We start from the raw sequence: 57,671 nt of genomic DNA, 5'->3' as shown, positions 1-57,671 counted from the left end.
ACCGAGGACGTACCCCGGGACAGCCCCTCCGGCCCCACCCACGGCGAGAGGCCGCGAAGCGCTAGCCCCCACCGGACAGAACCGTGAGGGTGGACCCGTCAGCGCGGACCCGTGAGGCGCAAGCCCCCACCGGGCGGAACCCGTCAGGGCCCGTCAGGGCCCGTCAGGACCCGCCAGGCACAAGCCCCCGGCCGCAGCCAACACCGCAGGGCCCGGCCGCGAACACCCCTCCCGCCGCCACGGCGAGCAACCCACAACCGCCAGGGCCCGGCGGAAGAGCCCCCCACCGCAACCCCAACGTGGGAAGCCCCACATGACAAGCTCGCCCCATGCTGCAACGTCCCGAAGCCGAAGCCCGCGCCCAGCTGCTCGACGTCCACCGGTACGAGGTCGCGCTCGATCTCACCCGCGGCGACGAGGAGTTCGCCTCCCGCACCGCCATCCACTTCACCGCCCGCGAGCCGGGCGACACCTTCGTTGAGATCAAGCCCGCCGCCCTCCACGCCGCCACCCTCGACGGCCACCGGCTGGACCCCGCGGCCCTGGACGGCAACCGGCTGCCCCTCACCGGCCTGGCCGCCGGCCCGCACGAGCTGCGCCTCGACGCCACCATGCGCTACTCCCGCACCGGCGAGGGCATGCACCGCTTCACCGACCCGGCCGACGGCGAGAGCTACGTCTACACGCAGCTGTTCATGGACGACATCCAGCGCGTCTTCGGCGCGTTCGACCAGCCCGACCTCAAGGCCGTCTTCGAGCTGACCGTCACCGCCCCGCCCACCTGGACCGTGCTCGCCAACGGCCGCACCGAGCAACTCCCCGACGGCACCTGGCGGGCCGCCGCCACCCCCCGCATCAGCACCTACCTGGTCGCCGTCGCCGCCGGCCCCTGGCACTCCGTCCGCACCGAACACGCCGGTCTCCCCTTCGGCCTGCACTGCCGCCGCTCCCTCGCGCCCCACCTCGACGCCGACGCCGAGGAACTCCTCGACCTCACCCGCCGCTGCTTCGACCGCTACCACCAGATCTTCACCGAGCCATACCCCTTCGACTCCTACGACCAGGCGTTCGTCCCGGAGTTCAACGCCGGCGCGATGGAGAACCCCGGCCTGGTCACCTTCCGCGACGAGTTCGTCTTCCGCTCCGCCGTCACCGACACCGAGCGCCAGACCCGCGGCATGGTCATCGCCCACGAGATGGCCCACATGTGGTTCGGCGACCTGGTCACCCTCCGGTGGTGGGACGACATCTGGCTCAATGAGTCGTTCGCCGAGTACATGGGCTACCAGGTCCTCTCCGAGGCCACCCGCTTCACCGGCACCTGGACCGACTTCGCCGTCGCCCGCAAGGGCTGGGGCTACGACGCCGACCAGCGCCCCTCCACCCACCCCGTCGCCCCCGCCCCCCACGACGTCCCCGACACCGCCTCCGCCCTCCTCAACTTCGACGGCATCTCCTATGCCAAGGGCGCCTCCGCCCTGCGCCAACTCGTGGCCTGGATGGGGGAGAAGGACTTCCTCGCCGGCATCAACGACCACTTCGCCCGGCACCGCTTCGGCAACGCCACCCTCGCCGACTTCCTCGACTCCCTGGCCCGCGCCACCGACCGCGACGTCCACGCCTGGGCCGAGCGCTGGCTGCGCACCACCGGCGTCGACACCCTCACCCCCACCCTCGTCGAGGGCAACGGCACCTGGCACCTGCACGTCGCCCACACCGGCAGCCGCCCGCACCGCATCACCGTCGGCGCCTACGACCCGGACCCGGCCCACACCGACCGCCTGGCCCTGCGCGACCGCTTCGACGTGGACGTCCCGGCGGACGGCGACCCCGCCCGGCGCACCTTCCCCCAGGCCGCCCCCGCCCTCGTCGTCCTCAACGACGGCGACCTCAGCTACGCCAAGGTCCGTTTCGATCCCGCCTCCTGGCGGACGGCCGCCCGCGCCCTGTCCGGCCTGCCCGACCAGTTGACCCGCGCGGTCGTCTGGAACGCCGCCCGCGACCTGGTCCGCGACGGCGAACTGGCGCCCACCGCCTACCTGGACGTGGCCCGCGACCACCTCCCACACGAGAACGACCTCGCCGTCGTCCAGGGCGTGCTCGCCTTCGCCCGCACCCAGATCGCCGACCGCTACCTTCCGCCGGAGGCCCGGCACACCGCCCTGACCACCCTCACCGCCCTCAGCCGCGCGATCCTGCGCCGCACCGAGGGCCCCGGCGACGGCCCCGAGGCCGGCCTGCGGCTGACCGCCGTCCGCGTCCTCATCGACAGCGCCACCACCCCCGAGCCCATCCAGGACTGGCTCGACGACGGCAGCGTCCCCGGCGGCCCCGCCCTCGACCACGAACTGCGCTGGCGCATCCTCGGCCGGCTCGCCGCCCTCGGCGCCACCACCCCCGAGGCCATCGACGCCGAACTCGCCGACGACCAGAGCGCCACCGGCCGCGAGGGCGCCGCCCGCTGCCGCGCCGCGCTGCCCGACCCGGACGCCAAACGGGCCGCCTGGGACGCCCTGTTCACCGCCGACGCCGAGGCCGAACTCTCCAACTACCTCTTCACCGCCACCGCCACCGGCTTCTGGGTCCCCGAGCAGCAGGACCTGCTCCGCCCGTACGTCGCCCGCTACTTCGCCGAGGTGCCCGCCCTCGCCGCCCGCCGCGGGCCGGCCCTCGCCAAGGCCGCCGGCCGGTACGCGTTCCCCGCCGTCTGCGTCGAGGAGGCCACCCTCCGCCTCGGCGAACGCTGCCTGGCCGAGGGCGACCCGACGCCCGCCCTGCGGCGTACCCTCGACGACCAACTCGACGACGTGCGACGGGCGTTGCGGGTCCGGGAGGCTGCCGCCAACGCGTAGGGGGAGCGGGGGAGTTGACGGGTGCGGGTGTCGTCGGGTGGTGGAGGGTCGCCGGCGGCACCCGCGTCGCGTTCGCGCCAACTCCCCGACGCCCGCCCTTCGACGGGGCGCAAGACCGCAGGCAACCGAACACCTGCGGGACAGCCGTCCCACGAACGGGTGGTAGCGGCGCAACGGGTGGATACCCGCCGTATCGGCCCAGTAACTTAGGGCGGCCTAAGGTCCGGCCCCTGTGCAGCCAACTCCCGTTGAAGAAGAGCCCACTTGATGTCAGTCGCCCCTGCCGGCACCGCCCTTGCAGGCGGCACCGACGGCCCCCGCGCGCTCCGCCCCCTCCTTGACACCGTCCTCGACGCCCTCACCACCGGCGCCCAGGACCGCTCCGGCCCCCTCCCGCCCGGCGGCCCCGACGTCGTCGCCCGCGCCGTGCGCGACACCTGCCTTCCCCTCCTCTCCGACGAGGGCACCGACCCGCACACCGCCCTCCGCACCCTCGTGCACACCCTCGCCGTCGGCGCCGCCGACCCCGCCGACCCGCACTGCGCCGCTCATCTGCACTGCCCCCCGCTGGCGTTGGCCACCGCCGCCGACCTCGCCGCCAGCGCCCTCAACCCCTCGATGGACTCCTGGGACCAGGCCCCCGCCGCCTCCGAGCTCGAAGCCCACACCGCCCGCGCCCTCGCCGCCCTCGTCTACCCCACGGCCACCGCACCCGACGCCCTGGTCACCACCGGCGGCACCGAGTCCAACCAACTCGCCCTCCTGCTCGCCCGCGAGGCCCCCCGTCCCCCGGGCATCACCGGCCCCCTGCGCATCGTCTGCGGCGCCAACGCCCACCACAGCGTCCACCGCGCCGCCTGGCTCCTCGGCCTCCCCGAACCCCTCACCCTCCCCACCCCCCACGGCACCCTCGACCCCGCCACCGTCCACACCTGCCTCGCCGAACTCACCGGACGCAGCGGTCCCGTTGGCCCAGTCGGTCCCGTCGGCCCTGACAGCCCTGTCGACCCCATCCTCCTCATCGCCACCGCGGGCACCACCGACGCCGGCGCCCTCGACCCCCTCCCGGCCCTCGCCGACCTCGCCGACCAACACGGCGCCCGCCTCCACGTCGACGCCTCCTACGGCGGCCCCCTCCTCTTCAGCACCACCCACCACACCGCCCTCACCGGCCTCTCCCGCGCCCACACCGTCACCCTCGACCTGCACAAACTCGGCTGGCAACCGGTCGCCGCCGGCCTCCTCGCCGTCCCCACCCCCGCCACCCTGACCCCCCTCGCCCACCAGGCCGACTATCTCAACGCCGACGACGACACCGAAGCCGGCGTCCCCGACCTCCTCGGCCGCTCCCTGCGCACCACCCGTCGCCCCGACATCCTCAAGATCGCCGTCACCCTCAAGGCCCTCGGCCGCCAGGGCCTCGGCGACCTCGTCGACCGCACCCTCGCCGCCGCCCAGACCCTCGCCGACCTCATCGACGCCCACCCCGGCTACGAACTCCACTCCCGCCCCACCCTCACCACCGTCCTCTTCCGCCCCACCGACGCCGACGACGCCACCCTCGCAACCATCCGCCGCTCCCTCCTCACCGAAGGCCACGCCGTTCTCGGCCGCGCCACCACCCCCACCGGCCTCTGGCTCAAAGCCACCCTCCTCAACCCCCACACCCAACCCGGAGACCTCACCCACCTCCTCAAGCTCGTGGAAGGCCACACCCCGCGATGAACACCCCACCGCACAACGACCCCGACACCACCACCGACGCCCCCGGCCCCGACGAGCCCCTCGACCTCGCCGGCATCGGCATCGGCCCCTTCAACCTCTCCCTCGCGGCCCTCGCCCACCCCCTCACCCAGCTCCGCACCGCCTTCTACGACCAACACCCCGCCTTCCACTGGCACCCCGGCCTCCTCATCGACGGCGCCACCCTCCAAGTCCCCTTCCTCGCCGACCTCGTCACCCTCGCCGACCCCGCCAGTCCCTGGACCTTCCTCAACTACCTCAAGACCCGCGAACGCCTCTTCCCCTTCTACTTCGCCGAGCGCTTCCACATCCACCGCGCCGAATACGACGCCTACTGCCGCTGGGTCAGCGAAAACCTCCCCGCCCTCCACTTCGGCCACCACATCGACGCCGTCCGCTGGAACCACGAACGCCACCTCTTCGAGGTCGACTTCACCCAACTCGACGCCGACGGCGAGGCCGAGGCCCTCGGCCGCACCTACGCCCGCAACCTCGCCCTCGGCATCGGCACCGCCCCCCACATCCCCATCCCGCTCCGCCCCCTCGCCGAGGCCCCCACCGTCCCCGTCATCCACTCCGCCGACTACCTCGACCACCGCGAACAACTCCTGGCCGCCGAGCACCTCACCGTCATCGGCGCCGGCCAATCGGGCGCCGAGATCTTCCTCGACCAACTCCGCGCCCGCCCCGAGGGCCGCGAGCACCTCCACTGGCTCGCCCGCACCCCGGCCTTCGCCCCCATGGAATACAGCAAGCTCGGCCTGGAACACTTCACCCCCGACTACACCCGCTACTTCCACGGTCTGCCCGAACGCGTCCGCGACGAGCTCCTCCCCGCCCAATGGCAGCTCTACAAGGGCATCGACCACGACACCCTCGCCGCCATCCACGACGAGCTCTACCGCCGCACCCTCGACGGCGGCTGGCCCAACGCCGTCCTCACCCCCGGCGTCCAGGTCCGCACCGCCGGCCGGGTCGGCACCACCAAGGTCGAACTCCACCTCGAACACGCCCAACAGGGCAGCCGCTCCCGCCTCACCACCGACGCGGTCGTCCTCGCCACCGGCTACCGCGAGCGCCGCCTCGACACCCTCCTCGCCGCCCTCGACCCCTACCTCCGCCGCGACGCCTCCGAACGCCCCCGCATCGACGAGCACCACCGCCTCGTCCTCGACCCCGCCATCACCGGCTCCGTCTACGTCCAAAACGCCGAACGCCACACCCACGGCGCCGGCGCCCCCGACCTCGGACTCGCCGCCTGGCGCAGCGCCACCATCCTCAACTCCCTCACCGGCAACAGCCCTTACACCCTCCCCGGCCGCACCGCCTTCACCACCTTCGGCCTCAGCCAGCCCCAACCCCGCCGCTCGGGCACCGTCCCCCGCCAGGGCTCCACCCTCGTCCCCCGCCACTGAGCGCCACCGCCCCTCCCACCCCGCCCGAACGGTGAGCGGGGGAGAGGGGCGGACACACCGGCACCGGGCAGCTCTCCGCGCCCTAGAACACCGGCACCCCGTCCCGCGTCAACCGCCACTCCACCTTCGCGAACACCGCCGGATCGATCACCCCGCTCGCCTTCACCCAGGCAATGATCAGATTCCGGATCTCCTCCGACGTCTGCCACACCTGCTCGGCCGACGCCACATGCGGGAAGCCACCCCCGCCGTTCGCCCGGTAGTTGTTCACCGCCAGCACGAACCGCGCCGCGTCCGCCACCGGCTTCCCGTCGAACGTCAGCTTCCCGATCCGCTGCCCCACCGGCTTGGCGATATCGATCTCATACGCCACCCCGCTCACCGCGTCGTAGTTGTAATCCGGAATGTTGTCCGCATTGGTGATCCGCGCCGGATCCACCGGACCGCCCGGCGCCGTCCGCACGTAATAGCGCGCCGAGAACTCCAGGTATTCCCGCAGCTGCTTCCCCGTCAACACCCGCGCCTCCAGGGTGTTGTCGAACGGATACAGCGCCGCCATCGACCGGATCGACACGTCCCCCGCCGGCACCCTCGCCGTCCGCGAGAAGCACGATGCCTGCGACAGCACCGGCAACGACGCGTGCGCCGACCCCGCCAGGGCCTTGCGCACCGCCTCCGCCTGCACATACGCGATGAAGTCCAGGATCGGGGTGTCCTTCACCGGCGCCTGCTGCGCCGACATCTCCGCCTTCGACTTCCCGATCACCTGGTTCACATACGCCACCACCTTGCGGTGCTCGGCCCGCAGCAGCGTCGTGATCCGCGCATCCTCCGCCACCGTGTTGGAGTTGAGCACCTTCGCCCCCACCGAGTCGACCTCCCAGTGACCCCGGCGCCACTGCACCGCCACGTCGAAGAGGGTCAACCGCTGCCCCCACTTCAACGGCTCCGACAGCACCACCTCGCGGCCCGTCTCCTTGTTCACCACCCGCCGCTCCGGGATCTCCACGTGCGCGTGCCCCACCAGGATCGCGTCGATCCCCGGCACCCGCTCCGCCACCAGCGCCGCCGCGTTCTCCACGTACGGCAGCTGGTCCCCGTACGACGAGGTGCCGCTGGCCCCCGAGTGCGCCGCCACGATCACCACGTCGGCGCCCATCGACCGCAGCCGCGGCACCCACTTCGCGGCCTGCTCGGGAAGGCCGGGAAAGGTCAACTTCCCCTGCACATGGGCCTTGTCCCACAGCGCGATCCCGGGGTTGGTCAGCCCCAGCACCGCCACCCGCACGTCCCGCCCCCGCGGCGTTGACAGCCGCTTGATGACATACGGACGAAACGCCGGCCGCTGCGTCCGGGCGTCCAGCGCGTTGGCGCCCAACAGCGGGAAGCGGCAGCTCTCCTCGAACTTCCGCAGCACCGGAATCCCGTAGTTGAACTCGTGGTTCCCCAGCGCCGCCGCGTCATAGCCGATCGCGTTCATCGCCCGCGCCATCGGATGCACCGGCCCGCGCGGACCGGTGATCGGGTCCACCTTCGCGTAGTAGTACGCCAGTTGCGTGCCCTGGATGGTGTCGCCGGCGTCGATCAGGAGGGTGTTCTCCCGCCCCCGCGCCCGGCGGACGTCGCCCACCAGCGTGGAGATCTTCGCCAGCCCCACGTCGTTGTGGTCCGGATCGTCGAACTCCGCATCGGTGGCGTAGTCCCAGTTGAAGACGTTCCCGTGCAGGTCCGTCGTCCCCATGACGGTGAACGCGTAGCGGTCCCGGCGCCGTTCGGCGCCATCCGGCTTGGCCGGCGCCGCCGATGCGACGGGCGCGCCCGGTCCCCCGAGCACCACCCCCGCCCCCGCCACCACGGAACCACCCAGGAACTTCCTCCGGTCGAACCCCATCCCAACTCCCCTGAAAGACACGGCACATGCCCCAACGGTGCGGCACGGCCCGGGCATGCGACCCGGACAACGCGCGTAGATTCTGACGCAGCCACCCCTCGCGCAACACCCCCCACAGGTTGCGATCCGATGACCAACCCCCATCCCGCCCCTGTGTCACCCTGCAACCCCAACAACCCCGCACCACACCCACCACCACAGAAGGACACCCACCACCCATGACCGACCCCACACCCCCCACCGCACTGCCCTACGGGACCCCCGACGCCCCCCGCCTCGCCGTCCGCGGCGAGGCCCACCTCGAAGTCGACCCCGAAATCGCCCGCGTCACCGTCACCGTCAACGCCCGCGGCACCGACCGCACCACCGCCCTCACCGACCTCACCCGCCGCAACGAACAGGCCCTCACCCTCGTCAAGAGCTACGGCACCGCCGTCGAACACCTGGAGACCGGCAGCTTCACCCTCACCCCCCAACTCACCGAAAAGGGCCGCCACGAGCGCGTCCGCGCCTACCAAGGACACGTCACCCTCACCGCCACCCTCAACGACTTCACCGCCCTCGGCGAACTCACCACCCGCCTCGCCGACCTCGAACTCACCCGCGTCGACGGCCCCTGGTGGGACCTGCGCCCCAACTCGCCCGCCCACCGCACCGCCCGCACCCGAGCCGTCCAGGAGGCCGTCCAACGCGCCCGTGAATACGCCGAGGCCCTCGGCGCCCGCCTCGACGCCGTCCTCGAAATCGCCGACCTCGGCGCCGAGGGCCAACCCCACCAACAGGGCTACGGCTTCGCGGCCGGCGGCGCCGCCCGCAGCGCCCCCTTCGAAGCCGCCCCCGCCCTCGACCTCGAACCCCGCCGGCAGACCGTCCGCGCCGCCGTCAACGCCCGCTTCACCATGACCCGTCCGGTGCTCTGACGCCCCGCGCGAGGCCCCCGATCCGCTCATCGGAGCGGCCTCGCGCCCATTCCATTACTTGTCAACAGCCTTTCACCGAGCGGTCGTTGAGCAGTCATGTCGCCACAGTTCCCTACCGCCGGGTAGGTCATAGGCTCGAAGCATGCGCCGAGCAAAGATCGTCTGCACACTGGGACCCGCCACCGACTCGTACGAGCAGATCAAGGCCCTCGTCGACGCCGGCATGGACATCGCCCGCTTCAACCTCAGCCACGGCACCTACGCCGACCACGAAGCGCGCTTCGACCGGGTCCGCAAAGCCTCCGAAGAGTCCCACCGCAGCGTCGGCATCCTCGCCGACCTTCAAGGCCCGAAGATCCGCCTGGGCCGCTTCCACGAAGGCCCCGTACTTCTCGAACGCGACGACGCGTTCACCATCACCGTCGAGGACGGCATCGAGGGCGACCGGCGGATCTGCGGCACCACCTACTCCGGCCTCGCCGCCGACGTCACCCCCGGCGAACGGATCCTCGTCGACGACGGCAAGGTCACCCTCGAAGTCACCGCAGTCGAGGGGCCCCGCGTCCACACCAAGGTCATCGAGGGCGGCATGGTCTCCGACCACAAGGGCCTCAACCTCCCCGGCGTCGCCGTCTCCGTCCCCGCCCTCTCCGAGAAGGACCAGGACGACCTCCGCTGGGCCCTGCGCTACGGCGCCGACGTCATCGCCCTCTCCTTCGTCCGCAACGGCCGCGACATCCGCGACGTCCACCGCATCATGCGCGAGGAGAACCGCTTCCTGCCCGTCATCGCCAAGGTCGAGAAGCCCCAGGCCGTCGAGCACATCGACGACATCGTCGCCGCCTTCGACGGCATCATGGTCGCCCGCGGCGACCTCGGCGTCGAAATGCCCCTGGAAACCGTCCCGATCGTCCAGAAGCGCGCGGTCAAACTCGCCAAGCGCAATGCCAAGCCGGTCATCGTCGCCACCCAGATGCTCGACTCGATGATCGACAACTCCCGCCCCACCAGGGCCGAGGCCAGCGACGTCGCCAACGCCATCATCGACGGCACCGACGCCGTGATGCTCTCCGGCGAGACCAGCGTCGGCAAGTACCCCACCGAGACGGTCCGCACCATGAGCCGCATCGTCGAGGCCGCCGAGGAGGACATCCTCGCCAAGGGACTCCCGCCGCTGACCGAACGCAGCAAGCCCCGCACCCAGGGCGGCGCCGTCGCCCGCGCCGCCGCCGAAATGGGTGACTTCCTCGGCGCCAAGTTCCTCGTCGCCTTCACGCAGTCCGGCGACACCGTCCGCCGCCTCTCCCGCTACCGCTCGCCCATCCCCCTCCTCGCCTTCACCCCCGACCCCGCCACCCGCTCCCAACTCAACCTCACCTGGGGGGTGGAGACCTTCCTCGGCCCCACCGTCAACTCCACCGACGAGATGGTCGCCCAGGTCGACGAGCAACTCCTGAAGATCGGCCGCTGCCAGAAGGGCGACCTCGTCATCATCACCGCCGGCTCCCCGCCCGGGGTCCCCGGCTCCACCAACCTCGTCCGCGTCCACCGCATCGGCGACGCCGACCCGCACAACTAGCACCACCCGCACCCGAACCCGCTGGGCCGAGGAACTGACTGCCGTCCCCGTCAGTGCTTCGGCCCTATGTGTTGGTCCATGAGCGCCACGGAACCACGTTGCGCGACGGAGATGTTCTCGGCCTTACGGGATTGCCGCGTGGGCTTCCACGCGACGCCGACCTTGTCGAGGGTGTCCGTGTAGAGCCGCACGATGTCGGGGGACGTGTTCGTGAAGAAGTAACGCGGATACTCGTAGCGCTTGCGCTCCCCACCGACCGTCCGCACCGTCCAGTTGGTGATCCGGCAACCGTCGGAGTGCACGAGCCCGCGGATGAACTCCCAGGGATGGTCGTCCACGATCGCCTGCTGCCACCCTTCGAGGGCGATCCTCCGCTCGTGCTTCTTGCCGGGGCCGTGCTGGGGGAAGAGGCACGGCCAGTGCTGACTGGAGCTCGTCACCATGACGCAGCCCTGCTTCTGCACCGTGCACACGCTGTTCATCGGGCGCACGGCCTGCATCGCCTCCCGGCACGCCGAGATCAGCCCGGGCCAGGCGTCCGCGCACGCGATGCGCAGGGCGTATCCGCCTCTGGGCTGACGGCTGATGCACCCGTCGCCGAGGTAGAGGCCGAGCAGGTAGGCATACGACGAGAGAGCGCCGGGCGGGCGCGGCTCCCGCTCGCAGCGTGAGCATGCCGCTGCCGTGCGCGGGAGTGGCTGGATCCGGGTCTGCCATGACCGGATCGCGTAGCGCGATATCCCGGTCTGTTTGCTGACGGAGTTGAGGCTGCGGCCCTGGGTCACGAGGGCGAGGACTCGTTCGCGGGTTGCACGGTCGTACATGGAAGCGACCGTGCAGTAAGAAGTGCCCGTGAATGTCCGGACGGGCGGTAGTTCGCTCTATCGAGCGAATCCCCTCGATTCTCGGGTGACCTTGGAATCGAAGGTAAAGTGCCCCGGGTCGGACTCGAACCGACACTGTATGGGTTTTGAATCCATTGCCTCATGCCAATTGGGCTACCGGGGCCGGCGGAATCAAAGGATAGCGCCTACCTGCTGTGGGACCACACTACAGGACATAGGTAGGCTCATGGAGCACCACCTGCCTGGAACGAGGAGTCCCCTTGAGTGCCGCCGAGCCCCAGCAGCCCGTTGCCGATGGCGACCAGTCGCACGTCCCGCCGTTGACCACGCGCGTCGTGATCGCCGAGGACGAGGCGCTGATCCGCCTCGACCTCAAGGAGATGCTGGAGGAGGAGGGCTACACCGTCGTCGGTGAGGCCGGAGACGGTCAGAAAGCCGTGGAACTGGCCCGCGAGCACCGTCCCGATCTGGTGATCCTGGACGTGAAGATGCCGATCCTGGACGGCATCTCGGCGGCCGAGAAGATCGCCGAGGAGAGCATCGCCCCGGTCCTGATGCTGACCGCGTTCTCGCAGCGCGAACTGGTGGAGCGGGCCCGCGACGCGGGCGCGATGGCCTACCTGGTCAAGCCGTTCAGCAAGAGCGACGTGGTGCCGGCGATCGAGATGGCGGTGAGCCGGTTCACCGAGCTGAGGGCGCTGGAGAAGGAGGTCGTCGACCTCACCCAGCGGCTGGAGACCCGGAAGCTGGTGGACCGGGCGAAGAGCATCCTGCAGACCCAGTACGGGCTGGCGGAGCCGGCCGCCTTCCGGTGGATCCAGAAGACGTCGATGGACCGCCGGCTGTCGATGCATCAGGTGGCCGAGGCGGTCATCGAGGACGCGGCGGAGCGCCAGCAGCAGAAGGACCAGAAGAAGGACTGAAGGGCTAGAGGGGTCAGGACCAGTAGGTAGGAGGTCCGGCCCGTAACTGCCGGGGCCGGCAGGGGTGTTGGGCGTCCCTGTGTGGCCCGTTGAACGCCGGTGGTGCCCGTGTGGGCGCCACCGGCGTTGTGGTGCGCGGGGTGGTCAGGCGCGGTACATGGCGGGGTCGGCGTCGCGCAGCAGGCAGGTCAGGCGGGCGGTGCAGACCCGCTTGTCCTGCTCGTCGGTGATGACGATCTCGTAGGTGGTGGTGGACCGGCCGCGGTGTACGGGGGTGGCGGTGCCGGTGACGAGTCCGGAGCGGATGCCGCGGTGGTGGGTGCAGTTGAGGTCGACGCCGACGGCCGCCTTGGTGGGGCCGCCGTGCAGCATCGCGCCGACGGAGCCGAGGGTTTCGGCCAGGACGGCGGAGGCGCCGCCGTGCAGCAGTCCGTAGGGCTGGGTGTTGCCCTCGACGGGCATGGTGCCGACGACCCGTTCCGGGGCGGCGTGGGTGACCCGGACGCTCATCCGCTCGCCGAGGTGGCCGGCGGAGAAGAGGGCGGGCAGGTCGACCCCGATGCCGGCCCACTGGTCGAGGATCTCCTGCGGGAAGGTGGTCGTGCTCTGCTCTCCCATGGACTGCTCCGTTTCGCTCGCCCTTGACGGCGCCTGTGGCACGTGGCTGTGACAGCGGCCTTGATCGTGGCCGATCTGGGCCTGTTCCTATCAGGCGGCTGTGCGGGCGCCCGCCGCGGGGTGGCCGTCGTCGGCCGGCGGCCACCCCGCCACGGCCGCCGGCCAAGGGCCCCGCCGGGCCCGCCCGTCAGGCGTCCCGTGCGGTCTCCAGGCGGACGACGACGGACTTGGCGGCAGGGGTGTTGCTGGTGTCGGCGGTGTGGTCCAGCGGGATCAGGACGTTGGTCTCGGGGTAGTAGGCGGCCGCGCAGCCGCGGGCGGTGGGGTAGTGGACCACGCGGAAGCCGGGGGCGCGGCGTTCGCTGCCGTCGGTCCATTCGCTGACGAGGTCGGCGTAAGCGCCGTCGGCGAAGCCGAGTTGGGCCGCGTCGTCGGGGTGGACGAGGATGACGCGGCGGCCGTTCTTGATGCCGCGGTAGCGGTCGTCGAGGCCGTAGATGGTGGTGTTGTACTGGTCGTGGGAGCGCAGGGTCTGGAGGAGGAGGCGGCCTTCGGGGACGGTGGGGTGTTCCACGGGGGCGGCGGTGAAGTTGGCCTTGCCGGTGGCGGTGGGGAAGGTGCGGCTGTCCCGGGGGGCGTGCGGGAGGGTGAAGCCTCCGGGGCGGGCGACCTTGGCGTTGAAGTCCTCGAAGCCGGGGATGACGCGGGCGATGCGGTCCCGGATGGTGGCGTAGTCCTTCTCGAACTCTTCCCAGGGGGTGGCGCTTTGGGGGCCGAGGACGCGGCGGGCGAGGCGGGCGACGATGGCCGGTTCGGAGAGGAGGTGGGGGCTGGCGGGTTCGAGGCGGCCGCGGGAGGCGTGGACCATGCCCATGGAGTCCTCGACGGTGACGTATTGGTCGGCGCTTGTCCCGTCGGGGCGGACTTGGCGGTCCCGTTCGGTGCGGCCGAGGGTGGGCAGGATCAGGGCGCGGGCGCCGGTGACCACGTGGGAGCGGTTGAGTTTGGTGGAGACGTGCACGGTGAGGCGGGCGCGGCGGACGGCGGCTTCGGTGACGTCGGTGTCGGGGGTGGCGGAGACGAAGTTGCCGCCCATGGCGAAGAAGACCTTGGCGTGGCCGTCCCGTAGGGCGCGGATGGCGCGGACGACGTCGTAGCCGTGGTGGCGGGGCGGGGCGAAGCCGAATTCCTTTTCCAGGGCGTCGAGGAAGGCGGGTGCGGGGCGTTCGAAGATGCCCATGGTGCGGTCGCCCTGGACGTTGCTGTGGCCGCGTACGGGGCAGACGCCGGCTCCGGGGCGGCCGATGTTGCCGCGCAGCAGGAGGAAGTTGACGACCTCGGCGATGGTGGGGACGGAGTGCTTGTGTTGGGTCAGGCCCATGGCCCAGCAGACGATGGTGCGCTGGGAGGCGAGGACCATGGCGAGGGCGCGGTCGATCTCGTCCTGGGTGAGCCCGGTGGCGCGCAGGGTCTCGGCGTCGTCGGTGGCGTTGGCGAGGGCGGCGAACTCGTCGAAGCCGTGGGTGTGTTCGCGGATGAAGTCCGTGTCGAGGGCGCCTTCGGTGGCCAGGAGGCGCTGGTTGAGGGCGCGGAAGAGGGCCTGGTCGCCGCCGAGGCGGACTTGGAGGAAGAGGTCGGTGAGGGTGGTGCCGCCGCCGGCGAGGCCGCGGGGGGTCTGGGGGTTCTTGAAGCGTTCGAGGCCGGCTTCGGGGAGCGGGTTGATCGAGATGATCTTTGCGCCGCCGGTCTTGGCCTTCTCCAGGGCGCTGAGCATCCGGGGGTGGTTGGTGCCGGGGTTCTGGCCGGCGACGATGATCAGGTCGGCCTTGTAGAGGTCTTCCAGGAGGACGCTGCCCTTGCCGACGCCCAGGGTGGCGGTGAGGGCGGAGCCGGAGGACTCGTGGCACATGTTGGAGCAGTCGGGGAGGTTGTTGGTGCCGAATTCGCGGGCGAAGAGCTGGTAGAGGAAGGCGGCTTCGTTGCTGGTGCGGCCGGAGGTGTAGAAGACGGCCTCGTCGGGGGTGTCGAGGGCGGTGAGTTCCTCGGCGATGAGGTCGAAGGCGCGCTCCCAGGTGAGGGGTTGGTAGTGGTCGGCGCCTTCGGGGAGGTACATGGGGTGGGTGAGGCGGCCTTGTTGGCCGAGCCAGTAGCCGCTGCGGGTGGCGAGGTCGCTGACGGGGTGGGCGGCGAAGAAGTCGGGGGTGACGCGGCGGAGGGTGGCTTCTTCGGCGACGGCCTTGGCGCCGTTCTCGCAGAATTCGGCGGCGTGCCGTTTGTCGTCCTCGGGCCAGGCGCAGCCGGGGCAGTCGAAGCCGTTCTTCTGGTTGACGCGGAGGAGGGTGAGGGCGGTGCGGCGGACGCCCATCTGTTGTTGGGAGATCTTGAGCGCGTTGGTGATGGCCGGGATGCCGACGGCGGAGTGTTGGGGCGTGCCGACCTCGGGCGCGTCCTGGACGGGGTCGGATGCGGGCGGCTTGCCTGCCATGGCGCTCTCCCTGGGGTTGTGTGCCGGACGGGATCGCCGGGCGCGGCGGGTCGTTGCCGTGCACATGTGAGTGGTGCGGTGTCGATCCTGTCATGGCGGGGGCGCGGGGAGTAGGGGAGTGTGCGCCGGTGGGTGGGGTGTGGCGGGTGGGTGGGTTGCCGCCGCGGCGGGGATTGTCAGTGGGCCGTGGCAGGATCGGGGGCGTGGCAGGAAAGGCAGTGAAGATGAGCGAAGCGACCGGCACCGAGGCGGCGGCGGGTGGCCGTCCGCGCCTGCTCCTGATGGACGGGCATTCCATGGCATACCGGGCGTTCTTCGCCCTGCCCGTGGAGAATTTCACCACCGCGACCGGGCAACCGACCAATGCGATCTACGGCTTCGCGTCGATGCTCGCGAACACCCTGCGTGACGAGGCCCCCACGCACTTCGCGGTGGCGTTCGACGTCTCCCGCAAGACGTGGCGCTCGGAGGAGTTCCCGGAGTACAAGGCGAACCGCTCCAAGACCCCCGACGAGTTCAAGGGCCAGGTCGAGCTGATCGGCGAGCTGTTGGACGCGATGCACGTCAAGCGCTTCGCGGTGGACGGCTTCGAGGCGGACGACGTGATCGCCACCCTCGCCACACAGGCCACGGCCCTGGGCTTCGAGGTGTCGATCGTCACCGGCGACCGGGACTCCTTCCAGCTGGTCTCTGAGGACGTCACGGTGCTCTACCCGACCAAGGGCGTCTCGGAGCTGACCCGCTTCACCCCGGAGAAGGTCGCCGAGAAGTACGGCCTGACCCCTGCCCAGTACCCGGACTTCGCGGCCCTGCGCGGCGACCCGTCGGACAACCTCCCCGGCATCCCCGGCGTCGGTGAGAAGACGGCCACGAAGTGGATCAACCAGTTCGGTTCGTTCGCGGAGTTGGTGGAGCGCGTCGACGAGGTCAAGGGCAAGGCGGGGCAGAACCTCCGCGATCATCTGGAGTCGGTGAAGCTGAACCGCCGGCTGACCGAGATGGTCCGCGACGTGGAGCTGCCCTGCGGCCCGGCCGAGCTGACCCGCGAGCCCTACGACCGCGAGGCGCTGAAGGTCTTCCTGAACGCCCTGGAGATCCGCAACCAGGGCCTGCGGGACCGCCTGCTGGCGGTGGACCCGGGTTCCGTCGAGAGTGCGCAGGAGGCCGAGCCGGCGGCCGGCGTTGAGGTGGACGGCACGGTCCTGGGCACCGGTGAGCTCGCCCCGTGGCTGGCGGAGCACGGTGTGGGCCCGTTGGGCGTGGCCACCGTCGACGTGTGGTCGCTGGGCAGCGGCAGCGTCGCCGAGGTGGCGCTGGCCACCGGGCACGGCCCCGCCGCGTGGTTCGATCCGGCGCAGCTGGACGAGGCGGACGAGCGGGCGTTCGCCGCCTGGAGCGCGGATGCCGAGCGGCCCAAGGTGATGCACAACGCCAAGGGCCTGATGCGGGTCTTCGGCGAGCACGGCTGGCGCATCGAGGGCGTGGCCATGGACACCGCGCTCGCCGCCTATCTGGTCAAGCCCGGTCGTCGTTCGTTCGCGCTGGACGCCCTGTCCATCGAGTACTTGGGCCGTGACCTGGCGCCGGCGGCGGCCGGGGACGGCCAGTTGGCGTTCGGCGTGGACGAGCAGGCCGAGGCAGAGGCGCTGATGGCGCAGGCTCGCACGGTCCTCGATCTGGGGACGGCGTTCGGGACGAAGCTGGCGGAGGTCGGCGCGGCCGATCTGCTGCGCGAAGTGGAGCTGCCGACCAGTGAGTTGCTGGCCCGTTTGGAGCGGGCCGGGATCGCCGCCGACCGGGGCTGGCTGGAGCGGATGGAGCAGCAGTTCGCCGGCGCCGTGCAGCAGGCGGTGAAGGAGGCGCACGCCGCGGCCGGTCATGAGTTCAACCTCGGCTCGCCCAAGCAGCTCCAGGAGGTGCTGTTCGGGGAGTTGGGTCTGCCCAAGACCAAGAAGACCAAGACCGGTTACACCACCGATGCCGATGCGCTGGCGTGGTTGGCGTCGCAGACCGACAACGAGCTCCCGGTGATCATGCTGCGTCACCGGGAGCAGGCCAAGCTGCGGGCCACGGTCGAGGGCCTGATCAAGGCGATCGCCGCGGACGGCCGGATCCACACCACCTTCAACCAGACCGTGGCCGCCACGGGCCGGTTGTCGTCCACCGACCCCAATCTGCAGAACATCCCGGTGCGGACGGACGAGGGCCGGGCGATCCGCCGCGGCTTCGTCGTCGGCGAGGGCTTCGAGACGCTGCTGACGGCCGACTACAGCCAGATCGAGCTGCGGGTGATGGCCCACCTCTCCGAGGACGAGGGCCTGATCGAGGCGTTCACCTCCGGTGAGGACCTGCACACCACGGTCGCCTCGCAGGTCTTCTCGGTCGCCAAGGACGAGGTCGACCCGGAGATGCGCCGCAAGATCAAGGCGATGTCGTACGGGCTGGCCTATGGACTGTCGGCGTTCGGGCTCTCCCAGCAGCTGGGCATTCAGCCGGACGAGGCCCGCAAGTTGATGGACACCTTCTTCGAGCGGTTCGGCGGGGTGCGGGACTACCTCCAGCGCGTCGTGGAGGAGGCCAGGGCCACCGGGTACACCGAGACGATCCTGGGTCGCCGCCGCTATCTGCCCGATCTCAACAGCGACAACCGCCAGCGCCGCGAGATGGCCGAGCGGATGGCGCTGAACGCCCCGATCCAGGGCACCGCCGCGGACATCGTCAAGATCGCGATGCTGCGGGTCGATGCGGCGCTGCGGGCGGCGGAGCTGTCCTCGCGGATGCTGCTCCAGGTCCACGACGAAATCGTGGTCGAGGTGGCCCCGGGGGAGTGCGCCCGGGTCGAGGAGCTGGTGCGCAAGGAGCTGGCGGCGGCCGTCGAGCTCCGCGCCCCGCTGGACGTCTCGGTCGGTCACGGCAGGGACTGGGAGTCGGCGGCGCACTGACGGCCGGCCGGGGGTGTGCGCGGCGTCCGCTCCGTGCGCACCCCGGGCCGCTCAGGCGGCCTTGGCCTCGGCGGGGCCGTCCGCCGCGGCGGGGGCGTGGTGCGTCCGGCGCCGGCCCAGGAGCCGGGTGCCCGCCGCGCTGACCAGCAGCCCGACTGCGAGCCCGGCGCCCGCCCCGAAGAGCAGGTCCGGCAGGTAGTCGAACCACCCCACGGTGGCCCCGTGGACCGCGTAGGCCCGCAGCGTGCGGTAGCCGGCGCCGAGCAGCGCGCCCAGGGCGATCGGGGCGGTGAGCAACAGCCGCGCCCGTATGGATAGTTCGGGAGTGGTGCCGGTGTCGGCGGTCCCGGCCGCGGGGCGCTCCCGTAGCGCCGCGCGGAGGAACCATCCGAGCGCCAGCAGTGCCAGCGCGGAGGTCGCGTACTGGAGGTACATGGCCAACGGCCGGTCGCCCAGCACCGTGTTGAGCTGGGGCAGCAGGCGGCTGCCCCAGCGCCCGGGGTGGGTGAAGGCGTCCCAGACCACGTGGGTCAGCGCGCCGAGCACCGCCGAGGCGTAGAACCAGCCCGCCAGCGCGGCCCGTTCGCGGATGGTGCCGCCTCGCCGGGGCCGGCCGCGGGCGAACGCCCCGAGCCTCTCCCGCCTCGCCGGCGGCAGCAGTGCCAGCAGCGGCTCGCGCACCCACCGCCAGCCGGCGGCCAACACCGCGGTGAGCAGGGCGTCCACGGTCAGCACGCCGGGCAGGGAGTGGGTGACCGTGCCGAAGGCCATACCGCCCGGGAGCACGGTGGCCGCGTAGTACGTCACGTCCGGGGCGAACGAGCCGGCGACCAAGGCGGAGGCGACCAGGGGCCCGTGGGCCGTGCCGGTGCGGCGGATGAGCGGGAGCACGGCGGCGGCATGGCTCAGGGTGAACGGCATCTGCCCCTCCTTGATCGATTCGGATCATTATGTGGCCGAGGGGAGTGGTGGCTGCGCGGCCCGAGTTGTCGTAATGTCGCCGGAGTTGAGTTACGGGGAGCGCGGTGCGACGACGCGCGTGGGAAGCCGGGCACCGGCGACAGGAATGCACGCGGTGGGTCGACGGAGGGGACACCAGGTATGGCAGCCACATTCCGGCGGCGACTCCAAAGGGGAGTGGCCTCAACGGCCGTGGCAGCGGCGGCGCTGGCCGCGCTGACCGCCTCGCAGGCGCCCGGTGCCGCGAAGCATCCGACGGCCCGCGCGGAGCGCACCCCGGTGCCGCCCGCCCACACCCCCATCGACGGCGGCTCGCCCTACTACACCGATCTGCCGCCGCTCAACAGCCCCGTCCCACCGAACGGTTCCGGCCACTCGGGAGGCCCCGAAAGTGGCGTGCACGGCCCCTCCCAGGCGGGCATTCCGGCCACCGTACTGGCCGCCTACAAGGAGGCCGAGGCCCGGCTGCGCGTCTCCCAACCGGGCTGCCATCTGCCCTGGCAACTGCTCGCCGGAATCGGCGAGGTGGAGTCCGGTCACGCCCGCGGCGGCGCGGTGGACGCCAAGGGCACCACCCTCCGGCCGATCCTCGGCCCGGTGCTCGACGGCAACGGCTTCGCCCTGATACCCGACACCGACGGCGGCCGCTACGACGGCGACCCCGTCCACGACCGGGCCGTGGGCCCGATGCAGTTCATCCCCTCCACCTGGGCGGGTTGGGGCGCCGACGGCAACGGCGACGGCATCAAGGACCCCAACAACGTCTACGACGCCACCCTCGCCGCCGGCCGCTACCTCTGCGGCAACGGCCGCGACCTGTCCGACCAGACCGACCTGGACCGGGCCGTCCTCGGCTACAACGACTCCACCGCCTACCTGCGGACGGTGCTGTCCTGGTACGCGTTCTACCGGAAGGGCACGTTCGAGGTACCGGACGGCAAGGGTCCGCTCCCCGTACGGCGCGGCGGCGGCACCCCCGCCACCGGTGACGGGACCGGGAAGCCGGGCCACGGTGGCGACGCGAAGGGCACGCACCCGGGGACGCCCGGCGGGCCGGCCGGCCAGCAGAAGCCCAACACGCCGTCGCTGCCCGGTGGTTCGCCCGGCAACGGCGGCCCCTCCGGGCCCTCGCACGACGGCGGCGCCCCGGCCCCCACGCCCCACCCGAAGCCAACCCCGGACGACCCGAAGCCCACGCCGACCCCCACGCCCACCCCGAAGCCGCCGCCCGCCAAGCCCGCCCCGCTCACCGCCCTCGAACCGGTCGGCGACCAGGGCGGCAAGGACCTCACGGCCACCGCCGGCACCGACTTCACCACCCCCGTGCGGGTCCGCGCCACGGACGCCCACGGCAAGCCGGTGGCCGGCGCCGCGATCCGCTTCAGCCTCACCGGCACCACCGGCACCAGCTTCCCCGGCGGCGCCACCGAGGCCACCGTCAAAACCGGCAAGGACGGCCTGGCCACCGCCCCGACGCTGCACGCCGGCGAGACCCCGGGCGCGTTCACCGTCCGCGCCACCGCCGTCGGCCGCACGGTGCCGCCCGTCGACGCCAAGGGCACCGTCACGGCCAAGCCCGCCCCAAAGGCCGACGCGCTCGCCCGGACCTCCGACCGGCCGCTGACGGTGGCGGCCGGCGGCCCCTACGCCGACGACGCGGTCCAACTCAAGGCGACCTACCGGGGCAAGGCCGCACCCGGCGTCGCGGTCACCGCCACCATGGTCACCGACGACCCCAAGAAGCCCGTCGAGAACGACCGCGGCCCCTACTTCAAGGACCCCAAGGCCACCGGCGCCGCCAAGGACAAGCCGGTCCGCACTCTCACCGGCCTCACCACCGACGCCGACGGCCTGCTCACCCTCCCGAAGATCTACACCGACGGTCACCCCGGCACCTTCCGGCTCCGGTTGACCACCGCCGACGGCGCCACGTTGACCGTCACCCTCACCGTGACGGCGCCCGCCGCCCGCTGACCGCCGGGCCCCGCCCGCCCCGCCACCGCCGTCCCGCCCGTATGCCCGGGCAGGGGCGGCGGTGCAACGTGTTCTCATCTTCGCCGCCCGTTGCTACCGTGCCCCCGCCCTGACGCTGCATCAGTCCAGTTCTCCGGGAGGACGGCCATGCGCGCCCTGACAGCAGCCGCGATCGGCCTGGCCGCCGCGCTCGCCCTGGTCTTCACGATCACCGCGATCGGCGCCCCCGAAGGCCACACCTCCCCCAAGCCGCTGCTGACCACCGTGCCCGCACGCCCCTGAAGGAGGGACGCCACCGCCATGCGCCGAACTCCGCCCGGTACCGGGACGCACCCGTCGAGGCCGCCAAGGGGGATGCGCCGCACCGCGAGCCTCGTCCTGCTCGGGCTCGCCGCCTTCTTCACCGCCCTGTCTCCCCTGATGCGGTGGTACGCCTTCCCCCGCCTCGCCAAGATCCCGCCCAGCCAGTACCAGGCCATGGTCCTGGAGGCCAGGCCCGCCACCCTCCTCGACTACGGCACCATGAAGGCCCGGCAGGTCCCCAAGGTCACCATCGTGCAGACCCTCAAGGGCAACGTCGCCGAGGCCCACCGCGTCCAACGGGCCCTCGGCCGCTCCGTCGTCGTCTGGGACGCGCTGTCCTATGTGGCCGGCCCCGACGGCAAGATGGTCTCCGAGATCCCCGAGCGCTACGTCTTCGACGCCCACTCCCAGGAACCCGTGCACGCCGCGGGGGAGATGGTCGACGGCGACCCCGTGCGCCGCTCCGGCATCGAGTACAAGTGGCCGTTCCTCACCGAGAAGCGCGACTACGCCTACTTCGACCCGCAGACCCGCACCTCCGCCCCCATCCACTACAAGGGGACCCGCACCTTCCACGGGCTGGAGGTCTACTACTTCGAGCAGACCATCCCCTGGACCCGGGTCCCGCTGCCCAAGAAGATGCCGGTCAAGGGCATCACGCCGCAGGCCGTCGAGAAGATGGGCACCACCCGCTGGTACTCCACCACGCGGATGTTCTGGGTCGACCCGGTCACCGGCGCCCCCGTCAACGGCGAGGAGATCCACAAGGAGGAGCTGCGCGGCGGCCAACTCCTGCCCGGCGGCGGCAAGGTCACCGCCTTCGCCGGCCATGTGAAGATGCGCGCCGACTACGTCGACTCCACCGTCGCCCTGGTCTCCGCGCAGCGCACCCTCGTCCTGCTGCTCACCAGCTACCTGCCCTGGGGCTTTTTGGCCCTCGGCGCCGCGCTCCTCGCCGCCAGCCTGCTCCTCGAAGCCCGCGCGCGGCGACCTCGGCCGGGCCAGGCGGCGTCGGGCGGGGGCGTTGTCAGTGGTGGTCCGTAACGTGGAGACATGACGCTGACGAACCACTCCCTCACGCCGACGAGCCGACCGACGAGCCGACCGACGAGCCGACCGACGAGCCGACCGACGAGCCGACCGAGGAACCGGTCGGGGAACCGACCGGCGGGCCTCCGAATGGCCTGCTCCGTACGGGAGTTGAGGCTCCTCGCCGCCCGGGAGGCAGCCCGCCCACGGGCCCGTCCGCCCCGCGGTGGGCCCGCCCCGCCGGGCGGGGTCTCACCCCCGCCGCAGCCGCGCCGTGGTGTGCCGGGTCGGTTCCGCCGTCGAAGGGTCCTCCGGCCAGGGGTGCTTGGGGTAGCGGCCGCGCAGCTCCGCGCGCACGGCCCGGTAGCCGTCCCGCCAGAAGGAGGCCAGATCCGCGGTGACCGCGGCCGGCCGCCCCGCCGGCGACAGCAGATGCACCAGCACCGGCACCCGCCCGCCCGCCACCCGCGGCGACTGGCGCAGTCCGAACAACTCCTGGAGCTTCACGGCCAGTACGGGCTGCTCGCCACCGTAATCCACGCGCACCCGGGAGCCGCTGGGCACCTCGATCCGCTCCGGTGCCAGCTCCTCGAAGCGCACCGCCTCGCCGGTCGCCCACGGCAACAGCCGGGTCAGCGCCTGCCCCGCGTCGATCCGCGCCAGATCGGCCCGCCGCCGGGCCCGCCCCAACTCCGGCCCCAGCCAGTCCTCGACGCGCTCCAGCAGCGCCGCGTCCGACACCTCAGGCCACGGCGCGCCCAACTCCCGGTGCAGAAAGGCCATCCGCTCCCGCACCGCGCCCGCCCCCGGCGTCCACCGCAGCAGCCCGAGCCCCTCCCGCCGCAGCCCGTCGACGACCGCGTCCCGCAGCAGCCCGGGATCCGGCGCGGACAGCGGCCGGGCCGTCAGCTCGATCGCGCCCAGCCGGCTCACCTGCCGGGCCACCACCTCCCCGTCCGCCCAGCGGACTTCCTCCTCGGAGGAGTACAGCGCCCCGGCCGCGGCGCGGGCGGTCTCCTCGTCGATCACGGCCGCGAGCCGGATCCGGGCGGATGCCGCCGCGACGGGCCGGTCCGCCACCGCGACCGCCAGCCAGGCCGCGTCCCGCAGTCGCGACCCGTCGCCGGCCCGGCCCCCGGATGCCGCCCCGGCCAGTTCGGCGCCGGTCCCGGACGCCATCAGGTAGCTGCCGGCGCCGCGCGCCCTGGCCACCCGCTCCGGGAAGGCCAACGCCGCGATCAGTCCGGCCACCGCGTCCTCCGACACCGCGCCGGCCGCCGGTCGTTCGGCGGGCTCCCGCCCCGGCTCCCCGGCCGCCGCCGCGAGCCGCCGCGCCTCCTGCCGCCACCGCTCGGCGTAGGCGTCGCCGCCCCGCCGCGCGGTGCGCCACGCCGCCGCCAGATCGTCCCCGTAGGACCGCGGGGGCTCCTCGCTCAGCAGCGCCACCACCTCCGCGGCGCGCCGCGCCCCGACCTCGGCTGCACCGTCCAACAGGGCGCGGGCCAGCCGCGGATGGAGCCCGAGCCGCGCCATCCGTACGCCCCGCTCGGTGGCCCGCCCGGCCGCGTCCACCGCGCCGATCGCCGTCAACACCTCGCGGGCCGCGGCCAGCGCCCCGGCCGGCGGCGCGTCGAGCAGCGCCAGTCCGCTCGCGGACGGATCGCCCCAACAGGCCGCCTGAAGAGCGAACGCGGTCAGATCCGCGACCCTGATCTCCGGGTCGGGGAAGCGCGGCATCCGCCCGTCCTCCCCTTCCGCCCAGCAGCGGTAGGCCACCCCGGGCCCCTGCCGGCCGGCCCGCCCGGCCCGCTGCCGCGCCGCCGCCCGCGAGGCCCGCACGGTCGTCAGCGCGCTCAGCCCGCGCGCATGGTCCATCCGCGGCACCCGCGCCAGCCCGCCGTCCACCACGACCCGCACCCCCGGCACGGTCAGGCTCGACTCCGCCACCGCCGTCGCCAGCACCACCCGCCGCCGACCGTCCCCGCCGGCCAGCACGGCGTCCTGCACCTCGGCCGGCGCCCGCCCGTGCACCTGCAACACCTCGGCGTCCACGTCGCCCAACTGCCCCGCGACCCGCGCGATTTCCCCCACTCCGGGCAGGAAACACAGCACGTCGCCGTCCTGCTCCCGCAGGGCCCGGCGCACCACGGCGGCGACGTGCGCCAGCAGCGCCGGGTCCACCCGCATCCCGTGCGCCGGCGCGATGGGCCGCTCCGGGGGCGCCCACACGGTCTCCACGGGGTGCGAGACCCCCTCCGCCGTCACCACGGGAGCCGGCTCGTCGGCGCCGCCCAACAGCCGCGCCCAGCCCTCCGCGTCCGTCGTGGCCGAGGCCGCCAGCAGCTGCAACTCCGGCCGTAGCGCCGCCCGTACGTCCAACAGGAAGGCCGCGCAGGTGTCGGCGTCCAGATGCCGCTCGTGGCACTCGTCCAGCATCACGGCGTCCACCCCGGCCAGCTCCGGATCGCGCTGCAACCGCTGCAACAGCACCCCGGTGGTCACCACCTCCACCGCGGTACGGGGCCCGGCCCGCCGCTCCCCGCGCACCGTGAAGCCGACGCCCTCGCCCACCCGCTCGCCCAGCAGCCAGGCCATCCGCCGGGCCGCCGCACGGGCCGCGATCCGACGCGGCTCGGCGACCAGCACCCGCCGCCGCGGCCCCGCGCCGATCAGCCCGGCGAGCTCCAGCGGCACCAGGGTCGTCTTGCCGGTGCCCGGCGGCGCGCACAGCACCGCGGTACCGACGGTGTCCAGGGCACTGCGCAGCGCGGGCAGCGCGCTGCGGACGGGCAGTTCGGCGAGGGCGGCACCGGGCGCACCGGCGGCCGGGGAAGGGGTGAGGCTCACCGCTCCAGTCTGCCGCCCGGACACCACGCGCCGGCCGCCCGCCCCAAGAGGGCCGGCTCCCGCAGCGCTACGCCCCGCCCGCCTCGCACACGAAGATCGCCGTCCCCGGGATCAGATGCCCGCGCAGCGGCGACCAGCCGCCCCACTCCTGGGTGTTCCATTCCGGCCATTCCGGTTCGACGAGATCCACCAGCCGGAAACCGGCCGTCACCACGTCCCGCACCCGGTCGCCCACCGTCCGGTGGTGCTCCACATACACCGCGCGCCCGTTCTCGTCCTGCTCGACGTAGGGCGTGCGGTCGAAGTAGGAGGCCGCCACCGACAGGCCCTCCGGGCCCGGCTCGTCGGGGAAGGCCCAGCGGATCGGGTGCGTCACCGAGAAGACGAACCGCCCGCCCGGCCGCAGCACCCGCCGGACCTCGCGCAGCACCCGCACCGGATCGGCGACGAACGGCAGCGCCCCGTAGGCGGAACAGGCCAGGTCGAAACTGTCGTCGCGGAACGGCAGCGCGCCCGCGTCCGCCTCCACCAGCGCGACCGCGTCGCCGGCGTCGTCGGCGATCCGCAGCGCGTGCTGGAGCTGCCGGTGGGAGAGGTCCAACGCCACCGGCAGCGCCCCCTGGGCCGCCAACCAGCGGGAGCACTGGGCCGCGCCGGCCCCGATCTCCAGGACGCGCCGCCCCTTCAACTCCCCGGCCGGCCCCAGCAGCGCGGCGTCCGCCTCGTCGAGCCCCTCCGGCCCCCAGACGAACCGGTCGTCCCCGAGGAAGGAGCCGTGCTCTAGCTGGTAGTCGTCCGCATTGCGGTCCCACCAGCCGCGGTTGGCCCGGCTGCTCTCGGTGTCCGAGGCATCACGTCGGGTCGCCTCCGGTTCGTTGTCCTTCGCGTATTGGCTCATCGCGCCCGTCGTCGTAGTCTTCGCACTGCTTGTCGCAGCGGGGGACTGCGAGGCCCTACGGCCTCGCGGAACATCGCGTGTGCCGGGTATGGAGCGTTCTGCCCCAGGTGTGCGCCTTTCGCGCATTGACCCTGTCCAGCTGCCCCCGTATGCTACAAGTTGCGCTGCGGGCCTGCGTGCCTCGGACGGAGCAGGCCGCGCTCGCATCTGTATGAATGTCCCCTCGGTTTTGAGGCGTTTCGGACAGCTCCGGTTTGCGGGGCCTCCGGAGGTTGCGCCTTAGACGCTGTCCGGTCTGATGCAGAGGCGATACGGGCTCTCGGCGTAGCAGTACCTACGACTTCAATGTCCGTACCGGAGCCCTTTCCCACATGACGAGCAGCACCGAGACCACCGCCACCACCCCGCAGGTTGCGGTCAACGACATCGGTAACGAGGAAGCATTCCTCGCCGCGATCGACGAGACGATCAAGTACTTCAACGACGGCGACATCGTCGACGGCGTCATCGTGAAGGTCGACCGGGACGAGGTCCTGCTCGACATCGGTTACAAGACCGAAGGCGTCATCCCGAGCCGTGAGCTCTCGATCAAGCACGACGTCGACCCCAACGAGGTCGTTGCGGTCGGCGACGAGATCGAGGCGCTTGTTCTCCAGAAGGAGGACAAGGAAGGCCGCCTGATCCTCTCGAAGAAGCGCGCCCAGTACGAGCGTGCCTGGGGCACCATCGAGAAGATCAAGGAAGAGGACGGGATCGTCACCGGTACCGTCATCGAGGTCGTCAAGGGTGGTCTCATCCTCGACATCGGCCTCCGCGGCTTCCTCCCGGCCTCCCTGGTCGAGATGCGTCGTGTCCGCGACCTTCAGCCCTACGTGGGCAAGGAGCTTGAGGCCAAGATCATCGAGCTGGACAAGAACCGCAACAACGTGGTCCTGTCCCGCCGTGCCTGGCTGGAGCAGACCCAGAGCGAGGTCCGCCAGACCTTCCTCACCACCCTCCAGAAGGGCCAGGTGCGCTCCGGCGTCGTCTCCTCCATCGTCAACTTCGGTGCCTTCGTGGACCTGGGTGGCGTCGACGGTCTCGTCCACGTCTCCGAGCTGTCCTGGAAGCACATCGACCACCCCTCCGAGGTCGTCGAGGTCGGCCAGGAGGTCACGGTCGAGGTCCTGGACGTCGACATGGACCGCGAGCGCGTCTCCCTGTCGCTCAAGGCGACCCAGGAAGACCCGTGGCAGCAGTTCGCCCGCACCCACCAGATCGGCCAGGTCGTGCCCGGCAAGGTCACGAAGCTGGTGCCGTTCGGTGCGTTCGTCCGCGTGGACGAGGGCATCGAGGGTCTGGTCCACATCTCCGAGCTGGCCGAGCGCCACGTGGAGATCCCGGAGCAGGTCGTCCAGGTCAACGACGAGATCTTCGTCAAGGTCATCGACATCGACCTGGAGCGCCGCCGCATCAGCCTCTCGCTGAAGCAGGCCAACGAGTCCTTCGGTGCCGACCCGTCGGCGGTCGAGTTCGACCCGACCCTGTACGGCATGGCCGCGTCCTACGACGACCAGGGCAACTACATCTACCCCGAGGGCTTCGACCCGGAGACCAACGACTGGCTGGAGGGCTACGAGGCCCAGCGCGAGGCGTGGGAGCAGCAGTACGCCGAGGCGCAGCAGCGCTTCGAGCAGCACCAGGCCCAGGTCATCAAGTCCCGCGAGGCCGACGAGCAGGCTGCGGCCGAGGGTGCTGCGGCGCCGGCGGCCAGCGGCCAGGGCGGCGGCGGCAACGTCTCCGGTGGCTCGTACTCCTCGGAGTCGGCGGACAACTCCGGCGCCCTGGCGTCGGACGAGGCCCTCGCCGCGCTCCGCGAGAAGCTGGCCGGCGGCCAGAGCTGAACGGTTCCACCGTCAGCGCTAGCCGGTTGAGGTAGCTGAAGACGCAAGGCCCGCTCCCTTCGGGGGGCGGGCCTTCGTCGTGTGTGGGGGTGGGTGGGGCGATGAGGTGTGTGGTGCCGTGGGCGGGGTCGGTGGCGGTGGTCTTGCTGAGCGGATGGCGGAGTTCCGGGTGAGCTCGTCCGTGTCTGGTGTCTGGTGTCTGGCGTTTGGTGTCTGGTGGGGGCGCTGAGGTGCGTGACATTTGTGGCCGTGGGGTCCCGTTGAGGTGGAGCCCGTGAGCCGCTGTTCGCGGTGGGCATGGTCAGGGGGCGCCGGTGTGGGCGATGCGGGTGGGGCGTGGGTTCAACTTCCGTGCCAGATGTGGACCTTGCCCGGGAGGAGTCGTGGTTCATTGATGTGCACGGGGTGTTGGGGTGGGAATGCTGGGGCCCTTCCGGGACGTTCTTGCTTACGGACATGAGGAGGAGCGGTCACTGTGTTGGATCCCCAGGGTTTGTACGAATGGGAGCCGAGCGGGCTCGCGGCGGTCGAGGCGTTCACGGCCAGGGACTCCGCCGGCCTGGTGCTGCTGTACCACTTCGACGGCTACATCGACGCCGGTGAGACCGGCGACCAGATCGTGGAGCGGCTGCTCGACGGCCGGTCGCACCGCGTCGTGGCCCGTTTCGACCACGACCGGCTGGTGGACTACCGCGCGCGCCGCCCGCTGCTCACCTTCGAACGGCACCGCTGGACCGCCTACGAGACCCCGAGCATCGAACTCCACCTGGTCGAGGACGCCACCGGCGCGCCCTTCCTTCTGCTGTCCGGGCCCGAACCGGACGTGGAGTGGGAGCGGTTCGCCGCGGCGGTCCGGCAGATGGTGGAGCGGCTCGGCGTCCGGCTGTCGGTCAACTTCCACGGCATCCCGATGGGCGTCCCCCACACCCGCCCCGTCGGCATCACTCCGCACGGCAACCGCACGGACCTGATGCCGGGGCACGGCAGCTTCTTCGACGAGGCCCAGGTGCCCGGCAGCGCCGAGGCCCTGGTCGAGTTCCGGCTCGCCGAGGCGGGGCACGATGTGTTGGGCGTCGCGGCGCACGTGCCGCACTACATCGCCCGGTCCGCGTACCCGGACGCCGCGCTCACCGCCCTGGAGGCGGTCACGGCCGCCACGGGCCTGGTGTTGCCGAACGCCGCGCATGCGCTGCGCACGGAGGCGCTGCGGACGCAGGAGGAGATCGAACGGCAGATCTCCGAGGGGGACGAGGAGTTGATCGCCTTGGTGAGCGGCCTTGAGCACCAGTACGACGCGGTGGCCGGGGCGGAATCCCGGGGCAACCTCGTCGCCGAACCGCTCGAACTCCCGTCGGCCGACGAGATCGGCCGGGAATTCGAGCGCTTCCTGGCGGAGCGCGAGGCCGAGGGCGGCGGAGGCGCTCTCTGAGGCCACTGGCGCACCAGCGGGCAACGGGCAGCGGCTGAAGCGCCAAGCAGCGGGGCGGAGTTGGCTTCGCTGGTGTGGTGGGCAGGTGTTGAGGGCTGGTTGGGTGCGGGATGCTGTCGCCCGGGCGTCCCGCCATGGGGCGGGGCGTATAGCGTGGGGCCATGGTGAAGGTGGGGCTGACCGGCGGGATCGGTGCCGGCAAGAGTGAGGTGTCGCGGTTGCTGGCGTCGTATGGCGCGGTGATCGTGGACGCGGACAAGATCGCCCGTGAGGTCGTCGAGCCCGGGACACCCGGACTCGCCGCGGTGGTCGAGGAGTTCGGGGCGGATGTCCTTGCGCCAGACGGCACCCTGGACCGGCCGAGGCTGGGCGCGCTGGTCTTCGCCGACCAAGAGAAGCTCAAGGCGCTCAACGCGATCGTGCACCCGCTGGTGGGCGCGCGGTCGGCCGAACTCGAAGCGTCGGCAGGGCCGGACGCCGTGGTGGTCCACGACGTACCGCTCCTGACGGAGAACGGCCTCGCACCGCTCTACGACCTGGTGGTGGTCGTCGACGCGACACCGCAGACCCAACTGGACCGGCTGGTGCGGCTGCGCGGGATGACGGAGGACGAGGCCACCCAGCGGATGGCGGCCCAGGCCACCCGCGAGGAACGGCTCGCCATCGCCGACCTGGTGATTGACAACGACGGGCCGCTGGAGGCGTTGGAGCCCCAGGTTCGAGCGGTGTGGGAGCGGCTGCGCGGGGCCTGAGCCCGGGCGGTAGCCTCACCGCCATGGCAACCACCGATCTTGACCCCAAGTCCCCTTTCCCGGGCCCCGGTTCCACCACCGGAACCTCCGGCTTGGTCGCCGGCTCCGGTGACGTCGCTCCCGCGTCGTTCGTGGTCAACGTCCCCGGCCTCGCCGACGCCGAACTGGAGCCGGAACCCCTCGACCCCGAACAGATCGTCTCCGGCGACCCGGTGGTGACCGGCAAGGTGCTCTGGGAGTCTCCGGATGGCCGCCAGATCCGCGGCATCTGGCAGATCACGCCGGGGGTGGTGACGGACACCGAGGCGAACGAGTTGTTCGTGGTTGTCAGCGGACGCGCCACCATCGACGTCGAGGGCGGTCGGGTTCTGGAGGTGGGGCCTGGGGACGCCTGCGTCCTACGTGAGGGCGACCGGACGCGATGGACCGTGCACGAGACGCTGCGCAAGGCGTACCACATCAGCCTCTAGCGGCGTGGCGGGTACGTCGCCATGGGCATCGGCATCACCATCCTGTCGGTGTCGGTGTCGGTGTCGGTGCCGGTGCCGGTGCCGGTGTCGGTGTCGGTCGTGGCGTTGATGGGGGTGCCGCCGGATCGGGAATGCCGCAACGGATCCGGGTGTTGACGACCTCGTTGTCGCACCACACTGAGCGGTTGTGCACCGCACATCGCCGTACGGAGCAGGCCGGTTACGGCCCGCCCCGACGACACCGGAAGGAGTCGGCCCGTGCCCGAGCGCAGCCCCGAGACACACGTCATCGACTACCGTGCCGCGGAGCAACTGCTGGACGCCCGTGACCCGCGTGGCGCGATCCGGCTGCTGGATTCGGTGATCAGCGCACACCCGGAGAACACCGCCGCGCGGCTGCTGCGCGCCCGTGCCTTCTTCCTCGCCGCCCAACTCCGCCCCGCGGAGCTGGAGTTCCAGATCGTGTTGGAACGCGAACCGGACAATGCCTTCGCCCACTTCGCGCTCGGCCGCACCCTGGAGCGTGCCAACCGTCCGGACGAGGCGCTGCGGCACTTCCGCCTGGCAGCGGCTCTCGAACCGCGCCCGGATTTCATCGAAGCCGCCCGCTTCGCCCCGGACCGCGACAATGGTGGCCGTGCGACTGGCCCGGGGGACGGCGCCCCGTAGTTGGGGCTGCCTCTGTTGGGGCCGTCTCTAGCGATTCGTAGGTGCCGCCGGTGTGCCACTTGACCCGCCGGCGCCGACGGCTGCGGTCGTGATCTGCTGACACGGGCCGCCGCCACGCCCTGCGGTCATCGTGCCCTGCGGTTACGGTCTGGAGTCGTGTCGCCGACCGGTGGTGTTGTGTATCTCGTTGCGGCCGTGGTCCGGCTCATAGGGCGGTACGTCCCTGCCGGGCTGGTAGTGCGGCCCCTGGTGGATGTGCCGGATCACCAGCGCCAGGTCGGTGGCGGCCAGCGCGGCCAGCGCGGCGCAGGCTGCCGCCCACTGTGGCCGGTCGGCCATGACGAAGGCCACGGCGCCGGCGATGGCCCACAGCAGCCCCCACAGGGCCAGCCCGAACCGCATCCTCAGCGGGCTGCGCGCGTGTAGTGGCTCATCTCCCGAGCGCATCACACCCATCTCCTACCTCCAGCATCCTCCTGCTCGATCCGTCCGTCACGTGTCGGGCTTCTCCTTTCTGTCTTCTGCGTGATCGTCGTTGCCTGTGCTCCTCTGCCGGGGCCTCCGGGTGTCTGTCGTCTGGTCTCCCCAGGTGCTTGCCTTCGGTTTTGCGTACTCGGCTCCTCGGATTTCTCGCGTTGTCGCGTCCTCGGGGTTCCGGGGCTCCGGGTTCTCTCGTGTTGTTTTCTAGTGCGGGCGTTTTGTGTTCTAGTGCGGGGCGTTCTCCGTCCTGTTTGGGTGGGTGGCGCGCCGTAGTGGTCGGTGGTTCTTGGAGATTGGGGCTCGGTGGTTCGGTCTCAGGTGGCGATCGGCTTTGGTTCTTGATCCCTTCGGTGTTGGGGCCGGCGCGGCGCTGCCGGGGTGCGGGGCTGGCCGTTAGGCAATCGGGCTTGAGCGGCAGTTGCCTTCGTCGGGCTGAGGGCGGGGATCGCCGGCCGGGTGGGTGTTGATCCACGACAGCCCGCCGATGTCGAGCTGCGACCGGGCGCGGGTTACCGCGACATAGGCCAGGCGGGCCTCGTCGAGGTCGATCGGGCCGGGCAGTGGTGTGCCGTCCTCGTCGCGCTCGTCGAGATCATCGGGGCCGGTGAAGTCGTCCGCGATGCGCACGCTCGACCACTCGCGGCCCTTGGCGCGGTGGGCCGTGGACACCGTCACTTCGGCGTACTCCTCGGGCGTGAGCTGGTCCAGAGCGCGCAGTACCGCGTCCGATCCGTGCTCGTCGATCAACTCCACCAGGGGCAGCAAATCGCGTCCGGCCGGGTCGAATTCCGCGTACTCGCGGAGCTCAAACCAGGTCTCGAAGAGCATCAGCTCGGGGTGTGCGGTGCGCCGGCCCGACGCCAGGTCGTGCGCGGCGCGGGCCAGCGCGGTCAGCGGCTCCCCGCCACCGGCGAGTGCGACCCGGCGGTTCGCCTCCAACTGCCGTATCACCTCGACCATGGCGCCCACGTTCGTCCGGCACAGGATTGCCTCGGGGGCCGGGATGCGGCACAGCTCGGACTTCAGGCAGGGGGACCCGGTGAGCCGGAGGGGCGCGCCGACGATCGTCAGCCACCGGTTGGCCTCGTTCGCCAGGGCCGGGCCGAAGCGGAAGGACCGGGAGAGGCTGAGGTGGGTGCCGTCGAAGCCGGTCATCACGTCGCGGGCGCCGCGCCAGCCGTAGATGGCCTGTGCGGAATCTCCGACGAGCACCAGCTGCGCGTGGTCGCGCTGCGTGGTGAGGACCTGCTCGACGACCGGGTTGGTGTCCTGCGCCTCGTCGAGGAGGAGGAAGTCGGCGGGGATGAGGGGGTCGCTCAACGCCCACATTTTGAGGTAGTGGTCGTGCTCGAAGCGGACCACGCCCTGGTCCGGGTCCTGCAGATCGGCCCATGCCTTGCGGGCGAACGGTAGGATCAAGGTGGCGAGTTGGCTGTGCAGTGGTTCGGACTCGGCGCCGCGCAGCGGTGGGACGTGGTGGTGTGCGAGCTGCTTGTCGGCGGATTGGCAGAAGCGGGTGACGGTGCGCAGCACCGTGTAGGACAGGGCCTTGTTGTTGACCTTGCGTGGGCCGATGCGTAAGGACAGGCCGTCCTCGATTCCGAGGGCGGCGCCCGTGCGCCAGCCCGCTTGGCGTGGGGCATTCAGGCGCGCTTGGTAGCGCCGGCCGACGGCGGTGTAGGCGAGGGCGTGTGCGGTTCTGCAGGACACCTCGGAGGGGAAGGTGCTGGCCGCGTGGCGTGCGACCGCGCGGTTGAAGGCGATGTAGCGGCCGGTGCGGCGTTGGCGTCGGGCGGTGTGGGCCAGCATGGCGAGGGTCGTCGTCTTCCCGGTGCCGGCGCCGGCTTGGATGACGAGGTGGGCGCCGGTGGGGAAGGCTTCGGCTGCGGCGGCCTGCTCGGGGGTGGGGGTGTGCATGAGGGCTCCTCCGATTTCGATGGTCGTGGATCGCTGTGCGGTGTGGTGAGTTGGTGCTGGGGCGCTGTGTGTGTCGTGTGGCGGTGTCGCTGCGCGACGGTGAGTTTCCGTGTGTTGCGGTGAGTGATTACGTCACTGAATGTAATCGACTTGGCGGGAGTGCGGGCGACCTGCGTCCAGCCTGTGGATAACTTCGGTGCGGGTGGCTATCTGTGCGGCCCACGGCGCATCGACGGCGGCCCTATGCGCTGGTCAGGGCGTGTGCGGCTGGACGGTTTCGGAGAAGGCGCGGAGTGCCGTGCGTGCGGGGCGTGGGGCGAGGAGCGGCCGATTGTCAGTGGGGTCTGCTTTCCTCGACAGTGCGCAGGCGGCATGCAGATGTCACGCAGAGCCGCGGTGCGGGACGGGGCGGGAAGGCGCGGCGTGAAGAGCACGCCGGGACCGGTGGGGAATGCCTCGGCCGCCGGAGGACGACGGGGGAGACGACATGGAGACGACCGTAGACTCGCGGGTCGGGGGTGTAGCAGAAGGCATCCGGGTGCGAAGGGCCCGGGGAGCGCCGTTGGCGGCGTGGAACGACCCGATGGCAGGGGACGGCATGGCGAGGTGGCAGGAGGCGCCGGGAGAAGCGTCCCGGCCCTCGATCACCCCTGCCGCCGGAGCGCCCCGCGCAGGCGAAGGCGGGGTTGGCGAACTGGCCGCGGCCCTGGTGGAGTGCGCCGCGATCTTTCTGCCGGACCGTACGCCGCGGGCCGGGATGGTCGCCTTCTGGCGGCCGGACGGCGGTCCGCTTCCCGGCGCTGCCGCGGAAGGGGAAGGTGTTCGGGAGCCGGAGGCGGGTGGTGGCGTCACGCGGTTGACCGTCGCGCGGCGCCATGGCAGCGGTGCGCGCAGCCGGCCGGTGTCCGCGTATCTTCTGCCTCTGCCCGATGCCGTTCCGATGTTGGCCCGGGCTCGGCACGCCCCCGGTGTCCATCCGGCCGCTGCCTGCTGGGGCGCGGCCGCCCTGCACGCACTGCACCTCGCTGCGCGCGGCAGACTGTTGCCCGGCCTGACCGACGAGGACGCCGACGCCTGGCGCGCCGGCCCGCTCGATGCGGACGACATCGCGCACCTCCGGGCTATTGCCGCCGCCATGCCCCCCGAGGCGTATGCGGTACCGATCCCGGGTGCCCGGCCGCTCCAACTGCCCGATCCGGTAGCGCTGGTACGGCAGTTCGTGGATGCCGTCGTCGACACCCTGCCGCGTACCCCGGCCGCCGAGCTGGTGGCGGGCGCCCCGTTCGCCGCCACGGCGCCGCAGTACCTCCCGGCTGCCCAGGAGTGGGCCGCCGAGGTCGCAGCCGGTGTCGACGCCGGAGTACGGCTTTCTCTCCGTCTCGATCTTGCCCCGCACCAGCTCTTCGACACCGCGGGAGGGGATGCGCTCACGGGGGACGGCGCGCAGGGCGGGACCGAGAGCGAGGAGGTGAACGGGGAAGGGGCGGCAACTGAGGGCGGTGGCATGGAGGAACGGCGCGCGGCGGCGGCCGTCCTCCAGGTGCACAGCCTCACCGACCCGACCCTGGTGGTCGATGCCCGCCAGCTCTGGGAGGGCGGGGCGCCGGACCACTTCGGCGCCCGGGCCCGTGTCGACGCGCTGCTCGCACTGCGCCGCGCGACCCGTGTCTGGCCCCCGCTGGGCCGCCTCCTGGAGCGCCCCGTCCCCGACGTACTCCCGCTCGGCGAGGACGAGTTGTACGCACTTCTGGGGGAGTTCGCGCCGCGCCTCGACGCCGCCGGAGTGGCCGTCCACTGGCCCAAGGAACTGACCCGTGGCCTGACCGCGACGGCGGTGTTGCGGCCCGCCCCCGGTTCGGCGGCGGATGGCTTCGGCTTCTTCGACGCCGGCGAACTGGCACAGTTCCGCTGGCAGTTGGCGATGGATGGGGTGCCGCTCAGTGACGCGGAGATGGACGCCCTTGCCGAGGCGCACCGGCCCATGGTGCGGCTGCGCGACCAATGGGTCCTGGTCGACCCCGGGCTGGTCCGCAAGGCACGTAAGCGCGAACTGGGCTATCTGGACCCGGTCCGGGCCCTCGCCGCCACGCTCGACGGCACCGCGGAGGTGGACGGCGAACGGGTCGAGGTGGTGCCCCTGGGGGCCCTCGCCGCCCTGCGCGGCCGGCTCACCACCGGGGCGCGCCCGCTACCTCAGCCCGCCGGGCTGCGGGCGACCCTGCGCGACTACCAACTGCACGGTGTGGCCTGGCTCGACACCATGGTCTCCACCGGACTGGGCGGCTGCCTGGCCGACGACATGGGGTTGGGCAAGACCATCACCGTCATCGCGCTCCACCTTCACCGGCGGCCCACCGCCCCCGTCCTCGTCGTCTGCCCCGCGTCCCTGCTCGGCAACTGGCAGCGCGAGATCGAACGCTTCGCACCCGGCACGCCTGTACGCCGCTTCCACGGCGCCGGCCGCAGCCTAGACGGGATGGACGGCGGCTTCGTGCTGACGACCTACGGGACGATGCGCAGCAGCGCCACCGAACTGGCCGGCCGCACCTGGGCCTGGGTCGTCGCCGACGAGGCGCAGCACGTGAAGAATCCGCGTTCCTCGACGGCCAGGGCGCTGCGCGAGATCAAGGCCCCGGCGCGGATCGCCCTCACCGGCACGCCCGTGGAGAACAACCTCTCCGAGCTGTGGGCGCTGCTGGATTGGACCACCCCCGGCCTCCTCGGGCCGCTCAAGACGTTCCGCGCCCTGCACGCCCGGGAGGTCGAGGGCGGGGAGGATCCGCGGGCGGCGGAGCGACTGGCCAGACTGGTGCGGCCGTTCATCCTGCGCCGCAAGAAGTCCGATCCCGGTATCGCGCCCGAACTCCCGCCCAAGACGGAGACCGACCATCCGGTCCCGCTGGGGCGCGAACAGGCCGCGCTGTACCAGGCGGTGGTGCGCGAGACCCTCGCCCGGATCGAGAGCGCCCAGGGGATGGCGCGGCGCGGTCTGGTGATGAAGTTGCTCACCGACCTGAAGCAGATCTGCAACCACCCCGCGCAGTACCTCAAGGAGAACGCCCCGGGCCTGGCCGCGCGCTCCGGCAAACTCGAACTCCTCGACGAACTCCTGGACACCATCCTCGCGGAGGGCGGCGCCACCCTGGTCTTCACCCAGTACGTCGCCATGGCGCGCCTGCTGGAGCGCCACCTCGCGGGGAGGGGCGTCCACAGCCAACTCCTGCACGGGGGGACCCCGGTGGCCGAACGGGAGCGGATGGTGGACCGCTTCCAGTCGGGTCGGGCGCCGGTCTTCCTGCTGTCCCTGAAGGCGGCCGGCACCGGCCTGAACCTCACCCGGGCCGGGCACGTCATCCACTACGACCGATGGTGGAACCCGGCGGTGGAGGAGCAGGCGACCGACCGCGCCTACCGCATCGGCCAGACCCAGCCCGTCCAGGTCCACCGGCTGATCACCGAGGGCACTGTGGAGGACAACATCGCCCAACTCCTCGCCGCCAAAAGGGCCCTCGCCGACGCGGTGCTCTCCGGCGGCGAGGGCGCGTTCACCGAGCTGACCGACGCCGAGCTCGCCGACCTCGTCTCCCTGAGGAGGACCGGATGACCCCCGGGCACCGGCGCCGCCCGGTCACCGGACGCGCCGCGGCGGCGGACCGGATGGCCCGCGCCGACCGTTCGCGCACCTTCCCGCCGCTGCCGGTCCTCGACGGCCCGGACGGCACGGCCGCCGCGTCCTGGTGGGGCGGGGCCTGGCTGACGGCACTGGAGCGCAGCGCACTGGACGGCGCCCGGCTGGCCCGTGGCCGGGCCTACGCCCGCGCCGGTCACGTCGACACGATCAACATCACCCCGGGCCGGATGATCGCCACCGTACGGGGCAGTCGGCCCCGCCCGTACAGCGCCGAGGTGCGCGCCAAGACGCTCACCGACCAGGAGTGGGACGCCCTGTTGGACGGCGTCGCCGCCCACCCCGACCAGCTCACCGCGCTGCTGGCCAAGGAACTGCCCCGCGCACTGGCCGAGGTGGAACCGGGACTCCTGCCGGGACCGGGCGAGTTGGTGCCCCGGTGCTCCTGCCCGGACAGCGGCCGGCCCTGCAAGCACGCCGCCGCGCTCTGCTTCCAGGTGGCCCGACTCTTGGACGCCGACCCCTTCGTCCTCCTGTTGATCCGGGGCCGGGGCGAACGGGAGTTGCTCGACGAGCTCGGGCGTCGCAGCGCCGGTCACGGTGTACGGGAGAGTCGGGGGCGGGCCGTGGGTCTGGTTCCGGCGTCACCCGGGGGCGATGGGTCCGCGATCGGCGCCGAATCCGCGGTGAGTTCGGCTTCGGCCACTCCCGCCCCTGCCGCGTCCCGCCGGGCGTTCGGCCCTGACGGGGTGAAGGCGTCCGGATCTGCGGCCGTGCAGCGTGCCGCGGCGCCGGAGGAGGCGTCGGTCCGGGCAGGCACCGAGGGCGGCAGAGCGGGCTGGACCCCGGCTCTCCCGGCTCAGGGCGTGCTCGCCCGGGAGGCCCTCGCCGACCGTCCCCGACCGCCGCTCCCACCGCCGGCCGCGGTGCCGTCGCGGCCCGGCCGGCCGTTGGCCCTCCCGGACGCCGACGGGCTCCCGTTCGACGCCGCCACGCTCGAACTCCTGGCCTCCGACGCCGCGTTCCGCGCCCATGCCTGCCTCACGGATGCCACGTCCCCGGGGGAGCCCACGGTGGCTGGCCCCTTCCCGGCTCTCCCGCCGTGGGAGGACGCCATCCGCCTGGCCGCCACCGCCCACCCCACGGCCGGCCTGACCACCACGACCCGCGCGCTGTACCGCGACCTCGCGGCGGCGACCGGCCGCACGCCCACGGACATCGCCCGGTCCGTCGCCGCCTGGCGCCAGGGCGGCCCCGAGGGGCTCGTCCTCCTGGAGGGCACCTGGAACCCGCCGGCCGGCGACTTCGACCGGGCCCGCAGCGCCCTCCTGGCCGCGGGGCTACCGGCCCTGCGCCCGCACCACAACCGCCTCACCGACGCCGCCCGCGGCCTCCAGCTCCGCTTCGGCCACGACCACCGCTGGTACCCGTACGAATCCGAGCCCGGCACCGAGGACTGGTGGCCCACCGGCCCCGCGGACCCGGACCCCGTGGCCGCCCTGACCACCCTGGTGACACGATGACTAACCTCAAGGCCGTGGAAGGACTCGACGCACTCACCCGATCCCTGGCACAGCGCACCCCCGAACGGCTCGCCGCACTGCTCACCCGGCACGCCGAGCCGCTCGCCCGCCGGCCCGCGCCCACCGAACTGCGCGGCCTGGCCGGCGCATTGTGGTCCTACGAGACCCTCCACCAGGTGGTGCTGCACCTCGACCACCCCCGGCTCCAGGTGCTCGCCGCCACCGCCCGCATCAGCCAGCAGCGGGCCGCCCGGGATGCCGCCGCGCCCGCCGCCCCCACCGCCGGCGCCGACTACCAGTCGCTGATGGCCCACCGGCTCTCCTTCCCGGAGCTGGCCAGCGAGGCCGTTTTGCCCGAGGACGTCTACGCCGCGCTCGGCGTCACCGCCCCCGGGCCGGCTCGGGCCGTCGCCGAAGCCGCCCTGGACGCGCTCTTCGACGACGGGCTCGCCGCGCCCACCGAGGACGGCGCCGTCGTCGTGCCGCCGCGCGTGCCCCAACTCCTCGCCGCCCACGACCTCGGCCCGTTCGCGCCGCAGGCCCCAGCCCCCGAGGGCGCCGCACCCTCCGGCGCCCCCGCCGTGCCCGCCCCGCGGACCTCGCCCCACGACGAATCCCAGGCGGCCGCCGCGCAGTTGGCCGCCACCGTGGAGCGGCTGCTCGCCTCCCTGGCCAGCGAGCCCGCCACCCTCCGCAAGTCGGGCGGGCTCACCCTGCGCGAGGTGAAACGCCTGGCGAAGGCGGCCGGCGCCACGGAGCCGCACACCCGGCTCCTGCTCGATCTCGCCCTGGCCGCCGGCCTGATCGCGCTGACCCGCAGCCCGTCGGGCATCACCGCGCTGCCCACCCACGCCTACGACGACTGGCTCGCCGAGCCGCCCGGCGCCCGCCTCGCCCCCGTACTGGCCGCCTGGTACGCCCTGTGGGACATCCCCACCCACACCCCGTTCGGCGAGACACCGACCGCCCTGGTCCGAGGGCACGACCGGCACGCCCCCGCCCTCCGGCACGCCCTGCTCGCCGCCCTGGCCGACGTTCCTCCGGGCGCCGGCCCGTTGCCCCCGCCGCTGCCGCTTCCTGATGCGCCGGAGGACGAGGCGGCCCTCGCGCCCCTGCGGCGCCTCCTGCGTACCGCCGACTGGCACCGTCCGCTCGCCGTCACCGAGCAGCCGATGGCTGACGAGCGCGCCGCCCACACCCTCCACGAAGCCGCCTACCTCGGGCTCACCGCCCACGGCACCCTCACCCCCCTCGGCCGGGCCCTGCTCGCCGACCCGGCGGACCTCGACGAGCCGCTCCGCGACCTGCTCCCGCCACCGGTCGAACGGGCCCACTTCCAGGCCGACTTGACAGCCGTCGTGCCCGGCCGCCCCGCCCCCGCGCTCGCCGGACTCCTCGCCTCCGCCGCCGACCGGGAGTCCGAGGGGCACGCCGTGACCTGGCGCTTCACCCCCGGCTCGATCCGCCGTGCCCTGGATGCCGGCCACACCGCCGACACCCTCCGGGACGCGCTCGCCGCCGCCTCGGCCGGCGACGCCCTGCCGCAGCCCCTCGGCTACCTCATCCAGGACACCGCCCGCACCCACGGCCGGATGCGGGTCGTGCCGGCCGGCTGCTGCATCCGCTCCGACGACGAGGCGCTGATCGCCGAACTCGCCGCCCACCACGCGCTGCGCGGGCTGGGGCTGAGCGCGCTCGCCCCCACGGTCCTGGTCAGCGGTCGCCCGCCGGCCGCCACCCTGGACGCGTTGCGTGCCGCGGGATACGCCCCCGCCCTGGAGTCCGGCACCGGCACTGCCACCGTCGAGCGACCGCCCAGCCACCGCACCACGACCCCCGGCCGCTCCCGGGACCCGCACGCCCCACTGGCCCTTGCCCGACGCCTCCTGGGGCACCCGGCCGAGCCACGGGAGGCGGCAACGAGCGGCCGCAGCTGACCGGTTGACCCGTTGACTCATTGACCCGTTGAACCGCTCCGCGTCGTACGGGTGGGGCGGGGAACGGCCCCACCGGGGAGCCGCCCCGCCAGCGCATCCGTCAGTTCCTGCGGATCCCGCCGCGCCCCTCGCCGTCGTCGGGCGCTCCGGGCCGGGTTGTCGTCGGGCGCTGGCGCGACCTGTCCGCTCATCGAAATCGGCACCGGCGGTCCCCACTTGACGATCCCGAGACTGACCGCGAAGTCCGTGCCGTCCGAGTGTGCCCGGGCCAGATCGACCCGGGTGACCGAATTTCACCGCTGCTTGACCGGTTGTGGTCGATTGGCAGGGGGCGGGCGGCACCTCGGTCGGGCGTCGGGCGGCGTTGTCAGTGGCGTCAAGTAGCGTTTTCTGCGTACGGAGTCGACCGAGGGGGAGTGCGACGTGGGGGACAACGCGGCGGACGCCGAGCGCGTTCGGAACGAGTTCAGCGGGATGGCGCACGGGCCGGTGATCCAGGCCGGGGTGATCGAGGGTGGCGTGCGGATCGAGATGCACCGGCCGGAGCGGCCGGTGCCACGGCAGGTGCCGGCCGGCTCCCGGCAGTTCGTGGACCGCGAGCCGGTGTTGGCGGAGATCGACGGCTGGGTCGGCGACGGCGGTGGCATGGCGGTGCTCAGCGGCCTGCCGGGCGTGGGCAAGAGCGCGACCGTACGGAGATGGGCGCAGGAGGAGCGGGGCCGGTTCCCCGGCGGGGAGTTCTATGTCGACTTCGCCGAGCTGCGGGCGCAGGCGGGCGGCGACGTGTCGGCCGGGGTGAGCCGATGCCTACGGGCGCTCGGCGTCGAGGACCGCTATCTCCCCGACTCCCTGGGTGAGTTGACCAGCATGCTGCGCTCCCTGACCGCGGACGAGCGGGTGCTGATGGTGCTCGACGACGTGACCGAGCCGGCACAGGTGCGGGCGTTGCTCCCGGGCGCCCCCGGCAGCGTCGTCCTCGCCACCAGCCAGTCGAAGCTGGGGGAGTTGCTGGCCGAGGGCGCCCGCCTGATGCCGCTGGAACCGCTGTCGCCGGAGCACGGCATGCAGCTGCTGCGCCGGCTGTGCGGGGCGGAGCGGATCGCCGCGGATGACGAGGGTGCGGCCGAGCGGATCGTGGCGAGTTGTGGCGGGCTGCCGGTGGCCCTTCAGGTCGCCGCGGCGCGGTTGGTGATGCATCCAGGTTTGTCGGTTGCCGCGTTGGCCGATGAATTGGCCGACGACCGGCGCCGGTTGGATGCCTTGCGTCGGGGAGGGGAGCGCACGGTGTCCGCCGTATTCGCAGTGGCCTACGCAGGACTGCCGGGGCCGGCCGCCCGGCTGTACCGACTACTGGGCCTGCACCCCGGCCGCCACTGGGACGCCGCCTCGGCCGCCGCGGCAGCCGGGACGACACCCGAGCACGCCGCCGAGCAGCTCGACGTCCTGGAGACCGCGAGCCTGGTCACCGCGGCCGCCGACGGGCGCTACGAGTTCCACGACCTGGTGCGACTGCACGCCCGCGAACAGGCCGTTCTGGAGGACGACGAGTCCGAGCGCACCGCGGCCGTGGCCCGGGTCGTGGACCATCTGCTCACCCGCGCCGCCCAGGCCGATCTCGCCGTCATGGGGGGCCGGATGCGCATCGGCGCGTACACCGACCGGCTGGGCGAGTCGGACCGCGCCACCGCCTTCCCCGGCCGGCCGGAGGCGCTGCACTGGCTGGACGCCTGGCGCGGCGAGTTGCTGTCCGCCCAGCAGGTCGCAGCCGACCACGGCTGGCACCGCCGCGCCTGGGAGCTGGCCGAGGCGCTGACCGCGCTGTTCCTCAACCGCAGATACCTCAACGACTGGGTGCGCAGCGGCGACCTGGGCGCCCGCCACGCCGAGGCCGACGGCAATCCGGCCGCCGAGGCCCGGCTGCGCGCGCTGCTGTCCCGCCCCCTGATGGACCGCGACGAACTGCGGCGCGCCCGTGGAGAGTTGGAGACCGCCCTCGCCCGGGCCGACGCGTCCGGCCACACCCTGTTGCGCGCCTCTGTCCGCGAGTTCTACGGCCGCTACTGGGATCGCTGCGATCCCGCCCGCGCCGTGACCGTCTACGAGGAGGCGATGGTCTTCTACCGTGCCGCGGGCGACGAACGCGGTATCGCCATCGGCCGCTATTTCCTGGGCCAAGCCCTGCACGCCGTCGGCCGCACGGACGAGGCTCAGGTCGCTCTCCAGGGCGCCTACGACGCGTTCCTGGCCCTCGACGACCGGCGGATGGGCGCCCGCGCGCTGGCCGCTCTCGGCGGCGTGCACCGCGATCTGGGGCGGGCGACGGAGGCCGTGGCGGCCCTGGAGGAGGCCGCGGCCATGCTCCGTGAGCGCGGGGCCGTCCACTACGAGGCCGAGGTATGCGAGACGCTCGCCGAACTGGCCGAGGAGCGCGGCGACCGCGAGCAGTGGCGAGGCTGCCTCACGCGGGCCCTGGAGATATACGAGGCCGGCGGCGGCCCGCGCGCCGTGGAACTCCGCAGCAGGTTGGCCGATTCCGCATCCGGTGCGGCAACCGACACCGGCAGCGCCACGGAGCGGTCCGGCGGCGGGGAGGAGGGCGACGGCGCGGGGACGGGGGACGCCTAGGGCCTACCCGACCCTGACTCATCGGACAGGCCCTAGCGTGCCGATGGCGGAGACGGTCCGGTCAACTCCTGTCGAGGTGCGGACCGTTGTAGGGCGGCCGCCGGTCGGGAACCGGAACGGGAGAGCTCAGGCGGGTGGTCGTGGCCGGCCCGCCCGTCGGGTGGGCCGGATCTCGATGTCCTCGGTGCGGCTGCCCAGGGCGAGCGTGGCGAAGCCCTCCAGGGGGCGCCGGGTGCGCAGGCAGGCATAGACGACCGCGGCCAGGACGGCGGCGTCGTCCAGCAGGCCGGTGGCGTTCACCTCCACCGTCCGACCGTCGCGCAGCCCGGCTCGGCAGCCGCGGCCGGTGACGGTGGTGGCGGCGAGCAGACAGCCGGGGTAGCGGGCGAGGGTGTCGCCGATCCACCGGTCGGCGCTCACGGTGGTCTCGGCTGAGGTGCGGCGGACCAGCACGGACGCGCTCTCCGGCCACTGTCGGTCTCCCTCGTCGTCGGCGCAGGACAGATGCCGGAACGGGCCGTCAGGAGAGTCGCCCCCCGTCACGGGCGAGAGGGGCGAGGACGGCGAGAGGGATGCGGGCGACGGGAAGGGCGAGGGCGACGGGAAGGGTGAAAGGAGCGAGCAGGACGAGGAGGGAGAGGAGGACAGGGGCGGTGAGGACAGTGTGGAGGACGAGAACGAGGCGACCGCGGCTGGGAAGCGTTCGACGGATATCCGGGGGCCACTGGGGTCCTCGGTGATCGAGGTGTGGACGTGGCAGGCGGTGGAGGGCTCCGGTCGGTCCCGCACGGCGGGTGGCGCGGGAGCGCGGCGCGGTGGCGGTGAGTTGTCCGGCTCGGGGAGGCGTAGCAGGTCGTACACGGCGGTGCGCAGGAGTTCCAGGGCGCGCCCCGGTGCGGCGAAGGCGCTCTCGCCGATCTTGCGCAGTCGCTCCGCGGTGTCGTCGCCGACCGACTGCCCCCGCCGCAGCGCCCGTTCGAGCTGAGGCCGCAGCGGAGCGTCGGGCCGTAGCCGCGGGGCGATCCGGCCCAACTCGGCCATGGGGGTTCCGGGGACGGCCTCGTCGTCGCTGAACGCACCGAGCAGCAGCGGCGTGCCGAGTGCCGCGCCGTAGAAGGTGACCGATCCATGGTCGCCGATCAGCAGGTCGGCGGCGAGCAGGGTGGCCTGCCAGCCGGCGGTTGGCGGGATGGTCAGCAGTCCGGCGTCGTGTGCGGAGTCGAGGTGTGAGCGGAGGGTGTAACTGCCGTGGGCGGAGGCGATGTTGGGGTGGGTGACCAGGGCGATCGCGTGGTCGTCTCGGGGGAGTTCGGCGAGTAGGCGGGCCGGTAGGGCGGGGTGGTGGCCCAGGAGCGAGTGGTCGCGCCAGGTCGAGCTGAGCATGATCAGTCGCTGTCCGGCGCGGATGCCGAGGGCCCGGCGGTAGTCGGCGCGGAGGTCCCGTCCGTCCAGTAGCGCGTCGTAGCAGGGGTCGCCGACGAGCAGCGTGCGGCCGGCGGTGGCCGGGTGCGCGGCGGCGAGTTGGGCCGCCTGGTCGGGGTGGGATATCGCGAGCCGGGCGCGGCCGCTGCGCAGCAGCGCGTCCGGGACGACGCCGGCCAGCCGGTCGTGGTCGCTGCGGGAGTCGGGGACGACCTTGTGGAAGCCGACGCCGTGCGGCAGCACCAGGACCGGGCAGGTGTGGCCAGCGGAGGCGAGATCGGCGTTCTCGGTCGCCGTGACGATCAGATGCGGGTCGGTCTCGGCGAACTGGTGCCAGGGCAGCACCCGGACGCCGACCGAGCGGAGTAGCGCGGGTACCCCGTCGTTGAAGGCCGAGGTGGGGTCGAAGGCGAAGACCAGGTGGACCCGCGGGTCGTTGCGTAGCACCGGGCGGAGGACATCGAGGACCCGGACGGTCGAGGTGACGGTGCGGGCGACGGCGACGACCAGCCTCTCGCCGGGGAACGTCTGCCAGCGCTCGGGGTCCTCGCCCACGGGCACCCGTAGCGGCGGCAGCAGGCCATGGGTGGTGTCAGCCGCCGCGGGCGCACAACCACCGGCAGGCCCGGCCTCGTTCGCGGTTCGCGGTTCGCGGTTCGCGGTTCGCGGTTCGCGGTTCGTCGCCATAGTGCTCTTAGCGCGCCTCACCGTTCTCCGCAACCCCCTGGTGGTTCGACTACCGGCGGTCGTTCCACCGGTGATCGGACGTGTCCCTGCCGCCCCACCGTAGTTCAGGGGCGCGCCTTCAGGAGCCGTCGGGTTTCCGTCGGCCGCCGTTGAACCGTCGCAACCGCAGCGAGCCGGGCCCGAAGCCGAGGGGGCGGGGGAGCCGGCGGGGAGCCTGCTCGGTACCGGTGCCCGAACCGGCAGCGCTACCGGAGCTGCCCGGTACCACCGGGGGCGGCGGCGCCGCGGTGAGCGCGGCGGCGGCCGAGGCGCTGAACAGGGACGACAGGGGGGACGGCGGATCCGGGGTGTCGACGCCCGGCGGTCGTACCGTGGGCGCCGGCGTGGCGGACGTCGGTCGCGGGGCGAACGCCTGCGGTGGACGGGTCGCGTGCACCACGGGCGTGATCACATCGACATAGGCGCGACAGACCGGCGGCAGGGCGACGGACGGGAGGTGCGCCCCGGCCATGGCACCGCGCACGAGGCGGGTGGCGAGCGAGGGCCGGGCCGCGTTCGGGTGCGGCGACCGCGAGAGCTCCGCGCCGGTGGCCAGCGCCCAGGGCGCCTCGACCAGGTCGCCGACGGTGCGCTGCACCCTGTGGGCCAGCGCGGGATCGTCCAGGCCGTACCGCCGCAGCGCCGCGCGGAGCGCGGTGGCGCCATGGGCGGCGAGGGACAGCCCCTGGCCGTAGTCCGGATTGATCGAGGCCACCGCGCCGCCGAGCGCCACGAACCCGGTGGGCCAGCAGGACAGTTGTTCGTAGCGGTGGCGGCGGCTCGTGGTGTCGCGGGTCACCCGCACCTCGCTCAGCGGCTCGGCGTCGGCGATGAGGTCCCCGATGGCCGCGTGGATCCGGCGGGCGAACGGGACGAAGGCGTCGGCCCGTTGGGACGGCTGGTCGGTGCCGCTGCCCGTGAGGGTGACCAGCCAGCGCCCGTCCTCGATCGGGACCAGGGTCGCCGTCCGGGTGGCCGGGTGGGGGGAGTCCGGTGCGTCGTCGCTCCCGCCGCCGACCGAACGGGCCGTGAGCACGGGACAGTTCTCCTGCCCGAGCGGGGCGCGGAAGATCCGGGTGGCGCAGACGATGCCGGAGTCCCGGACGTCCTCGGGGGCGGCGGGCAGGCCCAGCGCCGTCAGCCGGTCCGGGGTGGTGGAGGAGCGGCCGGTGGCGTCGACCACCAAGTCGGCGTCCAGGCGGTACGTTTCACCACCGATGGTGTCCTTGACCCACACCCCGGTGACGTGTTCGGCGGTGCCCGTCAGCCGCTCCGCCTCCGTGCTGTCGAGGACCGACACCCCGGTGAGCACCGGCACCTGGTCGCGGACGCCCCGGTCGAGCAGGTCGCGGGAGCAGGCGAACACCTCCCGCGTACGGGTCCGGCGGGCCGGCCGACCGGGCAACAGTGGACCGGCCGGTTCGGACGGCGCGGGGAGCCGGTGGGCGCCCTCGGCCAGCCATCTGTCGATCGCGCCCGGCAGCAGGTCCTCCACGACCCGGGCGCCGTCCGCCGCCAGCAGATGGGTGTGGCGGGGCTGCGGAAGGTCCGTGGGCAGCACGGGAGTTCGCGGTAGCCGCTCCCGCTCCACCACGATCACATCGGCGTACGCGGACAGCGCCGCGGCGGCGAGCATGCCCGTGAAACCGCCGCCGAGCACCACGGCGAGATACGGGTGCGTGAACTGGAGCCCGGCGCTGCTCGTACTGCTCGACGCGTTCATGGGCGGTCCCTTTCTCGGCGGTGGCGCGCGGGTCCCCGGCTGGGCCGGGCCGCGTCCAGAAAGGGCGGAGCGGCGTACGGCCGGGAGCGGCGGCGCGCGGCGGCGATGACGGCGTCGGTGGCGGCGGTGACCCGCGCCGTCAGCGACGGCAGGGAGGCGGACGCGGTTCGCAATATGCGCAGGGGAGCAGGGGGCAGCGGCAGAGCGCGCTGGATGTCGCGGCAGGCCGGCGCGAACGCCGGCCTGCCGCCCTCCGATTTCCCCATCATGAATCCCCCTCAGGCCGTGTCCGCCCTGCCGCAGCCGGAGCCACGTCCTCCGCCACTCCCCGCCCGGCGCACCGGGCGGGACGGGCCGACACCGCAGCCTCGCATGCTGTGCCCAACCCCTGAAAACGCGGCCGTCACTTCTGGGCAACGGCGGACACACGTCCGGATCGTAGGCGGCGGCGATCACTTCCGGTAGCCGAAGACGAGTGAGGGATATGTAGGAGCCATCCGGCGCGTACCACCGGGTAGACCCGCAACAAAACGGAGCAATGGGTGGAAAACGGCGGGGAGTTTTCTCGCGAGACGAGAAAACCACCGGGAAACCGGGGGCCGGAAGAGGCGGCTGCCTCCCGAATGGCCGGAGGGTTGGCGCGAAATGATCGGGGGGCGGCGGGCCGGCCGGCGCCGTGCCTACCCTGTGCGGGCACCGCACCCAAGGACCCGAGGGAGAGACGTGCGCGCGATCGTGATGCGAGAGTTCGGCGGCCCGGACGTGCTCCGGCTTGAGGACGTCCCCGAACCGGAGCCCCGTGCCGGGCACGCATGCGTCGAGGTCTCCCTGGCCGGCGTCAACTACGCCGATGTGCATGTCCGCGGGGACACCTACCTCGCCCCCGTCGAACTGCCCTACACGCCCGGCAACGAGGTCGTGGGCACCATCGACGGCGGACGCCGGGTCGTCGGCCTCACCCGCGGCGGCGGGTACGCGGAACGGGCGCTGCTGCACCGCCGCGTCACCTGGGACGTGCCGGACGCCGTCAGCGACGAGCAGGCGGTCGCGCTGGCCCTCCAGGGCAACAGCGCCTGGCACCTGCTGTTCACCGCGCTGCGCCTGGCCGAGGGCGAGACCGTGGTCGTGCCGGCCGCGGCGGGCGGGGTGGGCACGCTGGCCGTGCAGCTCGCGGCGCGGGCCGGCGCGAAGGTCGTCGCCCTCGCCGGCTCCCCGGCCAAGCGCCAACTCGCCCTGGACCTGGGCGCGCAGGCGGTCGTCGACTCCACCGCCGAGGACCTCACGGAGCGCATCCTGGAGGCGGCCGGTGGCCCCGTCGAGACCGCGCTGGAGATGACCGGCGGCGCCACCTTCGCCCGGACCCTGGCCGCCGTCGCGCCGCGCGGCCGGCTCGCCGTCTACGGCTTCGCCGGCGGGGAGTTGGCGAGCGTGTCCACCCGGGAGCTGATGGAGCGCTCGATTACCGTCTCCGGCTTCTGGCTGCCCCAGCTCTACGCGGACCGGACGGCGCTGCCGACGTCCATGCGGGCCCTGTTCGACGCCGTCGCCGACGGCTCCCTCAGGACGCTGACCGGCGCCACCTATGCGCTCGGGCAGGCGGCGCAGGCGCACCACGACCTCGCCGCCCGCACCCCGACCGGGAAGCTCGCCCTCGACGTCACCCGCTGACGCCGGGGACGCTGGGGGCGGGACACCCCGCACCGCACACGCCGTGCGCCTTCGGGCGCGGATCACCGCCAGGGGAGAGAGCACACGATGGGCCATCGCACCGCAGCGTCGCAGTCCACGGCTCCAAAGGCCGCGCAGCACACCGGTCCGGCATCCAGGAGCGCGACCGCCACCGGCGGCCGGACGTCCGGATCCGGCCATGCCGAGCGGGTCTTCCTCGTCCAGACGGCCTTCGCCGAACTCGGCGGGTCCGCCCACGGGCCCGGTGAGATCGCGGAGTTCACCGGCCTGGACGACTCCGTCGTCTACCGCATCCTGCAATCCGGCGTCTACCAGCGAATCTTCGAGCGGGTGGACCGCGGCCTCTACCGGCTGCGGACCTCGGCCGCCCAACTCGCCTTCACCGCCCTCGACCACCGCCTCGACGGCGCCCAGACGGTCCTCACCGGCCTGCGCGAGGCCACCGGCAACGGGCTGGTCTTCCTCTACATGGTGGCGCCGTTCTCCGGCGCGCAGCGGCAGTGCGTCGACATGGCCGTCGGCGACTCCGATCTGGCCGAACTCGGCATGACACCGCGCGATGTGCTGTCCGTGACCCGCTCCCTGCGCACCGGCGCTTCGGGGCGCACCATCCTCGCCTACCTGCCCGACGTCCTCCAGCAGCGCGTCCTGGCCGAGCCCGTCCCCGAGCAGGCCGGCCCCGGCGTCTACCGGGACAACGACGCGCTGTTGACCTCCCTGGCGGAGGTCCGCGACCTCGGTTACGCGCTCGGCTACGAGGAGTGCATGGCCGGCTGGAACTCCTGCGCCGCGCCGATCATGTGGGACGGCGCCATCATGGGCGCGGTGCTGCTGCTCAAGCAGAAGTCCGTGATGCCGCAGGTGCCCGAGGAGATCGTCGAGGCGACGAAGGAGGCGGCGGCCGTACTCAGCCGCCACGGAGCGGCCCGCCCGGGGCTGGACGTCTGAACTCCGGTCGTACCGCCCGGCCGTGCGGCTGTTCATCAGCCGGCCCGGCTCTCTACCGTGGCACCACGCGCGCGACTCACGCGTGCACGACGTACAAGGGGGTCCGATGGAACAGGAATTGGTCGCGCTGGCCACCGCGGGGGCGACGACGCTGGTGCAGCAGATGGCGACCGAGGGCTGGGCCGCCGTCCGCCGGCGGGCGGCCGCCCTGCTCACCCGGCGTCGTGGCGACGAGGAGGAGGCGGTCGAGCGCGAGTTGGAGCAGGCGCGTACCGACGTCATCGCGGCCCAGGAGGACGGCGACGAGGACGTGGCGCAGGGGGTGACCGTGGTCTGGAAGGCCCGGCTGCGGCGACTGCTGGCCGAGGACCCGGAGGCGGCCGCCGAACTGCGGGCGCTGCTCGACGAGGTGGCGCCGCAGGAGCAGCAGGGCGCCGTGCGGGACATCCACAACACCTTCAGCGGCGGGGTGGCGAACGGGCCGGTGATCCAGGTCGGGGTCGTCTCCGGGCGGGGCAGCCTCAACGTCCAGCCCGGCTCGACGTCCTCCCGCTGACCCCCGGCGCCCGGAGCCGGCCGGCGGGGCACAATGGCCGGGTGCGGCTCGAAGCGATCACCTGGGAACGACTCACCGACGCGCTCGCCGCGCGCGTCGACGCGCTGACGGCGGACGACGGGAGCCCCTGGCTGCGGGTGGCGGTGGACGGAGCGCCCGCAGCCGCCCCCGGCGACCTCGCCGGGCGGCTCGCCGAGGCGCTGCGGCTCCGGGGGCGGGCGGTGCACGCGGCCGACGCCCACGGCTTTCTGCGCCCCGCCTCGCTGCGGCTGGAGTACGGCCGCGAGGACCCGGACGCCTTCCACGACGAGTGGTTCGACCGGCGGGCCCTGTGGCGCGAGGTGTTCCAACCGCTGGAGCCGGGCGGCACCGGTCGGGTGCTCCCGGACCTGTGGGACCCGGTGGCGGACCGGGCGACGCGCAGCCCCTACGTGGAACTGCCGCCCGGCGGCGTGCTGTTGCTGCACGGCCCGCTGCTGCTCGGACATTGGTTTCCCTTCGACCTCTCCGTGCACCTGAAGCTGTCGCCGGCCGCCCTCGCCCGTCGCACCCCGGAGGACCAGCGCTGGACGCTGCCGGCGTTCGCCCGCTACGAGGCCGAGATCTGGCCCGAGGAGGCGGCGGACGTGGTCGTACGCGCCGACGATCCCCGCCGACCGGCCTGGAGCGGGGCGCCCGCCTGAGCGCCGGCCACCCCGCCTCGCCCGCGCAAGGCCCCCGGCGGCCTCAGACCAACCGCCGGATCTCGCCCCGGACGCGGTAGAAGCCGCCCGAGGCGGGGGCCAGTTCCTCGACGACGTACCGGGCCCCGGCCTGTCGTATCTGGCGCGGGAACTGGACGTTCCACGACGGTTCGTAGCCGGCGGAGACCGCATGGACCCGCAGCCGGCCGGCTTCCTGCACGCACTCCACCAAGATCCCGGAGGCCGCGTCGTCCGTCACCGTGCGGACCGTGGTGGCCGGGGTGTACGTGGGCAGCGCGGCGGCCGACTTCACGTCCCGGGCGACCGGGACGGTGCCCGCGCGGGCGGCGGTGATCGCGGCGTCGCTGGCGTCCACACACACCAGGGAGCCGTCGGTGGTGACCAGATAGAGCTTCTCGTCGAGGTACTGCATCGACAGCGCCGATCCGCCGCCGGTGCCCAGCTTCCACAGCCGGGTGCCGTCGGCCGCGAAGCAGTACACCGAGGAGGCCGAGTCCCCGGCGAAGACGTAGCGGCCGCCGGGGGCCGTGGCGCAGGAGTAGACGACCGTGTCGCATGCGTAGCTGGCCTCCAACTCCCCGCTGCCCTTCGCCAGTCGCTGGACCACCCGCCGGTCCGTCCCGGCGTAGACCGCGTCGTCCTCCTGCCAGCCGAACAGCACCCCGCCCCGGGTCGGGGTGTGCCACAACTCGCCGCCGCCGTCGGCGGCGTAGGCGGTGACGCCGCTGTGGTGACCGTGGTAAACGGCCCGGTCGTCGCGCCGCACCATCCAGGCGTGCGTGCCGCTGCTGCGGCGCGACCACTGGTACTCGTCCTCGTGGTCGATCACGGTCAACGTGCCGTTGCGGTCGGCGACGTTGAGGACGCCCTCGTGGATGTCCAGCCAGAAGATGTCGGTGTCCGGGGAGATGGCGTAGGCGGCGAACGGGAGCTTGGCGGAGAGGTCGTAGACGGTGCCGTCGTCGCAGCCCGCGTAGATCCAGAAGTCGTCCGCCACCAGGCACTTGACGCCGTCCGGGAGCTGGTAGCGGGCCAGCACCTCGCCGTCGTGGCCGAGGGTGAAGACCTCGCCGTTCTGGTTGCCCACCCAGCAGCGGTCCTCGGCGATGTGGATCCCGAACGCCGCGGCGTCCGTACGAAAGCGCCACAGCACCGGCGCCACCGCCCGCGCCGTCGACGGCGCCGAGGCCGTCTGGCGCCGCGTCACCGGCCGGGCCGTGCGCTGCCCGGGGACGGCCGGGGCGTAGCCCTTGCGCACCTTCTCGCCGATCTTCCTGGCAGCTGCGGCCTGCGCCTTCTCCCGCGTCGGGAACGTCGAGGTCTGCTGCTGCCCCGCCGATCCGATCCGCCCGTAGCGCACCGCGACGACGGTGTCCTGCACGCGGACCTCGTAGAACTTGTGGGCGCCGCCGCCCTCTTGGGACAGCTCCAGATACGTCGTGGTCTCGGACATGGTGCTCCCTTCCGGGCGGTCCCAACGACCGTCCCCCCGCTGCAAAAAACCGTACGGCCGACCACTGACAATCGACCGTCGGCGGCCGAACGCACGTCGCTGACCAGCGAGTTCACCGCGGCAGGTAGCGTGCGGGGATGACCACTTCGTTCCCCGCAGCAGATCCGCACCAGCCCCTGCCCGGCAGCCAGGGCCCCACCGCGACCGTGGAGGTCCCGCCGCGCGCCGTCGGCGCCGTGACGATGGCCTACGCGCCCGACCCGGACGGCGAACCGGACCCCGGCGAGATCGTCTGGACGTGGGTCCCCTTCGAGGAGCACGACGGGCGCGGCAAGGACCGGCCGGTGCTGGTCGTGGCGCGGGAGAAGGCCGGGACGGTGCTGGCCGTGCAGCTGTCGAGCAAGCGCCACGACGAGGACCGGGACTGGGTGGCGATCGGCGCGGGCCCCTGGGACCGCGAGGGGCGCGACTCCTGGGTCGCCGTGGACCGGGTGCTGCGGATCCATCCGGACGGGATGCGCCGGGAGGCGTGCGCGCTCGACCGGGGCCGCTTCCAGCTCGTCGCCAACCGACTGCGGGAGCTCCACGGTTGGCGCTGACGCCCCGAACCGCCCCGGGGCACCCGCGGGCCGTCAGGCGTCGGCCAGCGCCAGCAGCTTGGTGACGGTGTTCCAGTTGCGGGCGGTGGCCGTCACCCCGAGCCGGGCGCGCCCCACCGCATCGGCCAGTTTGGAGCGCCCGATGCCCTGCGGGCACCACAAGTACAGCTCACGGCCCATGAGTTGGAACCGGTCCGGCGCGAACGCGGCCTGATCGAGCGCGTCCAACCGGGCCGTGTCGGCGGGCGCCTCGGACAGGAACGTCACGTGCAGGGTCCTGGGCTCCGGCACGGCCGACGGGAACGGGTTCCGGGCGACCGTGGCGGCCAACTCGTCCCGGGTCCGCACCACCACCGGCACCGTCAGGCCCAGCTCGGCCAGGATGCCCTCCTCGATCCGCCGGGCGGTCCGCTCCGGCGGGGTCCCCGGGTCCGCGAAGACGAGATTGCCCGTCTGCAACAGGACGGTGACCTCCTGGAACCCCAGGGAGCGGGCCAGCTCCAGCTGACGGGCCTTGGGGAAGGCGTTGTGGCCCCCGACGTTGATGCCGCGGAGCAGGGCGATCTGGCGGGACATGCGGGGCCCTTCGTGGAGGCGTGCCGGCCGCCGGGACGGGGCCCGGCGGCACGGGGGAGGAACGGGCTGGGGAGTGATCGGTGCCGCTCAGAACAGGGGCGCGGGCAGCACGCCCTCCAGAGCCAGCAGCAGCCGCTTCGCCTCCAGGCCGCCGCCGAAGCCGCCGATGCCGCCGTCGCTGGCCACCACCCGGTGGCAGGGGACGACCACGGGGATCGGATTGGAGCCCATCGCCGCGCCCACCGCCCGGGCCGCGCCCGGTTCCCCGACCCGGTCGGCGAGGTCCTGATAGCCGACCACGGTGCCGTACGGGACGCCGTCGTCCAGGGCGTGCAGGACCCGGGCATTGAAGCCGCCGGACAGCGACCAGTCCAGGGGGACCGTGAAGCTCCGCAGTTCGCCGGAGAAATAGCGGCGGAGCTCGGCGGCGGCCGTCGCCAGATGCGGTATCTCCGACAGCGGGGGACCGCCGAAGACGGTCTCCAGCCGGCCGAGCGCGCGGCGCGTGACCCGCTCGTCGGCGTGGAAGGCGACCTGCACCAGGCCCTGGTGGGTCGCCGCCAGCAGCAGCGGACCGATCGGGCTGTCGATGCGCGTCCAGCCCCAGTCGCGGCGGGCCGGGTACGCCTTCTCGTGGGCGGTGTCGGGTGCTGCGGCCGGCGTCGTCGCCGGCTGGGGAACGTGCTCTGCGTCCGTCACGGTCCCCAGCCTAGGGCCGCCCACCGACAGCGCGGGCGGGGAGGAGGCCCGGCAACCGTCGGGCCTCCTCCCCGCCCGCGCCGCAGCGGTCAGTAGCCGGCGTTGTGCAGCGCCTTGCGCGCCACGTCGGGCTTGTTGCTGATCACCCCGTCGACGCCCAGACCCGCGGCGCGCACCGTCGACTTGGCGTCGTCGACGGTCCAGGTGTAGAGCTCCAACCGCCGGTGGTGCGGGCCCTTGAGGTGGTGCACGGCGGTCACGTAGTGCGGGGTGACGGCCGTGTGCGGCGGATTGATCTGGTCGCAGTAGGCCGCGTACTTGGACAGGTCGGCCACCGAGGGGCTGCCCAGGAAGCCCGTCTTGATGGCCGGGTTCATCCGGTGCACCTTCTTGATCGCGTCGGCGTTGAAGCTCTGGACGATCAGTCGGCGCGTGAGGTGCGAGCTGTTCAGCCAGCCCTCGTCCCGCAGCTCCCGCAGGGCCTGCCGCTCGATCCCGGGGTAGAGCTCCGGGTTCTTCAGCTCCATCAGCAGCCGCTGCCCGTTGTGCTCGACCTCGTCCAGGTACTCCTCAAGGGTGGGCACCCGCACCCCCTTGAACCTCGCCCCGTACCAACTGCCCGCGTCCAGCTTCTTGACCTCCCGGAGCGTGAAGTCGCCGACGTTCCAGGGGGAGCGGTCCGGGAAGACCTTCTTGGCGTTGGTGGTGCGCGCCAGCGAGGTGTCGTGCAGGACGACCAGCTCCCCGTCCTTGGTGCGCTGGACGTCGTTCTCGACCCAGGTGATCCTGCGCCGGTGCGCCGCGTCGACCGAGGCGAGGGTGTTCTCGGGCGCGTACGCCGCCGCGCCGCGGTGGCCGACCACCACAGGGGGGTGCCCGTGGGCCGCGGCGCGCGCCGCGGCGACGGGGAGGACGAGCGCGGACAGACCCATGAGCGCGCCGGCGAGGGCTGCGACGGAGCGGATACGCATACGGACTCCTCGTGACGTCGTGGAAGTGAGCTGACGTGAAGTGAGGTGAACGGGAGGGACGGTCGGAGAATCGCAGCCGGGCCGGAGGAGGGGGCGGACGTGCGGTGGCCGGGCGCTGAACGACAAGAGGCCGGTTGTTCCGTGCCGAGCGTCGTAGTTGCAGGGTGCCCGGAATAGCCGTGCAGCAGACGTACGTCCCGACGTCGTCCAACTTGCCGGAGCCGCGGCATCCGCGCATCTCGACCGACGATCGGTCACCCGTCGCACAGTTGACCGCTTTTGCCGGTCGCGTCCGGGGTGGGCTGTCGACCCGGGCCGCCGGGCACCCGACCCCGTCCGGTTCCGGGCCCCGGATCGCCGCGCCTCGGGCCTGCGGGCCCGGTGTGGTCGCGGCCGCCCGCCCCGCCCTCAGACCACCCGCGAAAACCGCAGGTCAGATCCGATCCGGCCCCGATTGTCAGTGCCGGGTCGTACGGTGGGTCTCATGCGGCCCGTTTCAAAGATCGAACGCACGGTGGCGCCCTTCGAGGTCGTCAGCTCCTACCAGCCCAGCGGCGATCAGCCGACGGCCATCGCCGAGCTGGACCGGCGCATCCGCGGAGGCGAGAAGGACGTCGTCCTGCTGGGCGCGACCGGCACCGGCAAGTCGGCGACCACCGCGTGGATGATCGAGAAGCTCCAGCGCCCGACGCTGGTGATGGCGCCCAACAAGACCCTCGCGGCCCAGCTCGCCAACGAGTTCCGCGAGCTGCTGCCCCACAACGCCGTCGAGTACTTCGTCTCCTACTACGACTACTACCAACCCGAGGCGTACGTCCCGCAGTCCGATACGTACATCGAGAAGGACTCCTCCATCAACGAGGAGGTGGAGCGGCTGCGCCACTCCGCGACGAACTCCCTCCTCACCCGGCGGGACGTCATCGTGGTCGCCTCGGTCTCCTGCATCTACGGCCTGGGCACGCCCCAGGAGTACGTCGACCGCATGGTCTCCCTCAAGGTCGGCGACGAGATCGACCGGGACCAACTGCTGCGTCGCTTCGTCGACATCCAGTACGCCCGCAACGACGTGGCGTTCACCCGGGGCACCTTCCGGGTCCGCGGCGACACCATCGAGATCTTCCCGGTCTACGAGGAGCTGGCCGTACGGATCGAGATGTTCGGCGACGAGATCGAGGCGCTGTCCACGCTGCACCCGCTCACCGGCGAGGTGATCAGCGACGACCAGCAGCTCTACGTCTTCCCCGCCAGCCACTACATCGCCGGCCCCGAGCGGTTGGAGAAGGCGGTCGCCGGGATCGAGGCCGAGCTGGCGGACCGGCTGGCCACGCTGGAGAAGCAGGGCAAGCTGCTGGAGGCCCAGCGGCTGCGCATGCGCACCACCTACGACATCGAGATGATGCGGCAGATCGGCTCCTGCTCGGGCATCGAGAACTACTCGATGCACTTCGACGGCCGTGAGCCGGGCTCGGCGCCCAACACCCTCCTCGACTACTTCCCCGAGGACTTCCTGCTGGTCATCGACGAGTCGCACGTCACCGTCCCGCAGATCGGTGCGATGTACGAGGGCGACGCCTCCCGCAAGCGCACCCTCGTCGACCACGGCTTCCGGCTCCCGTCCGCGCTGGACAACCGCCCGCTGAAGTGGGAGGAGTTCCTGGGGCGGGTCGGCCAGACCGTCTACCTCTCCGCGACGCCCGGCCCCTACGAACTGTCCCGCGGTGACGGCTTCGTGGAGCAGATCATCCGGCCGACCGGTCTGGTCGACCCGGAGGTGGTGGTCAAGCCCACCGACGGGCAGATCGACGACCTGGTGCACGAGATCCGCAAGCGCACCGAGAAGGACGAGCGCGTCCTGGTCACCACGCTCACCAAGAAGATGGCCGAGGACCTCACGGACTACTTCCTGGAGCTCGGCATCCAGGTCCGCTATCTGCACAGCGACGTGGACACCCTGCGCCGCGTGGAGCTGCTGCGCGAGCTGCGGTCCGGCGAGTTCGACGTGCTGGTCGGCATCAACCTCCTCCGGGAGGGCCTGGACCTGCCGGAGGTCTCCCTGGTGGCGATCCTG

The 57,671-nt window shown here is 72.6% G+C and carries 41 protein-coding genes and 1 tRNA gene (1 of these 42 cut by a window edge); 26 read left to right on the top strand and 16 right to left on the bottom strand.

The window, feature by feature from the left end; all coding sequences use genetic code 11:
* Window positions 1–329: 329 nt before the first annotated feature.
* The 3 genes from pepN (at window position 330) to ACFVFQ_RS02920 (ending at window position 6,010) form a co-directional block, all read left to right on the top strand.
* Window positions 330–2,852, top strand: coding sequence for an aminopeptidase N (pepN, locus tag ACFVFQ_RS02930; RefSeq protein ID WP_383407551.1), 2,523 nt, complete (start codon window positions 330–332; stop codon window positions 2,850–2,852).
* A gap of 267 nt (window positions 2,853–3,119) precedes the next feature.
* On the top strand, window positions 3,120–4,577 hold the full coding sequence (locus ACFVFQ_RS02925; RefSeq protein ID WP_383407548.1) for a pyridoxal phosphate-dependent decarboxylase family protein: 1,458 nt from the start codon (window positions 3,120–3,122) through the stop codon (window positions 4,575–4,577).
* The gene (locus ACFVFQ_RS02920; protein WP_383407545.1) at window positions 4,574–6,010 is read left to right on the top strand and encodes a lysine N(6)-hydroxylase/L-ornithine N(5)-oxygenase family protein; all 1,437 of its coding nucleotides are present in this window, start codon (window positions 4,574–4,576) and stop codon (window positions 6,008–6,010) included. The genes ACFVFQ_RS02925 and ACFVFQ_RS02920 overlap by 4 nt, the downstream gene beginning before the upstream one ends.
* Before the next feature lie 82 nt (window positions 6,011–6,092).
* Here ACFVFQ_RS02920 and ACFVFQ_RS02915 read toward each other — a convergent pair whose 3' ends face one another.
* Window positions 6,093–7,901 (bottom strand): bifunctional metallophosphatase/5'-nucleotidase, encoded by a 1,809-nt coding sequence (locus ACFVFQ_RS02915; RefSeq protein WP_383407542.1) that lies wholly within the window; start codon window positions 7,899–7,901, stop codon window positions 6,093–6,095.
* Window positions 7,902–8,119: 218 nt separating this feature from the next.
* Between ACFVFQ_RS02915 and ACFVFQ_RS02910 the strand changes: the two genes are divergently transcribed.
* Both ACFVFQ_RS02910 and pyk read left to right on the top strand, forming a co-directional pair.
* Window positions 8,120–8,821 carry an SIMPL domain-containing protein gene (locus tag ACFVFQ_RS02910; protein ID WP_383407539.1) on the top strand — a complete coding sequence of 234 codons (702 nt, stop codon included), beginning with the start codon at window positions 8,120–8,122 and terminating at the stop codon, window positions 8,819–8,821.
* 142 nt (window positions 8,822–8,963) lie between these two features.
* Window positions 8,964–10,400 (top strand): pyruvate kinase, encoded by a 1,437-nt coding sequence (pyk, locus tag ACFVFQ_RS02905; protein ID WP_383407536.1) that lies wholly within the window; start codon window positions 8,964–8,966, stop codon window positions 10,398–10,400.
* Window positions 10,401–10,450: 50 nt separating this feature from the next.
* On the opposite strand, the gene ACFVFQ_RS02900 is transcribed toward pyk, so the two are convergent.
* Both ACFVFQ_RS02900 and ACFVFQ_RS02895 read right to left on the bottom strand, forming a co-directional pair.
* A complete protein-coding gene (locus ACFVFQ_RS02900) occupies window positions 10,451–11,224 on the bottom strand; it encodes a transcriptional regulator (RefSeq protein ID WP_383407533.1) in 774 nt (257 codons plus the stop codon).
* Window positions 11,225–11,333: 109 nt separating this feature from the next.
* Window positions 11,334–11,408, bottom strand: a tRNA-Leu gene (locus ACFVFQ_RS02895).
* Window positions 11,409–11,505: 97 nt separating this feature from the next.
* Between ACFVFQ_RS02895 and ACFVFQ_RS02890 the strand changes: the two genes are divergently transcribed.
* Window positions 11,506–12,168: an ANTAR domain-containing response regulator gene (locus ACFVFQ_RS02890; RefSeq protein WP_383407530.1), complete on the top strand. Its 663-nt coding sequence runs from the start codon at window positions 11,506–11,508 to the stop codon at window positions 12,166–12,168.
* A 144-nt stretch (window positions 12,169–12,312) separates the two neighbouring features.
* On the opposite strand, the gene ACFVFQ_RS02885 is transcribed toward ACFVFQ_RS02890, so the two are convergent.
* Both ACFVFQ_RS02885 and ACFVFQ_RS02880 read right to left on the bottom strand, forming a co-directional pair.
* Window positions 12,313–12,786, bottom strand: coding sequence for a PaaI family thioesterase (locus tag ACFVFQ_RS02885; RefSeq protein ID WP_383407527.1), 474 nt, complete (start codon window positions 12,784–12,786; stop codon window positions 12,313–12,315).
* 187 nt (window positions 12,787–12,973) lie between these two features.
* Complete coding sequence (locus ACFVFQ_RS02880) at window positions 12,974–15,271, bottom strand: FdhF/YdeP family oxidoreductase (RefSeq protein WP_383407524.1); 2,298 nt, start codon at window positions 15,269–15,271, stop codon at window positions 12,974–12,976.
* Between the two features lie 224 nt (window positions 15,272–15,495).
* Between ACFVFQ_RS02880 and polA the strand changes: the two genes are divergently transcribed.
* Complete coding sequence (polA, locus tag ACFVFQ_RS02875) at window positions 15,496–18,213, top strand: DNA polymerase I (RefSeq protein ID WP_383407521.1); 2,718 nt, start codon at window positions 15,496–15,498, stop codon at window positions 18,211–18,213.
* A gap of 51 nt (window positions 18,214–18,264) precedes the next feature.
* Here the strand turns inward: polA and ACFVFQ_RS02870 are convergent, their stop codons facing one another.
* Complete coding sequence (locus ACFVFQ_RS02870; RefSeq protein WP_383407518.1) at window positions 18,265–19,134, bottom strand: DUF4184 family protein; 870 nt, start codon at window positions 19,132–19,134, stop codon at window positions 18,265–18,267.
* A 180-nt stretch (window positions 19,135–19,314) separates the two neighbouring features.
* Between ACFVFQ_RS02870 and ACFVFQ_RS02865 the strand changes: the two genes are divergently transcribed.
* From ACFVFQ_RS02865 to ACFVFQ_RS02855, 3 genes are all read left to right on the top strand, one after another.
* Window positions 19,315–21,147, top strand: a complete 1,833-nt coding sequence (locus ACFVFQ_RS02865) for a lytic transglycosylase (protein ID WP_383407513.1) — start codon at window positions 19,315–19,317, stop codon at window positions 21,145–21,147.
* Between the two features lie 147 nt (window positions 21,148–21,294).
* The gene (locus tag ACFVFQ_RS02860) at window positions 21,295–21,429 is read left to right on the top strand and encodes an SPW_0924 family protein (protein ID WP_274916229.1); all 135 of its coding nucleotides are present in this window, start codon (window positions 21,295–21,297) and stop codon (window positions 21,427–21,429) included.
* 72 nt (window positions 21,430–21,501) lie between these two features.
* Window positions 21,502–22,494, top strand: a complete 993-nt coding sequence (locus ACFVFQ_RS02855) for a DUF3068 domain-containing protein (protein WP_383407509.1) — start codon at window positions 21,502–21,504, stop codon at window positions 22,492–22,494.
* Between the two features lie 237 nt (window positions 22,495–22,731).
* Here ACFVFQ_RS02855 and hrpB read toward each other — a convergent pair whose 3' ends face one another.
* Together hrpB and ACFVFQ_RS02845 are read right to left on the bottom strand one after the other, a co-directional pair.
* Window positions 22,732–25,326, bottom strand: a complete 2,595-nt coding sequence (gene hrpB, locus ACFVFQ_RS02850) for an ATP-dependent helicase HrpB (protein ID WP_383407506.1) — start codon at window positions 25,324–25,326, stop codon at window positions 22,732–22,734.
* A gap of 67 nt (window positions 25,327–25,393) precedes the next feature.
* On the bottom strand, window positions 25,394–26,224 hold the full coding sequence (locus tag ACFVFQ_RS02845) for a class I SAM-dependent methyltransferase (protein WP_383407503.1): 831 nt from the start codon (window positions 26,222–26,224) through the stop codon (window positions 25,394–25,396).
* A 371-nt stretch (window positions 26,225–26,595) separates the two neighbouring features.
* On the opposite strand from ACFVFQ_RS02845, the gene rpsA reads away from it, so the two are divergent.
* From rpsA to ACFVFQ_RS02815, 6 genes are all read left to right on the top strand, one after another.
* Window positions 26,596–28,107: a 30S ribosomal protein S1 gene (gene rpsA, locus ACFVFQ_RS02840; RefSeq protein WP_383407500.1), complete on the top strand. Its 1,512-nt coding sequence runs from the start codon at window positions 26,596–26,598 to the stop codon at window positions 28,105–28,107.
* A gap of 475 nt (window positions 28,108–28,582) precedes the next feature.
* Window positions 28,583–29,536: a PAC2 family protein gene (locus ACFVFQ_RS02835; protein ID WP_383407497.1), complete on the top strand. Its 954-nt coding sequence runs from the start codon at window positions 28,583–28,585 to the stop codon at window positions 29,534–29,536.
* Window positions 29,537–29,697: 161 nt separating this feature from the next.
* Window positions 29,698–30,288 (top strand): dephospho-CoA kinase, encoded by a 591-nt coding sequence (gene coaE, locus ACFVFQ_RS02830; RefSeq protein WP_383407494.1) that lies wholly within the window; start codon window positions 29,698–29,700, stop codon window positions 30,286–30,288.
* Window positions 30,289–30,311: 23 nt separating this feature from the next.
* A complete protein-coding gene (locus tag ACFVFQ_RS02825; RefSeq protein ID WP_383407491.1) occupies window positions 30,312–30,758 on the top strand; it encodes a cupin domain-containing protein in 447 nt (148 codons plus the stop codon).
* A 21-nt stretch (window positions 30,759–30,779) separates the two neighbouring features.
* Window positions 30,780–30,914: a hypothetical protein gene (locus tag ACFVFQ_RS02820; protein ID WP_383407488.1), complete on the top strand. Its 135-nt coding sequence runs from the start codon at window positions 30,780–30,782 to the stop codon at window positions 30,912–30,914.
* Window positions 30,915–31,016: 102 nt separating this feature from the next.
* A complete protein-coding gene (locus tag ACFVFQ_RS02815) occupies window positions 31,017–31,427 on the top strand; it encodes a tetratricopeptide repeat protein (RefSeq protein WP_383407485.1) in 411 nt (136 codons plus the stop codon).
* 141 nt (window positions 31,428–31,568) lie between these two features.
* On the opposite strand, the gene ACFVFQ_RS02810 is transcribed toward ACFVFQ_RS02815, so the two are convergent.
* Together ACFVFQ_RS02810 and ACFVFQ_RS02805 are read right to left on the bottom strand one after the other, a co-directional pair.
* The gene (locus ACFVFQ_RS02810) at window positions 31,569–31,883 is read right to left on the bottom strand and encodes a DUF6343 family protein (protein ID WP_383407482.1); all 315 of its coding nucleotides are present in this window, start codon (window positions 31,881–31,883) and stop codon (window positions 31,569–31,571) included.
* Between the two features lie 417 nt (window positions 31,884–32,300).
* Window positions 32,301–33,824: a UvrD-helicase domain-containing protein gene (locus ACFVFQ_RS02805; RefSeq protein ID WP_383407479.1), complete on the bottom strand. Its 1,524-nt coding sequence runs from the start codon at window positions 33,822–33,824 to the stop codon at window positions 32,301–32,303.
* Between the two features lie 598 nt (window positions 33,825–34,422).
* Here ACFVFQ_RS02805 and ACFVFQ_RS02800 point away from each other — a divergent pair.
* From ACFVFQ_RS02800 to ACFVFQ_RS02785, 4 genes are all read left to right on the top strand, one after another.
* A complete protein-coding gene (locus tag ACFVFQ_RS02800) occupies window positions 34,423–37,428 on the top strand; it encodes an SNF2-related protein (RefSeq protein ID WP_383407476.1) in 3,006 nt (1,001 codons plus the stop codon).
* Window positions 37,425–38,975, top strand: a complete 1,551-nt coding sequence (locus ACFVFQ_RS02795) for an SWIM zinc finger family protein (protein ID WP_383407473.1) — start codon at window positions 37,425–37,427, stop codon at window positions 38,973–38,975. The genes ACFVFQ_RS02800 and ACFVFQ_RS02795 overlap by 4 nt, the downstream gene beginning before the upstream one ends.
* Before the next feature lie 14 nt (window positions 38,976–38,989).
* Window positions 38,990–40,912: a helicase-associated domain-containing protein gene (locus ACFVFQ_RS02790; RefSeq protein ID WP_383407470.1), complete on the top strand. Its 1,923-nt coding sequence runs from the start codon at window positions 38,990–38,992 to the stop codon at window positions 40,910–40,912.
* A 423-nt stretch (window positions 40,913–41,335) separates the two neighbouring features.
* Window positions 41,336–43,537: an NB-ARC domain-containing protein gene (locus ACFVFQ_RS02785; protein ID WP_383407467.1), complete on the top strand. Its 2,202-nt coding sequence runs from the start codon at window positions 41,336–41,338 to the stop codon at window positions 43,535–43,537.
* A gap of 126 nt (window positions 43,538–43,663) precedes the next feature.
* Here ACFVFQ_RS02785 and ACFVFQ_RS02780 read toward each other — a convergent pair whose 3' ends face one another.
* Window positions 43,664–45,514 (bottom strand): CDP-glycerol glycerophosphotransferase family protein, encoded by a 1,851-nt coding sequence (locus ACFVFQ_RS02780; RefSeq protein WP_383407464.1) that lies wholly within the window; start codon window positions 45,512–45,514, stop codon window positions 43,664–43,666.
* A 250-nt stretch (window positions 45,515–45,764) separates the two neighbouring features.
* Complete coding sequence (locus ACFVFQ_RS02775) at window positions 45,765–47,408, bottom strand: NAD(P)/FAD-dependent oxidoreductase (protein WP_383407461.1); 1,644 nt, start codon at window positions 47,406–47,408, stop codon at window positions 45,765–45,767.
* A 723-nt stretch (window positions 47,409–48,131) separates the two neighbouring features.
* Here ACFVFQ_RS02775 and ACFVFQ_RS02770 point away from each other — a divergent pair.
* The 4 genes from ACFVFQ_RS02770 to ACFVFQ_RS02755 all read left to right on the top strand — a co-directional run bounded on the left by ACFVFQ_RS02770 (window position 48,132) and on the right by ACFVFQ_RS02755 (window position 51,284).
* Window positions 48,132–49,076, top strand: a complete 945-nt coding sequence (locus tag ACFVFQ_RS02770; RefSeq protein WP_383407458.1) for a zinc-binding alcohol dehydrogenase family protein — start codon at window positions 48,132–48,134, stop codon at window positions 49,074–49,076.
* Window positions 49,077–49,163: 87 nt separating this feature from the next.
* Window positions 49,164–50,045: an IclR family transcriptional regulator C-terminal domain-containing protein gene (locus ACFVFQ_RS02765; RefSeq protein ID WP_383407455.1), complete on the top strand. Its 882-nt coding sequence runs from the start codon at window positions 49,164–49,166 to the stop codon at window positions 50,043–50,045.
* A 106-nt stretch (window positions 50,046–50,151) separates the two neighbouring features.
* Window positions 50,152–50,601, top strand: a complete 450-nt coding sequence (locus tag ACFVFQ_RS02760; protein ID WP_383407452.1) for a hypothetical protein — start codon at window positions 50,152–50,154, stop codon at window positions 50,599–50,601.
* 41 nt (window positions 50,602–50,642) lie between these two features.
* Entirely contained in the window at window positions 50,643–51,284 is a 642-nt protein-coding gene (locus tag ACFVFQ_RS02755) for a uridine kinase (protein ID WP_383407449.1), read from the top strand.
* A gap of 43 nt (window positions 51,285–51,327) precedes the next feature.
* Here the strand turns inward: ACFVFQ_RS02755 and ACFVFQ_RS02750 are convergent, their stop codons facing one another.
* Window positions 51,328–52,758 carry a WGR domain-containing protein gene (locus ACFVFQ_RS02750; protein ID WP_383407446.1) on the bottom strand — a complete coding sequence of 477 codons (1,431 nt, stop codon included), beginning with the start codon at window positions 52,756–52,758 and terminating at the stop codon, window positions 51,328–51,330.
* 137 nt (window positions 52,759–52,895) lie between these two features.
* Between ACFVFQ_RS02750 and ACFVFQ_RS02745 the strand changes: the two genes are divergently transcribed.
* Window positions 52,896–53,357, top strand: a complete 462-nt coding sequence (locus tag ACFVFQ_RS02745) for a type II toxin-antitoxin system PemK/MazF family toxin (protein WP_383407443.1) — start codon at window positions 52,896–52,898, stop codon at window positions 53,355–53,357.
* Window positions 53,358–53,390: 33 nt separating this feature from the next.
* On the opposite strand, the gene ACFVFQ_RS02740 is transcribed toward ACFVFQ_RS02745, so the two are convergent.
* From ACFVFQ_RS02740 to ACFVFQ_RS02730, 3 genes are all read right to left on the bottom strand, one after another.
* Window positions 53,391–53,933: a DUF1697 domain-containing protein gene (locus tag ACFVFQ_RS02740; RefSeq protein WP_383407440.1), complete on the bottom strand. Its 543-nt coding sequence runs from the start codon at window positions 53,931–53,933 to the stop codon at window positions 53,391–53,393.
* Between the two features lie 87 nt (window positions 53,934–54,020).
* Complete coding sequence (locus ACFVFQ_RS02735; RefSeq protein WP_383407437.1) at window positions 54,021–54,632, bottom strand: methylated-DNA--[protein]-cysteine S-methyltransferase; 612 nt, start codon at window positions 54,630–54,632, stop codon at window positions 54,021–54,023.
* Between the two features lie 89 nt (window positions 54,633–54,721).
* Window positions 54,722–55,603, bottom strand: a complete 882-nt coding sequence (locus ACFVFQ_RS02730; protein ID WP_383407432.1) for a glycerophosphodiester phosphodiesterase — start codon at window positions 55,601–55,603, stop codon at window positions 54,722–54,724.
* A gap of 484 nt (window positions 55,604–56,087) precedes the next feature.
* On the opposite strand from ACFVFQ_RS02730, the gene uvrB reads away from it, so the two are divergent.
* Window positions 56,088–57,671, top strand: the 5' portion of a protein-coding gene (uvrB, locus tag ACFVFQ_RS02725) for an excinuclease ABC subunit UvrB (RefSeq protein ID WP_383407428.1). Its footprint extends 558 nt past the window's final position; the window shows 1,584 of its 2,142 coding nt (coding positions 1–1,584); its start codon is at window positions 56,088–56,090; its stop codon lies beyond the right edge, outside the window.

It is taken from the genome of Streptomyces sp. NPDC057743 (assembly GCF_042798755.1).
GTDB lineage: Bacteria > Actinomycetota > Actinomycetes > Streptomycetales > Streptomycetaceae > Streptomyces.
The sequence above is the reverse complement of the archived record's forward strand: the minus strand, read 5'-3'. Positions and strand labels throughout refer to the sequence as shown.

Excerpts from the sequence above, each read along its gene's own strand:
- ACFVFQ_RS02920 (WP_383407545.1), top strand. The coding sequence starts at position 4,574 with ATGAACACCCCACCGCACAACGACCCCGACACCACCACCGACGCCCCC.
- ACFVFQ_RS02825 (WP_383407491.1), top strand. The coding sequence starts at position 30,312 with ATGGCAACCACCGATCTTGACCCCAAGTCCCCTTTCCCGGGCCCCGGT.
- ACFVFQ_RS02795 (WP_383407473.1), top strand. The coding sequence starts at position 37,425 with ATGACCCCCGGGCACCGGCGCCGCCCGGTCACCGGACGCGCCGCGGCG.
- ACFVFQ_RS02915 (WP_383407542.1), bottom strand. The coding sequence starts at position 7,901 with ATGGGGTTCGACCGGAGGAAGTTCCTGGGTGGTTCCGTGGTGGCGGGG.
- ACFVFQ_RS02745 (WP_383407443.1), top strand. The coding sequence starts at position 52,896 with ATGACCACTTCGTTCCCCGCAGCAGATCCGCACCAGCCCCTGCCCGGC.
- ACFVFQ_RS02740 (WP_383407440.1), bottom strand. The coding sequence starts at position 53,933 with ATGTCCCGCCAGATCGCCCTGCTCCGCGGCATCAACGTCGGGGGCCAC.
- ACFVFQ_RS02730 (WP_383407432.1), bottom strand. The coding sequence starts at position 55,603 with ATGCGTATCCGCTCCGTCGCAGCCCTCGCCGGCGCGCTCATGGGTCTG.
- pepN (WP_383407551.1), top strand. The coding sequence starts at position 330 with ATGCTGCAACGTCCCGAAGCCGAAGCCCGCGCCCAGCTGCTCGACGTC.
- ACFVFQ_RS02925 (WP_383407548.1), top strand. The coding sequence starts at position 3,120 with ATGTCAGTCGCCCCTGCCGGCACCGCCCTTGCAGGCGGCACCGACGGC.
- ACFVFQ_RS02820 (WP_383407488.1), top strand. The coding sequence starts at position 30,780 with ATGGGCATCGGCATCACCATCCTGTCGGTGTCGGTGTCGGTGTCGGTG.
- polA (WP_383407521.1), top strand. The coding sequence starts at position 15,496 with ATGAGCGAAGCGACCGGCACCGAGGCGGCGGCGGGTGGCCGTCCGCGC.
- ACFVFQ_RS02765 (WP_383407455.1), top strand. The coding sequence starts at position 49,164 with ATGGGCCATCGCACCGCAGCGTCGCAGTCCACGGCTCCAAAGGCCGCG.
- ACFVFQ_RS02760 (WP_383407452.1), top strand. The coding sequence starts at position 50,152 with ATGGAACAGGAATTGGTCGCGCTGGCCACCGCGGGGGCGACGACGCTG.
- ACFVFQ_RS02885 (WP_383407527.1), bottom strand. The coding sequence starts at position 12,786 with ATGGGAGAGCAGAGCACGACCACCTTCCCGCAGGAGATCCTCGACCAG.
- coaE (WP_383407494.1), top strand. The coding sequence starts at position 29,698 with ATGGTGAAGGTGGGGCTGACCGGCGGGATCGGTGCCGGCAAGAGTGAG.
- ACFVFQ_RS02845 (WP_383407503.1), bottom strand. The coding sequence starts at position 26,224 with ATGAGCCAATACGCGAAGGACAACGAACCGGAGGCGACCCGACGTGAT.
- ACFVFQ_RS02810 (WP_383407482.1), bottom strand. The coding sequence starts at position 31,883 with ATGGGTGTGATGCGCTCGGGAGATGAGCCACTACACGCGCGCAGCCCG.
- ACFVFQ_RS02865 (WP_383407513.1), top strand. The coding sequence starts at position 19,315 with ATGGCAGCCACATTCCGGCGGCGACTCCAAAGGGGAGTGGCCTCAACG.
- ACFVFQ_RS02910 (WP_383407539.1), top strand. The coding sequence starts at position 8,120 with ATGACCGACCCCACACCCCCCACCGCACTGCCCTACGGGACCCCCGAC.
- ACFVFQ_RS02870 (WP_383407518.1), bottom strand. The coding sequence starts at position 19,134 with ATGCCGTTCACCCTGAGCCATGCCGCCGCCGTGCTCCCGCTCATCCGC.
- ACFVFQ_RS02880 (WP_383407524.1), bottom strand. The coding sequence starts at position 15,271 with ATGGCAGGCAAGCCGCCCGCATCCGACCCCGTCCAGGACGCGCCCGAG.
- ACFVFQ_RS02750 (WP_383407446.1), bottom strand. The coding sequence starts at position 52,758 with ATGTCCGAGACCACGACGTATCTGGAGCTGTCCCAAGAGGGCGGCGGC.
- ACFVFQ_RS02900 (WP_383407533.1), bottom strand. The coding sequence starts at position 11,224 with ATGTACGACCGTGCAACCCGCGAACGAGTCCTCGCCCTCGTGACCCAG.
- ACFVFQ_RS02855 (WP_383407509.1), top strand. The coding sequence starts at position 21,502 with ATGCGCCGCACCGCGAGCCTCGTCCTGCTCGGGCTCGCCGCCTTCTTC.
- ACFVFQ_RS02800 (WP_383407476.1), top strand. The coding sequence starts at position 34,423 with ATGGCGAGGTGGCAGGAGGCGCCGGGAGAAGCGTCCCGGCCCTCGATC.
- rpsA (WP_383407500.1), top strand. The coding sequence starts at position 26,596 with ATGACGAGCAGCACCGAGACCACCGCCACCACCCCGCAGGTTGCGGTC.
- ACFVFQ_RS02805 (WP_383407479.1), bottom strand. The coding sequence starts at position 33,824 with ATGCACACCCCCACCCCCGAGCAGGCCGCCGCAGCCGAAGCCTTCCCC.
- pyk (WP_383407536.1), top strand. The coding sequence starts at position 8,964 with ATGCGCCGAGCAAAGATCGTCTGCACACTGGGACCCGCCACCGACTCG.
- ACFVFQ_RS02775 (WP_383407461.1), bottom strand. The coding sequence starts at position 47,408 with ATGAACGCGTCGAGCAGTACGAGCAGCGCCGGGCTCCAGTTCACGCAC.
- ACFVFQ_RS02860 (WP_274916229.1), top strand. The coding sequence starts at position 21,295 with ATGCGCGCCCTGACAGCAGCCGCGATCGGCCTGGCCGCCGCGCTCGCC.